We start from the raw sequence: 57,671 nt of genomic DNA, 5'->3' as shown, positions 1-57,671 counted from the left end.
GCCAGGCGCACTCGTTGGCCATCATCAGTTGCGCCACGCTCAGGTTGTGGGCCTTGCACAAAGCCAGCAGTTGGGCACCACTGTCGAATTCATAAGGCAGCATCACGGCATTCGTTTCGTTTGCCGGCGCATCGATTTCGGCTTGCTCGACGATGAAGCCGCCGCCCACCGAAAAATAGGTCTGGCTCAACAGGCTGTGCTGCCCGTCCATGGCTTCCAGGCTCATGGCATTGGGGTGATAAGGCAGGCTCTCGTCGAGCAGCAGCATGTCACGGCCATAGTCGAAGGCCAGCGGATGGCTACCGTCGAGCATCAGGCAGTGCTCTTGCAGGACCTGTCCGATGCGCGACTCGATCGTGGACGGGTCGATACGGTCCGGCCACTGGCCCATCAAGCCTAGCAGGCACGCGCGGTCGGTGGCATGGCCAACCCCGGTAGCCGACAGCGAGCCATACAGCCGCACTTGCACGCGCGTTACCCGCGCCAGCACCCCCTGCTCACGCAAGGCCTGGGCAAAGGTAGCCGCCGCCCGCATCGGGCCCACGGTATGGGAACTGGACGGCCCGATGCCAATTTTGAAAAGGTCGAAAACACTGATAGCCATGCTAATGCCTGACCCTACCCTGATATGCATCCAGGGTACGGTTGTCTGAAGAAATTGAGCGTTATTGCGAACTTGCGCGATACTGCCGCGCTGGCTCACGGATGACCAACGAAACCTCCTAAGCAAGCCTTTAGTGGTACTAAACGATGCGACGACAACTCAATGGTCAGATGTTCGTCTGGCTGCATGTATTTGCCTGCGCAGCCCGGCACTTGTCCTTCACCCGCTGTGCCGAAGAGCTGCACATCACCCCGGGCGCGGTCAGCCAGCAGATGCGCCAACTGGAAGAGCGCCTGGGCTACCGGCTGTTCCTGCGCCGGGCGCGCGGCGTGGAGCTGAGCGCCGAGGGGCAACGGCTGGCCCAGACGGTGGCCGAGGCCTACGGCAGTATCGAAGCCGAGCTGCTGCGGCTGGACGCGGGGGAAATCCGCGGCACATTGCGTGTGCGTTCGATCCCCTCGTTCCTGGCCAAATGGCTCACGCCGCGCTTACCGCGTTTTCAACAGCGCTACCCGGATATCGAACTGCGCCTGGTCGCCGAAGACAGCGCCCAGGCGCTGACCCCGGGTGACTTCGACCTGGCCATCGACCTGAACGATGGTAGCTACCCAGGCATGCTCTCGACGCCGCTGCTGGACGAGCAGATCTTCCCGGTGTGCTCACCTGCCCTGCTGCGCGGGCGCCCGCCGCTGCACGGCCCCGCTGACCTGGCGCACTACCCGCTGCTGCATGACATCACCGCCTGGCGTGGCAGTTCGGAATATGCCGAGTGGGAGTTCTACCTGGAAGGCATCGGCGCCGCCGGCCTGGATGTGCGGCGCGGGCACACTTTCAACCGCAACCACCTGACCATCGAGGCGGCGATTGCCGGTATCGGCGTGGCGATTGCACGACGCACGCTGCTCAATGACGAACTGGAGCGCGGCGCACTGATCGTGCCCTTTGGTGTACCGATCGCCAACCACAAGCGTTATGTGGTGCATTACCCGCCAGGCGGCTTGAACCAGCCAGGTGCGCGGGCGGTGCATGACTGGCTGGTGGAAGAAGCGCGGGGGTTCAGGGCGTTGCATCCGTTGAACAAGGAATAGCCACTTGGGCGCGCTTGAGCAGGAGCGCTTCGCTCAATAAGCCTGCTTACCGGTGAAGGCATTGAGCGTGCGCACCAGGATCACGAAGTCCAGCCACAACGACCAGTTGTTGATGTACTCGATGTCCGAGTCGACTCGCTGGATCATTTGCTCGATATCCTTGGTCTCCCCCCTGAACCCGCGCACCTGCGCCAAACCTGTCATGCCGGGCTTGATATTGTGGCGGGCAAAGTAGTCAACGATATCCTGCGAATACAAGGTGTCATGTTGCAAGGCATGCGGCCGCGGCCCTACCAGGGACATTTCCCCGGTCAGCACATTGAACAATTGTGGCAGTTCATCAAGGCTTGTACGCCGGATAAAGGCGCCGACCCGGGTCAACCGTGGGTCATTCTTCTGCGCCTGCTTGACCACACCTGCTTCCGGTTGGTGAACATGCATGCTGCGAAACTTCCAGATACGGAACGATTCTCCTGTCCAGCCGGTACGTTCCTGGCGGAAGAACACCGGCCCGCGGCTGTCGATCTTGATGGCCAGCGCAACAGCCAGCAATACGGGTGATGCAAACAGCAAAATCAACGCGGCCAGCACCCGGTCCTCAAGGTTTTTCAAGAACAGGCTCATGCCCGTCAAGGGTGTCTCCGACAAGGTCAGCACCGGAATGCCGGCAATTTCCCGCACGCTGTGGTTGATCAGGCGCAACGAGAAGATATCCGGCACCCAGTTCACCGCAATGCACTTGTCGAGCAACTTGAAGTAAACGTCGTTGATGACCTCGGAGCCACCCAGTGGCGTCACCAGGTACACCGTACGAATACCGTGTTGGGCCACCAGCTCGTCGAGGTCGCCAATATGCCCCAGCACTGGCAGGCGCTGCTTGCCCTCGGCACTCTCCAACCCCTGCCCATCGCCTTTGTCGAGCAGCACGCAGCCCAGCACTCGTTCGCCAAACCACGGGTTGTTGCTGATTTTCTGATACAGGAAGTTGGCCAGGTCACCGTTGCCGATGATCAGGGCATTGTCCAGGCGCGCATGCGCACTAAAGCGCTTTTGCAGTTCGCGCACGGCAAAATGCAAGAATAGCTGGGCGACATAACCAATGACGAACAGTTGCACCACCAATAGCCGTGAATAGGTTTCGCTCTGTTTGGTCAGGAACGCCATGACGACCAGGAAGCAAAACGTTGCCGACCAGGCCTTGAACAGACGGAACGCCTTGATCGAAAGCCCGACGTTGGTGCGGTAGATGGCGTAATGATCATAAATGACTGCCAGTGCGCCAATCAGCAACAGCAGCATGATCACGTAATCGGATGTGATATAGCCGAACTGGTCGTAGATCAGGTACCAGGCAATACCGGTGACGGCAATACCATCGAGGCCGGCCTGAATGGCGTTACTGACACTGCTTCTTCTCTGGAGTAAGGAACGACTGCTTCTGGGTTCGAAAACCATTTCAGACCTCATCAAAATGAGCGTAGCAAGTGCCTTCCATCAAACAGCAAGTCTTGAAAACAGGTTACGCAAAACCCGTGCAGCAGGCGCGTGGCGCCCTCAAGCGATTGATATCACTGTAGCAGCCACCCGCTGCTGGCGTACCCGGAATCACCGCTTGTGCGAACTTTGACCGATTCATAGGGCCCGCCTGGCCGAAACCGCCGCCCGCCGGTACAGCAGGGTGCGCAACAGGAATAGCGGATTGCCCACCACGTAACGCATGAACAGGCGCTTGGGTTCGCGCAGCAGGCGGTACAGCCACTCGCCCCCCAAACGCCGCAGCCATTCGGGGGCACGGCTGACCTTGCCGCCGAGGAAGTCCAGGATCGCCCCACCGCACACGATCAGGCATGGCCCGCCAGTGACTGCCAACTCCGCTGCCACCGCTTCTTGCTTGGGCATGCCCATGCCCAGCACGATCAGCTCGGGTTGCTGCTCGCGGGCCAACTGCAAATAGGTTTCAAGGCTGGCGAAACCATCGTGAACCGACACCGGCACGATGCCAAACTCGGCTTCACAGCGCCGCACGGCCTGGTCCAGGTAGGGTTGCCGGGTGCCCCAGAAGGCGACCTTGCGCCCTCGGTAAGCAGCCATGAGCCTGGGAATGAAGTCAGTGCCGTTCATGTTCAGCCCGGGTTCCAGGCCCAGGCGGCGATACAGAATCGCCATGCCGGCGCCATCGCGCAGCAGCACATCTGCGGCCGACAGTGCCTGGCTGTAGCCACCATCGCGCACCACCAGGTTCATCGCATGGGCGTTGACGAAGCCCAGCACGGTGCCCGTATCCGGCGTAGCCAGGCGGTCGAGAAGGCGCTGTACAGCGGCGCCATCAGCGATCACTTCCAGCTGGTCGATCACACGCTTCCAGCGACTCTGCCACTGATCCATCAGTCGTCATCCCGTTTTGAACGCACCCATTCAACCTGGCGCTTGATCAGGAAACTCAGGTACAAGGGAATTTTCCTGGCCGCATAAAACGGCGCGTACAACAACACCGAGAACGGTATCACTTCACGGCAGAAGCGCGCCCAGGCCAACATCACGGCGAAGGCCAGCAAGGCCAAACCGGCAAAGGCGAGCCACGCGGGCGCCGCCAGGCCGAACAGCAGGTACGCCAGCCAGGTCACCAGGTTAAGCCCGAGCAAGGTCAGTACCAGCAACGCCAGGGGCGGCACCAGCAGGTCTAGGGTCAAGGCCGCCAGGCTAGCGTTGCGCTGGGTGATTGCAGCCATCGCCCGTTTGGGTGCGTCGGCAAGCATCAAGCCCAGATGGCCATGCTCCCAGCGGGTGCGTTGGCTGTTGAGGCCTTGCTGGCTGAGCGGGAACTGGCTAGTGACCAGTGCCTCGGGGCAGAAAGCAGGCGGTTTACCCTGCTGGCAAAGGTCCAGGCCCAGCTTCACATCCTCGACCAGATGACCATTGGCCAGGTTGATCAGGCTCAGATCGTGCCAGCCGAACGCCATGCCCGCGCCCATCAGCTGGCATGGCAGGCCCAGGCGCGCCCAGCCGCGTGGCCGCACCAGGTTCTTGACCCGCCAGGCAAACTCGGCAACTTGCACCCGCAACCCGGCACCTGCCGGTGCACGCATCAAGTACAGCGACTGTACCGGGCGGGCGAGTGCGTGGCAGCGGCGCGCCAGGCAATCGATCGCCCCCTCGCCCACCTGGCAGTCGGCATCCACCACGATGACCACCTCGGGCGGCCGCTGAGCCAGATGGCGCACGCCGAAATCCAATGCGTAACCTTTGCCGCGCAACCGCGTATCGTGGCGCTCTACCACTTCGGCGCCGGCCTCACGTGCCAACTGGGCCGTGTCATCCGAACAGTTGTCCGCCACGACCAGCAAGCGGTCGCCGTCCAGCAGTTGCGGCGTAACGCTCGCCAGCATCGCGCGAATGATCAATGCCTCATCGTGGGCGGGCACCAACACCGCCACTCGCGGGCGCTCGCCAATGCCCTTGGGCCTCGACCGCGCCGGCAGGCAAGCCAGCAACACTTGCAGCACCAGCACCAACACCGGTACCAGGACGATGATCGCCAACAGGCCCAGTAACCAACCCAATACACTTATCATGCGTATGCCTTGAAATAGCCGGCCAGCCTGGCCGCCTCGGTGTCGATGTCATGCCGTTGCACCACACGCTGGTAGGCCAACTCGCCCATGCGCTGCAGTACCTCGGCCGGTTGCGCCAGGCAGTCGGCCATGGCTGTTGCCAGCTCGTCCACGGCGCCGGCAGGGAACAGCCAGCCGTTCTCGCCAGGCCGCACCAGCTCGGGGATACCCGCTACATAGGTGGTGAGCACGGGCCGGCGCAAGGCCATGGCCTCCATGATGACCACGGGCAAGCCCTCGGCGAAACTGGGTAGCACCAGCGCACGGGCGGCCAGGATTTCCTCACGTACCTGCGCACTGCTGATCCAGCCAGTGATACGCACTTGCTGCTGCAAGCCGTGCCGGGCAATCAAGGCCTCGATCTGCTCGCGCATTTCACCGTCACCCGCCAGCACCAGCTCGAAGGTGATCGACCGGGCAGCGAGACAGCGCGCCGCTTCGAGCAACAGCAGCTGGCCCTTCTGTTCGCACAGGCGCCCAACACACACCAGCCGTGGCGCCGATGGCACATCGACTGGCGCCACCTCATGAAAACCACGCTCCAGTCCGCAATGCACCACCTTCACCTTGCCCCAGTGCTCGTGCGCCACCCAACGGTACAGCTGGCTTCGTCCGTACGAGCTCACCGCCGCGACAAAGGCGGCGCGCTGCACCTTCTCACCCATGTGCAAGAACTGTGGTTTGTCGAATTCTTCCGGCCCGTGCACGGTAAAGCTGTATGCCGGCCCGCCCAGGACGTTGGCCAGCATGACCACTTCAGTAGAGTTGGTGCCGAAATGCGCGTGCACATGTGTGGCCTCCCCAGCCTGCAACCATTGCAGCACCAGGCAGGCCTCGGCCAGGTAGACCAGGTGGTAGGGCCAGGCACGGTCGGCCCGCAGGCCAAGGCGCATGGCCAGCCCCAGCGCCTGGAAAAACCGCCGCGGCTGCGTACGCAGTACTTGCCATGTCGGTGCCAACAACCCCTTGAGCCCACCTTGCAATACGTAGCGGGTCTTGCCCCGTTCGGTTGCGTCCTCGGCATCCTGCACCTCGGCGTCCCACCCACGCAGGGCTATACGTTGCACCTCAACCCCCTGGCGCTCCAGCGCCAGAATTTCGCGACGGATGAAACTGTGGCTGACTTTCGGGTACTGATTGATGAAGTAAGCAATATGCATACGAATCCAGATCCAAACCCGCTTGATGACCAACCTTCCCTGGCAACCTTCACTTCAGGCTGTCGACTACGGGCGGCCTGTCTACTGCCGATGCACTCACAGCAAATGCATCCCCCTGTTTTCCTTGTAGTCCAAGGTTGTGGTTGCTGCTTGGCAATGCTGCCTGCAAGCGGGTGAAAACATCGTCAAGCAATGCCTGGCGGCGGCGGTACATCGCCCGTTTCTTGGCCGGAATGTCAGCTTCCGCCCGTTGCGCCGGTGCTAGAGGCAGGGTAAAAAAGTCCTCACGGTCAGACGCTGTGGCGCCATGTTCCTGCCAGATCACGTCGTAGTTGGCCGCCAGGTCCTGGCCCTTGTCGCTGCCAAAATAGGGATGGCGATGGTGCCGGCAGGCGTCACTGACGGCATACAGCTGTGTCACACCCAGGGTCCTGCCCAGGCATTTCAACGCTTCGAGCAACAGGCTGCGTGGCCGCAACCCTTCGAAGTCCTTGGTCAGGTCACGGTAGATAGCCAGTGAGGTTTCGCTGTCGATACCTTTGTGAATACCCTGCACCGCACCGATGAACAGGCTGGTCTCACCTTGGCTGCGGCCCAGGGTGAAGGCCAGGGATGCCACACGCAGGTCGGCCTGGAACAGGTTCAGCACCAGCTCGCCTTCGCGCTTGAACCAGATTGGCCGGTCCAGTACCAGGCAACAGCCCGGCGAGTGGCTGGACAGGTCACACAACTTCAGGTTTTCGTCGCGCCCCAGCAACAGCAACGCCGGGAACTGCCCAGCCACCTGTTCAAAGTGCGCAGCCACCACCTCCAGACGCTGTGGCGCCTCCCAGCATCGGCTGATGTAAGGCCATTGCACGACACCGATACAATCCACACCCAGGCGCTGCAAACCATGCGGGCCCAGCGCCGCCGTCATGCGCTGCATGAACCCGTTCAGCTCAGGCCACTGCCTGGCGATCTGCCGTGCCAACTTGTACTTGTTGTGCATCGCCCGCAACGAGTAACCCGGTTGCAAGATAAACACGCTTTTCACGAGGGTGCCGAGCATCATGGGTTTCTCTCACTTGTACTCGATCAAAGCCGATTTGCCAGCCGCAAGGCGGTGGCGCAGGAACTTCAGCTGGCCGAGCATTTCCGGGAATTTGCCCAACACCAGAAACACAGCCTGCAGCCAGTTCTCGCGCGTCGACTTGCCGCCGCGGCGGGCCAGGCGCACGGCCTGCAGTGGGTAGATCAACAGCAAGAGCAGGCCCCAGCCGCCCAGCAGCAGGCAGGCCAGCGCGATCACCAAAGGTATGCCCAGGCCCCACAACCAGGCCCGACGTGACTCACGCAGCCAATGCCGCTCGGGTGGCTGGCCATGCAGGTAGGCGCCCTCGGCATAGGCGTGCCCAGCACGCAGGCTACGCCGCCACCACTGGCTGAAACGGGTCATGCCGGCATCGTGCAGGGTCATCTCGGCAGCCAGTCGCCAGATTTTCCAGCCGTTGGCCCGCAAACGCACACACAGTTCAGGCTCTTCTCCGGCAATCAGGTCAGGCCGGAAGCCACCCACAGCTGCAAAAGCGTCTGCCCGCATCAGTGCATCGCCGCCACAGGCCTTGGCCTCACCGACCGGGGTATCCCACTCCAGGTCGCACAGCAAGTTGTACACCGACCGCTGCGGAAAGCGCTCACGCCGGCGACCACACACCACTGCCACGGCGGGGTGCTGCTCAAGAAAAGCCTGCGCCGTGGCCAGCCAGCTGGCATTCACCTCGCAGTCGCCATCGACGAACTGTACCAGTTGCATCGATGGCAACAGGCGCTGCAAGGCGGCAAAACCTTCATTGCGGGCGCGTGCGGCGGTGAACGGGATACTCATGTCCAGCGCCAGTACTGCCACGCCAAGGTTGGCGGCCAACTGCAGCGAACCATCGGTGGAACCCGAGTCGACGTACATGACCTTGTCCGCCCCGTGCGCCAGCGAAACAAGGCAGCGCTCGAGACGCTGGCCTTCATTGCGGCCGATTACCACCACCCCGATCACCGTTGCCATAGGCCTCACTCGACCGACGCCGTGGCGGCCGGTTGCCGGGCCTTGATGATGGCCGGCACCCCCACTGCCAGTGAATTGTCAGGCACATCTACCAGCACGACGGCATTGGCGCCGATGATCACGTTGTTGCCGATGCGAATACTGCCCAGCACCTTGGCCCCGGTGCCGATGTCGACGTTGTTGCCGAACACCGGGGCAATCGGCTCGTCGACATTCTTCAGGCCCACCACCACGCCGTTGCGGATACGGCAGTCATCGCCGAAGCGGGCATAGCCGCTGACAACGATGCCGCCAAAATGATCGATGACGAAGTTGCGCCCGATCACCACCTCGCACGGCAGTTCGATACCGGTGATGATCTGGACGAATTTGAACAGCACCTTGTAGATGAGCGAGCACAGTTTGCGCAGCAGTGCCGGGCGCAGCGTATAGCGCCAGCGGCCAAAGCGGTACACCAGCAATACCCAGAAGCCCTGGGCGCCCCAGTCCCCGCCATGGGCACGCAGGTCGGCGCGAATATTATCGAACATGGCTTCACCTACCTTGTCGGTTGGCTGGCGTACCGGGTCTTGAACAGCAAAGACCAGGTTGCCTGGCAATGACGCCAGCAGGCCTGTATGGCGCCCCAGCCGCGTCGTTTCAACAGCGCCTTGAGTGCCAGCACCAAGTCGCCCAGCGTCACCAGCAGCATGTGCAGGGCAAGCCCCGCCACCCCGTGATGCTTGCGAAAGTACAGCAACTCGCTTTCGATCTGATAGGACGAGATCTGCCGGCTGGCAGCCTCCAGCTCCGCCACCGACTTGGAGCTTTCGCCACCGATATGCACCACCGTGGTATGCGGGTAGAACACCACTTTCCAGCCAGCCTCCTTCACCCGCTTGCAGTGGTCCACCTCTTCGTAATAAAGAAAGTAGCGCGGGTCGAACAGCCCCACCCTGTCGAGCACTTCGCGGCGCACCAGGTAAAAGCAGCCGGGCAACCAGTCACACTCGCGCACCGAGGCGTGGTCCCAGTTCATGTCGTCGACCATCTTCACCCCTGGGAAGAACCGCCCCAACCCGGTACGCCCAACGAACACATTGAGCGGCGTGGGGAAGTAGCGACAGCTTGGTTGCAGGTCGCCATCGCGACCCTCCAGGCGCACCCCCAGTACGCCGCACTCCGGGTGGGCGTCCATGTAGTCGAGCGTTTTTTGCAGCGAGTCGGCGGCAACGAAGGCATCGGTATTGAGCAGCAAGGCGTACTTGCCCTTGAGGTGCGCCAACAACTGGTTGTTGGCCCGGCCGAACCCCACGTTCTGCTTGTTGCTCAGCAGCAGAGCCTCGGGGCACACCTGGGCCATGCGCTGCACCGAGTCATCGCGCGAGGCATTGTCGACCACCAGGTAACTGGCCAGCCGCTCGCTGTCGGCCCGGCGCAGTGCATCGAACATCGGCTGCAGCAGTCCAGCGGTATTGAAGTTGACCACCATGACATCCACAGGTTTGCTAGTCATTTCAGCTGTCCCCGAAGAAATACTGGCGTCTTTGCGCCATCAGTAACGGTTCCACTTCCGGGTCGTAGGCACCGTTGCGCTGCTTCACCAGGTCTATCCATGGGTAGGCTTCGCAACGTGCCTCGACCCGTTTGATCAACTGCTCGGTGGTACAAATGAACTCCGCAGGGTTGCCACCATAGACGGTGCCTGGCGGCACGTCCTTGGTCACGACCGCCCCTGCGGCCACGATGGATTCGGGCCCGATGGTCACGCGAGGCATCACGATCGCACCATGGCCGATGAAGCAATTGTCCTTGATGTCGATGAATCCGACCGAATCCAGGTGCTTGCCAAAGCGATGCTCGATCAGCAATACCACCCCGTCATGACCGATCAACGTACAGTCGGACAAGCCCACGCTGTTACCGATACGGACCAGCGACGGGTCGAGAAACTTACAGCCTGTATTGACGTAGAAATTGCTGCCGACCGAATGAAAGTTGCCCCAACGGGCCAGATAGGCCCCCCATTCGAGACCAGAAGGGTTACAGAACCTCCTGTAGAATTTGCCCCCTCGCCCGGTTGCATGGGCGTAGTGCGCCACTGCCTTGCGTATCCATCCCTTCATACTGCCTGGCCTCGCGATCTGAACAATCTGGAGTGTCCTGAGGCGTTCCGGTCTCGTTCTTCTAGGTGCTGACCGCATCGCACTCACCCGTGTACAACCTGCATCACGCAGCGGCGCTGCTGGCCGCTTTCATCTTGTTATCGAGGTGGTCGGCCAGCCGCACGGCAAATTGCAACAGCGGCATGGTCGGGTTGGAGGCGCCGCCCTTGGCAAAAATGCTGCTGCCGGCGACATACAGGTTTTCGGTACCGAACACCTTGCAATTGGCATCGACTACACCGAACTGTGGCGAGGCGGCCATACGCGTGGTGCCCATGTGATGGGCATGGGGCGCCATTTTCAGCGGAATCGAGGTGTCGTAGACGAAATCGTTGAGTTTGACGAACCCCAGATCCATGTCGGCGAATTGCTTGGCCAGTTCGCTGCCAATGCACTTGATGGTGTGCCGATCTTCGGCGCTCAGCACCCAATTGACATTGACCTTGGCCACGCCCAGCGCATCCTTCTCGTCCAGCAGCGAAATACGGCTGTGCAGGTTGGGGAACTGCTCGATCATGGTGCTGATCACGCCGTCACCCGGGCAACTGAACTTGGCGACGAAGGCGACCTTGTTGGCAAACCCCATGTCGCAGGCCAGGCTCTCGAGAAAATACTTCACCTCGGCAGTTCGGCCATAGGTCTGCACATCGGCCAGCAAAACAGCAGTGACATTGCCTTTACCGGCCTTGTACTCGTCGACGAAAGCATCGGTGGTGTAGTACTGGCGCGGCTCTGGGTCCTGCCCGGACTTAAGGATAAAAGTGCCCATTTCGATGTTCAGGTGTTCCATGAAACACCCGCCGACCAGCCCTTCCTTGCCCACCACGCCTGCAGCCACCAAGGTCTCGCTGTTGAGTAACTGCCGGGCATTTTCGATGGCACCTGTGGCCAGAATGAAATTGCCAGCCACCAGGCGTTGACGATTGCGCTCATAGTCGGACAACACCACCGCAGCCAGGTGGCCGGAAGCCTTGTCGAACTCCAGGTCAACGCAATTACAGTTGATGAATACGTCCAGTCCTGGCGTCTGCTCCAGTGCTGAAGCGTACTTTTGCGCAAAGCGTGTCGGCGTGCTGAGCAGAAAACGGTCCGCCTCGAAGTCACCACCATTGAGGCCGGCATTCATCGCGCGAAAATCCGAGCCAGGCGCCAGATCGACGATCTCCATCGCTGCCGGCAGGAAGCCTTCGATCTCCGAGTAGGGAATTGGCCAACCCGGCAAGTTGCCTGGCGGGGCGACGGCAAAATCCGAGGGGGTGAATGGACGGCAACGGCCAGCCCAGTGATTGGAGGTGCCACCCAGGTAACGCAGGCGGGTTTCCTCGGCATACAGTTCCAGGCCGGTGGATGAGCACGCGTACAAGTCTTGCGAGTGCGGCGCATATTCGCGCCCCCCGCCTTCGGCGATCATGACGCTCCAGCCGGCGGCTGCCAGGCGCAAGCCCAAGGTTATACCCGCCGGGCCGGCCCCGATGATGCAGAAGTCATAGTGGTCGCGCAGCGCCTTCTGCTGCTGAAAGTCCTTGATCATACTGACGCGTTCCGGAAGTAACGGGACGGTAATACCCAACCGTTGATTACCACGAACCCGGGCTTTTCGACCGGCTTGCCGGCAACGGCCGCCGAGGCGCCGAACACCGCCCCCCCCACACTGAGCAAGACACAACTCTGGAGAAAACCTCTACGACCCAACTGCGCATTACAAAAAGTGAGCTTCTCCATGATCCCGTGACCTGTAGCCATGAAAGTTACACCCAGCAAACTGCGCTACAGCCAGTTGAAAAAGGCCGTCAACAGTGCCCCGCACAGCGCCCCGACCAGCAACATCGGCAGTACCACCAGCTCACGTTTGAGGCTGAAGATATCCAGTTTGCAGTTCACATACACAACCAGCACCAGCGTTGGCACAGCATGCAGGGCAACCCCCCAGATGGCCCACTCCACCCCGCCAATCGCCAGTAACAGCGGCAACAGCCCCCATAACGAGACCAGGCGGATAATGTTGTCCATGGCCTGGTACTTGGTCAGGCCCAAGGCAATCCACACCTGATGAGCCAAGGTATAGCGCAATACGATGAACGATAGCGAGAGAATCGCCAGCATCGGTCCGGCTTCGCGGTAGCGATCGTCATACATCCAGCCGATCAGCAGCGGGCTGGCGGTCAGGAAACCGCCACAGATGAACAGCACCAGCAGGTCGACCAACAGCCGAAAGCGGAAATACAGCGCTTTCAGGCGCGGCTTGTCGTCGGCCCTGGCCGCCTCGCTGAAAGCAGGCAGCGCCACCGCGCCGACAATTTTCATGAGCGCGGTCTGCACCGCACCCAGGATCAGCACGGCGATCGAATACACACCCAGTTGCGCCGCCGACATGCTGGCGCCAAACCATATGCGGTCGCCGTACATCGCCAGCACGCCGACCATCGACGACAACAGGATCCAGCGGCCAAACACGATCAGCTCGGTCAGCGCCGAACGGTCCCAGCGCAGGTGGTTGTTGGGCCCCTCCAGGGCGGTATGCCCCAGCACGGTCCAGACGACCGCCGAAACCAGGCCTGATAACACCAGCGCCCAGATCGAATGGGTCAGCAAGCCCAGTACCAGCATCACCACCAGGCCAGCCACCTGCGAGGCAAGGTCGACCAACACCACGCGCTTTTGTTGGAAAGTGCGTACCGCCACATCTATCTTGGTGGACTGGAAACCCCAGATGGCCGCCGACAGGCCGGTGACCGCCAGTACCATCGGCAGTACGGGCGCGGCATAGGTAGAGTCTGCTGGCCAAAGCTCAGCCAGTTGCGCCAACCAAGCCCCCAGGGCCAGCAGCAGGGTAAGGGCAAACAGCAGGAAACCGCGGATGATCTGCACGGTCCAGGCGGTATTGAGAAAATCTGGATCGTCACCACGGTGGCTCTGGATGATGTTCTGGCGCAGGCCCACATCGGAAAGCAAATGCAGCAGTATCGAAACAGTGGTGGCAATGACCATCACGCCGAACATTTCCGGCAGCAGCAAGCGGGCCATGATCAGATTGCCGCCCAGGCGCATCACCTGTGAAGCCACCTGCGAGACCAGGTTCCATGACCCGGCCCTCAGGGCCCGCTTGCGCAGGCTCGCGGCGGCTGACACATCAATCGACGGCATGACTTCAATCTCTGACTGATTGGCTAAAAGTCACTATAGTTTCAATTAGCCACGATGCTAGCCGTTGCCCACCAAGGGAAAGGTGTACATAGCCGATGCCTGAACATTTTCGTGCGTTGATCGTCATCCTGTTTTTGGCGAGCGTGGTCTTCCTGATGGCCCGGCGGCCTGCCACCGACCTGATTCCGCTCAGTGACTACAAGCGCCGGCGTAATCTGTGGTTCCTGCTGACCCTGCTGGCTTTTTTCTCGCACAGCTTCTGGCTGTACCTGGGCGTGGGCGCGGTCGTCCTGTTGCTGGCCGGGCGCCGCGAGCACAACCCCATGGCGCTGTTCTACATGCTGCTGTTCCTGATCCCGCCAGCGTCGGTACAGGTGCCCGGGTTTGGCGTGGTCAATTACCTCGTTGACCTGAACCATATTCGCCTGCTGAGCCTGTGCGTGCTGCTGCCGGCCGCGCTGCACCTGCGCCGCCAAGGTGACACCCTGCGCTTTGGCCGCACCTGGGCTGATAAATTGCTGGCGGCCGGCCTGCTGCTGCTGAGCGTGCTCTATTTGCGCGAAACCACCCCTACCGACACGCTGCGCCAGGCGCTGTACCTGTATGTCGACGTACTCCTGCCGTATTACGTGGCCAGCCGTGGCCTGCGTCAGATCAGCGACTTCAAGGACACCCTACTGGCCTTCGTACTCGTCTCTTTCGTCATGGCGCTGATCGCTGTGGCCGAGTATGTGCGCCACTGGTTACTGTACAGCGCGCTGGTCGACGCTATGGGCGTGCCATGGAGCATGTCCGGTTACCTGAGCCGCGGCGGTGCGCTGCGGGCGAGCGTCACCACCGGCCAGGCGATCGTACTGGGTTACGTGATGAGCGTGGCCATCGGCCTGTTCCTGTTCGTGCAAGGCTATGTGCAACGTCCGCTGCACAGGGCCATGGGCGCCCTGCTGCTGGCCGCCGGGCTGTTCGCGCCATTGTCGCGTGGCCCGTGGATCGGCGCCGTGGTCATCGTGGTGGTGTTCATTGCCCTGGGCAAAGGCGCCGTCAAGCGCCTGGCGCTGCTGGGTGCGGCTGGCATGCTGGCGTTGCCCTTGCTGACTGTCGTGCCTGGCGGCGACAAGGTGCTGGACCTGTTGCCGTACATCGGCAGCATCGAGAAAGAGAACATCACCTACCGCGAGCGGCTGATGGACAACGCCTGGATCGTCATCCAGCGCAACCCATTGTTCGGCTCCTTCGATTTCCGTAACACACCCGAAATGCAGGCGATGATCCAGGGCGAAGGCATCATCGATATCGTCAACACCTACATCAACCTGGCGCTGCGGGCCGGCCTGGTCGGGCTAGGCCTGTTCGTGGCGTTCTTTGCCGTGCTGCTGCTGGGTATCCGCAGGGCCATGCTCAGTTTTGCCGACAAGGATGACGAACGACGACAGCTCGGCCGGGTGTTGCTGGCAACGCTGATCGGCATTCTGGTCATCATCTTCACCGTCAGCAGCATCACCTTCATCCCGGTGGTGTACTGGTCTATCGCAGGGCTGGGCGTGGCCTACATCCAGATGGTTCGCCGCCTGCACAACAGCCCGGCCGTTGAGCTGGCAGAACCCGACCTACAACCCAGGTAATGCTCATGAATAGGCTGTCCCTGCGTCATTACGTGCGCCTTTCGGCCATTGCCGGCCTGGCCCTGCTGCCGCTGGCCAGCTGGGCTTCAGACTGGCAGGTCAGTGTCGATGAGCAAAATGGCTTGCCTACCGTGACACACGGCGGTGGCCCGGTCATGAAGGCCAAATTCGATTTCTGGGCTGCCAACTGGAGCTGGACCGGTTTCTATACCGACTTCAAGGTCAATGGCCCTTACCACTACACGCTGCGGGGCAAGAACAAGGAACTGGACTTCGACCTGCAGGCTGACATCCGTAAGGAACAGGCACAAACCCTGAGCTGGGCCTTCGACCTCGACGCCCACAGCCGCCAGAACGGTGTCATGGGTGGCGGCCTGGTGTTCCAGTTCGATCCGGCACAAATCGCCGGCGACATGGGGGCCCCGCAGTTGCTGCCCGACAACCGCGGCTGGACGTGGGGCAAGGCCGACCAGGGTCGCCGCATCGAAATGCGCTTCGACCCGCCACTGGCCAAGGTCTATTTCGAGCGCGGCAACCCGTCCGAGCTGCGCGCATTCCTCTACAAGGACCCGATCAGCGCCGGCCGCCAGCAGCTCAAGGCTATGCTCAACGTGACCGGCGACATCGAACTCGGCCCGACGCCCACCGAGCGCTTCGGCCTGGCAGACCCCGCCAAGTGGCCTGATGACCAACTGGACTGGCGCACCTCGCCGGTGGACCTGTCGTTCCTCAACGCAGCGGAAAAACCCGCCGGCAAGCGTGGCTTCGTCAAGGCGGTCGGCGACCAGTTGATGTTCGCCGACAATACTCCAATACGCTTCTGGGGCACCAACCTGTCGGCCTACTCGCTGTTCAAAAGCCCCGACGACGAAATACGCCAACAGGCCAAACGCCTCTCGGCACTGGGTTTCAACCTGGTGCGCTTGCATCACCACGACTCGCCCTGGGTCAGCCCCAACGTATTTGGCGACGGCACCTTGGTGCGCGATACCCAGCAGCTCAGCACCGAATCGCTGCGCAAGCTCGACCTGTGGATCAAGTCACTCAAGGACGAAGGCATCTACATCTGGCTGGACATGCATGTGCAGCGTGCGTTTACCGCCAACGACAATATCGAAGACTTCAAGGAGCTGCCCGAGCAGGATGGTCGCGTCGACCTGAAGGGTTACGCCTACGTGAACGACAGTATCCAGCAAGCGATGAAACGCTTCGCCGAGCAGTACCTGACCCATGTGAACGAATACACGGGCCTGGCCTACAAGGACGACCCGGCCATCGCCGCCGTGCTGATCACCAACGAGAATGACCTGACCCAGCATTACGGCAACGCCCTGATGCCGAACAAGGATGTACCGCGCCACAGCGAGCGCTACATGACCGCAGCCAAGGCCTTTGCCAAACAGTTTGACCTGCCCACCGACCTGACCTGGCGTGCCTGGGAGCATGGGCCGTCGAAGCTGTTGCTCAACGAGCTGGAACAACGCTTCAATGCCGACATGATCGCCCACTTGCGCAGCGTGGGCGTGAAAGTCCCCATTGCGACCACCAGCACCTGGGGCGGCAATGGGCTTAGCGCACTGCCGGCACTGAGCGTTGGTGATGTCATCGACGCCCACAGCTACGGCGACGCAGGCCAACTGGAGAAGAACCCGCTGACCAGCGACGGCATGATCGACTGGATTGCTGCCGCCCAGGTCGTCGGCAAACCGCTGACCGTTACCGAGTGGAACGCCGAGCCCTTCCCGCTGCCGGACCGTCACTCGCTCCCCATTTACATCGCCGGCACTGCCAGCCACCAAGGCTGGGACGCCATGCTGCAATACGCCTACAGCCAACAAGCATTCAACCCAGGTTGGCGCACGGCGGACAACTGGCACGCGTACAACGACCCGGCGATGATCGCCACCCTGCCCGCCGCTGCCCTGCTCTATCGCCGTGCGGACGTGAAACCCGCCACCACTCGCTACGTGTTCGCACCGACACCTGACACCCTGTACAACCAGGAAATCACCCCGCGTAACTCACCGCTGCTGCGCACGGCCATGGAAAAGGGCCAGTTGCAGATCGCCCTGCCACACACGCCGCAATTGCCCTGGCTAAAACCCGCGCCCATCCCGGCAGGCGCGCAAGTGCTGCATGACCCGGGGCAATCGCTGCTGGCCGCCGATGCCACCGAGTCGGTGACCGATACAGGCGAGCTCAGGCGCAACTGGCAACAAGGCATCTACACCATCGACACGCCACTGACCCAGGCCGCCAGCGGCTGGCTGGGCGGCCGCCCGGTCAACCTGGGTGCCATTCAGGTACAAGCGAAAACGCCTTACGCCAGCGTCGTGGTCCAGAGCCTGGACGGCAAGCCACTGGGCCAGTCGCGCGAGCTTCTGCTGTCTCTGGGCACCCGTGCCATGCCCAAGGCCGATGACAAGACGCCGTTCAATGTCGAGCCCCTTGAAGGCCGCCTGGACATCAAGGCACCCGCCGGCCTGAAACTGTTCGCCCGCGATGCACGGGAACAGCTGAAGCCGCTGCCAGTGGCCTACAAGGATGGGCAATACACCATTACCTTCGACGGTACCTACATGTCCAATTGGCTATTCTTGAAATAGAGCATATGGCCATCTACGCTCAGGTCACCTGTAGCTGATCATCCCACCTGCACGTGTCAGGGAGTGTTCACTGCGTCTGTAAACAGCAGATTCCAGGAGGTAGGGATGAAATATCTGGTTGTGGGTGGTGCGGGCTACATTGGCTCGCACATGGTCAAGCACCTGCTCGCCGCCGGCCATGAAGTGCTGGTGGCGGACCTGGTCTCACCTGGCCCCGGTATCCAGTGGGCCAAGCTCGACATCGCCGACGAAGCCGCACTGGATGTGCTGTTTGGCGTGTGTCGCTTCGATGCGGTGTTCCACTTCGCCTCGTTCATTCAAGTGGGCGAGTCGGTCAGCGCGCCTGGCAAGTACTACCAGAACAACGTCGCAGCCACCCTTTCCCTGCTGCAGGCCATGGTCAATGCCGGCATCAGGCACTTGGTGTTTTCTTCGAGTGCCGCCGTTTACGGCAACCCGCAGTACGTGCCGATCGATGAAGCGCACACCAAGGGACCGATCAACCCGTACGGGTTGAGCAAATGGATGGTCGAGCAGATTCTTGAGGACTTCGACCGGGCCTATGGTTTGAAGTCGGTATGCCTGCGCTATTTCAATGCAGCGGGCGCTGACCCGGAAGGCCAGCTAGGCGAGCGTCATGAACCGGAAACCCATCTGATCCCCTTGATCCTGCAGGCTGCATCTGGCCGGCGTGAGGCGGTGACAGTGTTTGGTCGCGACTACGACACACCGGATGGCACCTGCATACGCGACTACGTGCATGTGGCAGACCTGGCGGCGGCCCATGCACTGGCAGTGGATTATTTACTAGACGGTGGCGAGCGTGCAGCGTTCAACCTGGGCAATGGCCTGGGCTTTTCGGTGCAGCAGGTGATCGATACGGCCCGGGCAGTGACCGGGCGACAGATCAATGCCCTTGACGCACCGCGTCGCGCCGGCGACCCGCCACGGCTGGTGGCGGATGCGAGCAAAGCCATGCAGGTGCTGGGCTGGCGCCCGGCATTCGCCTCGCTTGAGCAGATTGTTCGGCATGCGTGGCAGTGGGAGTTGCAGTATCCCTGGGAGCGCTGAGTTGCCCTCGGCTTCCTGTAGGCGCAGCACAAGGCGGCGTCTACAGGCGCATTGCCAGAAGGCTCAGTAATAGGTGCGCGGCTGTTCGTCAGCCTTGTTCAACACTGTCCCGATCAGGTTCACCGTGCCCAGGTGATGCAGGCAATCCTCGATTTCCTTCTTGTTGTTCATTCCGTTGGCCACCACCAGCAACACGCAGTCGAACTTGGGTAACACGGTGATCGCATCGTCCGAGCTGAGCAGCGGTGGCAAATCGAAAATGCAGATGCGCGATTCGTAGCGGTTGCGCAAATCACCAATCAGGTTGTTCACCTTGGGCGAGGACAGCATCTCGGTCGACAGGGGCACGGGTACCCGCGTTGGCAGCACCACGAAGCGCGGCAAGGTGGGGTTGACCAGGCAGTCCTGCAACTCGGCCTTGTCCGTCAGAAACTCGTTCAGTGCCTGCTCCATGGGCAGCCCCAGGTAACTGCCGACCTTGGGCCGACGCAGGTCGAAGTCCACCAGCAACGCAGTCTTGGTGGTGTGGTGGGCAATACTCATGGCCAGGTTGATCGCCAGCATTGTCTTGCCCGCTTCCGGCGTTGGCGAGGTGATAGCCAAGGTACGCCAGCCGTTCTCGTCCATGGCCCTGAGCACCTGCGTACGCAACAGGTCGATCGGCCCGTTCATGTTGGAGTTCTTGTTGTACGCCACGATGCGGTTACGCTCCAGGTGGTCTGCACGCAGCGGCACCACCTTGGTGTTCACGTAATCGAACTGACCCGGCACTTCGGCCAGCGCCGTACCGGGGGCGGGAGACAGTGCCTGGGGGGTACCCGGGGTAACCTGATGAATATTGTTGCCAACAGCCGGCTTGATCCTGTCCATCACTGCTTTCCCTATACAAACCGAGACATGACTTTGTACAACAGCACATCCAGTGGCATGTAGAACACGTGCACCAGCCCTATCATGATAGCTGCCAACGCCAGTGCCGCCAGGATCAGACGATTGCGCCAGCGCTTGCGGCGGGCCACGTCGGCCCGGGTATCGATATAGGGCAGTGCCACCAGCACCCGTTTGCCCAGCAGGTTTTCCAGGGCGCCAACGCCGCGCACGCGCTGATTGAGCATTTCCAGCAGCATCACCAGCGCACCGCCACCGGCCGGTGCCAGCACCAGGCCCAGCGCAGCGATTTTCTTGCGGTTAGGCTTGATCGGCTTCTCAGGCAACAGAGGAGGCTCCAGCAGCACAAAGCGTTCAGCCTTGTTTTCCTGCTCGAGGCTTTCGGTAATCTTTGCGCCCATTTCCTTGGCACGAATCTCTTCGTATTTCTTGCGCGCGTTGTCGTGGTCACGCATCAAGGTCACCAGGCCACGCTCGACTTGCGGTGCCTCGAGGATCTCGGCTTCATAGCCTTCCATTTTCCGGGTCAGCTCACGCTTTTGCTCTGCCAGCGAGGCAATACGCACCTGGGCGGCACTCATCTTGGCGCGGACACGGGCCGCGTCGAGGCTGACCGTGGACGCTGCCGCAGTGCGACCACCACTGGCTTCGAGCGCCTGGATCTTGCGCTTGACTGCCACGACATCCGGGTGGGCGTCCTTGTAGCGGGTCAGCAGCTGCGCGTATTCGGCTTTCAGGCTTGGCAGGTCTTCGGGCAGGTCGGCACGGGTTGGCCGGGCGCCCTCGACAACCTTGGTGGCAAGGCCGGCATTGGCCGCAGACAGCTCCAGTTCCAGGTAGCGCAGCTCTTCCTGGGCAGCCTTGTAGTCACGGTCGACCTCACGGAATTCCAGCTCCGCCCGCGACAGCATGTTCATGCGCAGGGTCTGGTGCTCGGGCAAGGCATTGGCATGGGCCTGCTTGAAATCGGCCAGCTGGTTCTCCAGGCTGGCCAGCTCGGCACCCAGCTTGTTGGCTTCCTGGGTGAGGAATTCGGTGGTTTCGTTGGCCCGTTCGGTGCGCTGCTTGAGGTTTTCATTGAGGAACAGCGTCACCAGTTCATCGGCGACTTCCTTGGCTACTTGTGCCTGTTTGTGCTCGAACGACACATTGAACGCCACGGTCGCTTCACCACGACCGCGCACGTAGGTGGTAAGGGTTTCGACCACGATCGCGTTGCGCATCTGGTCGATCTTGTCGCTTTCGCTGAAGCGCTTGTCGGCGAAGAGGTCGTACTTGCCGATGATGCGCAGCAGGTTGTCGCGGGTCATCACCCGTTGGCGGATCACCTCGATGCGCTCATCGGCAAAGCTGGTGTTGTTGGTCGACACCAGTTCAGGCGAAATCTGCTGCGATTCCACCAGAATGGTGCCGGTCGACTGGTAGATCGGCGGCACCATCAACGCGACGGCCACGGTCGCGGCGAGAATGACTGCGGCACTCACCCCTAACACCAGGGCCCTGTCCTTGATAATGGCGATGTAATCTCTGAGGGAGAGCTCGTAGTCAGACTTCATAGGGCCACCTGCCTGCAGTTCAGATGTCGGGGTACCTGTACGTCAACGTCAAACCAACGATCGTAGCGGTCGCATCCGGTACATGGTCCTGCTGCCGTTCCTTGTACATCAGCGACAGGCGCAGGTCCCAGTAAGGCGAAAACTGGCGGCTGGCCCATACGCTGTAAGTCTGCAGCGTGTTGGGCGACTGCCCTTTGCTGTCTTGCCACGCGGCGTCGGCGCCGACCCGGGACAACTCGGTCAGCGCATAGCTCCACACACCGCGCACCTGGTCCAGTTCGGCGAAGCCGCCTTCAGCGCTTGCCACCGTGCTGCGCTCGGCGGTGAGGCTGGCGTCGGCACGCGGGCCGGTGTACAGCAACGCAACCCCACCCTCCCCGCGCCGGCCGCCGTCGTCACCTGACACTTGGTTGACGCCAACATGGGCATCGGCGCTCAAGCCTTCGGCAAGTTGGTATTTGATGCCGACTGCCGGGCTGTAGCTGTTGGAAGCAGTGGCGGTAAGGTCCTCTTCGGGCTCATAGCGCCGGGCACCAAAACGGGTATACAGGTCAGCCCGCTCACTCCAGCCGTAAGTCCAGGTGAAGACGTTCGCCAGTTCGTCGTAGCCCGTCAGCGTGCTGATGTCGTAACGGGCACGGCTGTAGGTGGTTTCGTTGCTCAAGGTACTGCGCTCGGTCACCGCCTGGCTCCAGTTGCCAGTCAAGGTGTAAAGCTTCTGCGTACCGTCGGTGGTAATCACCCCGGTATCCAGTACTGTCCCCGACAACGTCGAGCTTTCGTTGTAGCGCCCCACCAGGCCGAACCGCCCCCGCTCGGTGGTGCGCTGCCAACCCAGGCTGATATCAGGGTCTTCACGGTCATCGACGATATCCGTATCGGACGAGCGCAGCAGATTCATGCCAAGCCCCAACCTCAATTCGTCACGGTCGAAAGTACCAATCAGGGTGTAGTCCGGCGCGATGATCGTGCGCGTTATGCCCTTTTCCCCCGAGGTCAGCAGCAATGGGTTGCTGTCGTATTCGACGGATGTCGGTACCACCACCGTAGACTGCCAATTTGCCGCCAGTACCGCGTCCGTGAACGGCAAGACCAAGATTGCCGTTGCAATGCGAGTTGTTCTAAGAAGAGGCATTAAATGTTCTTATTAAAGGCAAGATCAAGGAACGACCAGCGTATCGCCAGCCTGAAGTTGGATGTTGGTGGACATGTCCCGCCCAGACACCAGGTCCTTATATCGCACGGGCAGGATCTTTTGGGAAGCACCGGTGCCGCGGACCACCTTGATTTCGCTTTCATCCGCAAACTTGTCCAGGCCACCCGACATGCTCAGCGCCTGCAATACCGCCGTGGGGCCTGCCATTTGCACAGGCCCAGGCTTGATCACTTTGCCCTGCACATAGACCATATTGCCGGCAATGCTTTTGACGACAACGCTGACGTTAGGGTCGGGGAGGAATTTTTCGAGTTTGGCAGCGACCTGCTTTTCCACTGCCGTCACATCCAGCCCGGCAACATTGATGCGCCCGGCCAAGGGGAAGGTGATACTGCCATCGGGAAGTACGGTGGCTTCTTGACGCAGGCTGTCTTCCTGCCACACCGATACCATCACCACATCGCCGGGGCTGAGCAGGTAGGCAGCACTGCTCTGGTCGGCGTTACCGGCGCCAGACCACACCGTCAGCATGCAGAAAGCGGCAAACATTGAACGCACCATGAGGGTCCCTCCGGCCAAATGGCCCGACAAAGAGCACTGAATGAGAACAACACACCAACTCTCGCTCCGCTTCACGGCGCACTGCTGCCGCGATGGCCTCGACCTTCCTGGAGGCCCTTGCCTTGACGCTGCAGACGTGGCTGCAACGCCTTGTAAATGTTGGTCCTACGGGCTACTGGGAATATAGCAACGGTTGGAGAATTCACAAGCCATGCTTGTGGCCTCGCAGCAATGGGTCACTTTAGGTACCCGGTATACGGCTCAGATCTTTCTGCGGTTGGCAACGGCAACAAAACCGACCACAGCAAAGGCAAAGAACCAGCCTGCAGTTGAAACAGGAATGATACTGTTCTGATTTATATACGAATCCGCTGCGCGGGCAGCACCACTTAGCATCACCAGCAAGAACATCGATTTGATTATCAGAGTCGTGCGCATACTCCCCTCCTAAAAACAGGAAAATCAATTAGTTATTGGCGCTGTGCTGCGGGAGTTGTTTCGTTGTTGACTTGAGCTTATGGGCACAATGACACTACGTCAATGATTCGACACCATAATAAAATTCAATGAGCGATGGGCGCATTCGTCAAAAAAACGGCATGCAGATTATGCAAGGGAGGGATGATGCGATGAACATGGCGTTTCACAGCTGAGAACACGTGGGGGGCATGATTGCCCCCTGCGGTTTCATTCGTCTGCGTGGTGAACCACAACCAGTAACTGCGCCGGTGTCGCACCTACCGAGCGCAGGCGGTGCGGCGTCTGGGCATTGAAATGCAGGGCGTCGCCCTGCTCCAGCAACACCCGCTCACTCATGAAATCCACTTCCACCTGGCCTGCGTGAACAAACAGGAACTCTTCGCCCTGGTGTTCCTTGAACGTGGGGTCGCTGAACTCGGACGGCGGCTGAATCAGAAACGGCAGCAGGCTGCGCTGGCCAACCTGACTGGTGAGGGCCGCGTACCCCGGCCCTTGCCCATCGCCCACCAAGGCCTGGCGCTCGGTACGGCGCACCAGGCTGTAGCGGCTCTGACCGGGCTGTTCTTCGGCGAACAGCTCTTCGACATTGACGTTCAGTGCCCTCGCCAGTTTCAGCGCCGCAGCGATCGAGGGCGTGTTGAGGCCGCGCTCGACCTTGGACAGGTAGCTTTTGGTCATGCCAGTCTTTTCGGCCAGCATTTCCAGGGTCATCCCCAGTTTCTTACGCAGCAGTTTCAATCGGATAGACATGTGACGCGGGTTTCCCAGGCTGAGGCAGCCATGATACGCGTCTGAAAGCTGGCGCCAAGTCTCCAGGGGCCTCGAATCAAGGCATCACGGGCGGCACGTACTGCAGCGTTGTACCCAGCGCCCACAGCAACACCAGCACCAACGGCACATGCACCAGCAATTGCACGAACGAGAAACCGATCAGGTCGCGCGCCTTGAGCCCCAGCACGCCCAGCAGCGGCAGCATGTAGAACGGGTTGATCAGGTTCGGCAAAGCTTCGGCCGCGTTGTAGATCTGCACGGCCCACCCCAGGTGGTACTGCAGGTCGTTGGCCACCAGCATCACGTAAGGGGCCTCGATGATCCACTTGCCGCCACCTGAAGGGATGAAGAAGCCCAGCACCGCCGAATACACGCCCATCAGCACGGCATACGTGTCATGGGTGGCAATCTGGGTGAAGAACAGTGAAATATGGTGGGCCAGCGTCTGTTCATCGACGCCCTTCACCTGGGTGAGAATAGCGGCGATCGAACCATACAGCGGGAACTGGATGAGCACACCGGTGGTGGTCGGTACCGCGCGTGCCACCGCGTCAAGGAAGCTGCGTGGGCGCCAGTGCAGCAAAGCACCGAGCATGATGAACAACAGGTTGTAGGTGTTGAGCCCCGAGATGGCGGTAATCGCAGGTTTTGTCGCAAACTCCTGATACAGCCAGCCAGCAGCCAAGGCCACCAACAGCAGGATCAGGATCGGGCTGTGTTCCAGCCACTCCCCCGGGCGCGTGCGTTGCGGCGCGGGTGGCGCTGTGAAGCTGGGGTCGACACCGCAGTCTTCTGCGCTACGTGCGCTGTTCGGGCCCGGAGCGGTGGCATAGGCGATCACCAGCGAGACCACCACCAGTGCCGCCAACATCACGCCGGACTGCCAGAGAAAGATGGTTTCGGTAAACGGGATCACCCCGGTTATCGACAGGATTGAAGGTGGCAGACTGGCCGGGTTGGCCTGCAGCTGCGCCGCCGAGGATGACAGGCCCAACGCCCACACCGCACCCAGGCCCAGGTAAGCGGCCGCACCCGCAGCGCGGTAGTCCATCTTCAGGTCGGTGCGCCTTGCCAGGGCGCGCACCAACAAACCTCCAAACACCAGCGACAGCCCCCAGTTGAGCAAGGAGGCCAGCATCGAGATCAGTGCTACCCAGCACACTGCCGAGCGCCCATTGCCGGGGATGCGCGCCAGGCGATCGATCAGCCTCGCGGCGGGCGGCGAGCTGGCCACCACATAACCGCCGATGACCACGAAGGCCATCTGCATGGTGAACGGTATCAGGCTCCAGAAGCCGTCGCCAAACGCCTTGGCGGTGTCGGTCGGTTTGGCGCCCATGGCCAGTGCGCCGATACACACCAGCAGCACCGCCAGCGCGGCGAACACCCAGGAGTCGGGGAACCAGCGTTCAGCCCAGTTGGAGCAGCGCAAGGCAAAGCGCGCGGAGCGGCTGTCTTGAATTTCAGCGGCCACGGTTGAATTCCTTTTATTGGTTTTATGGGATGAAGCGGTATTGCCAGGCAACGCAAAAAACCTGTGGGAACGGGTTTACCCGCGAATGCGGCGGTCAATGTACCGACGCATTCGCGGGTAAACCCGCGCCTACAGGTGAGATCACGTCATGCCTTAGAAGGTCATTTCCTTCACGTCATCCGGCACGATCAGTTTGCCGGCGGTTTTCTCGATGATTTCCTCGACGCTGACCCCAGGCGCGGTCTCGCGCAGGATGAAGGCGCCGTCTTCGATTTCCAGGTAGGCCAGGTCGGTCAGCACCTTGCGGATGCAGCCCGCACCGGTCAACGGCAGGCTGCACTGTGGCAGCAACTTGGACTCGCCGTCCTTGGAGGCGTGGGTCATGGTAACGATGATGTTGTCGGCGCCGGCCACCAGGTCCATGGCCCCGCCCATGCCCTTGACCAGCTTGCCCGGAATCATCCACGAGGCGATGTTGCCCTGCACGTCCACCTCGAAAGCCCCCAGTACGGTCAGGTCGACGTGGCCGCCACGGATCATGGCGAACGATTGTGCCGAATCGAAAATCGAGGCACCGCGGCGGGCGGTGACCGTTTGCTTGCCGGCGTTGATCATGTCGGCATCGAGGGTGCTTTCGGTGGGGAATTCGCCCATGCCGAGCAGGCCGTTTTCCGATTGCAGCATCACATCCATGTCGGCGGGTACATAGTTGGCCACCAAGGTGGGGATGCCGATGCCCAGATTGACGTAGTAACCGTCCTTCAGTTCACGGGCAACGCGTTGCGCCATCTGTTCGCGGGTCAGTGCCATGGTCAGGATCTCTTTATTGTTCGGGTGGATGGCGCTCAGGCCTTGACGGTGCGCTTTTCGATACGTTTTTCGAAGGTGCCGACGATGACACGGTCCACGTAGATGCCCGGGGTGTGGATTTCGCTTGGCAGCAACACGCCGGGTTCGACGATTTCTTCCACTTCGACCACGGTGATCTTGCCGGCGGTGGCCGCCAGCGGGTTGAAGTTTTGCGCAGTGTTGCGGTACACCACGTTGCCGTAGTGGTCGGCCTTCCAGCCCTTGACGATGGCGAAGTCACCGGTGATGGACTCTTCCAGGATGTACTTGCGGCCCTTGAACTCGCGGACTTCCTTGCCGTCGGCAACCGGGGTGCCATAGCCGGTGGCGGTGTAGAACGCCGGAATGCCGGCACCACCTGCGCGCATTTTTTCGGCGAGGGTGCCCTGTGGGGTCAGTTCCACTTCCAGCTCGCCACTGAGCAACTGGCGTTCGAACTCGGCGTTTTCGCCCACGTAGGAGGCGATCATCTTGCGAATCTGCCGGTCTTCCAGCAGCACGCCCAGACCAAAACCGTCAACGCCGCAGTTGTTGGAAACCACGGTCAGGCCCTTGACGCCACGCCGCTTGATTTCGCTGATAAGGTTTTCCGGGATGCCGCACAGGCCGAAACCACCGGCCAGTACCGTCATGTTGTCGGTCAGGCCTTCGAGGGCCTGTTCATAGGTTGCAACGCGCTTGTCCAGTCCGGCCATGCTGATCCGCCTTTTGTAGTTGTTTAACCGACGAGGCTGTCGGTGAGCGTGTGCAGACATCTTCACCGCAAGCGACTGATTTGTTAATTTTGTTTTCGTCATCGATTGATAATTTTTACAAAACAAACGATAGGCCCGACATGAACGTCAAACAATTGCGCGCCTTTGTCGCCGTGGCCAAGTACCAGAGCTTCGCCCAGGCCGGTGAACACCTGCACGTTTCGCAACCGGCACTGAGCCTGACCATCAAGGCGCTGGAAGAAAACCTCGGCGGCGCCCTGCTCAGCCGCACCACGCGCAGCGTCAGCCTGACTGCCGAAGGCGAAGTGCTGCTGCCACTGGCACGCCGCCTGCTGGCCGACTGGGACGATACCGAAGAGATGCTGCGCCAGCGCTTTACCCTGCAATTGGGCCGTGTGTCAGTGGCGGCCATGCCGGCTTTTGCCGGCAACCTGTTGCCCCACGCGCTCAAGGTGTTTCGCCAGCGCTACCCCAAGGTCAACGTCACGGTGCACGACGTGATCAACGAACAGGTACAGGAACTGGTACGCCATCGCCGCGTCGAACTGGGCATCGGCTTCGAGCCGGATAACATCGATGGGCTGGACTTCCACCCGTTGTACATGGACCGCTTCGTTGCGGTAGTGGCCGCCGACTCGCCCTTGGCGCTGCTGCCCCAGGTCAGCTGGGCACAGCTGATGGCCGAAGATTTCGTGGCCCTGCAGCGCCCTTCGGCGGTGCGCCTGCTGATGGAGCAGAATGTGGCGGCCCGCCACGGCAAGCTGGCAGTCGCGTTCGAAAGCCACCAGCTGACGACCATCGGCCGCATGGTGGCCAGCGGCCTGGGGGTCAGTGCTGTGCCGGCGCTGTGCATCAACCAGATGCAGGAGCTGGGTGCCCGCTGCGTAACCTTGGTCGAGCCCACTGTCGAGCGGCGCATCGGCGTGATTGCCCTCAGCGAGCACAAGCTTTCCACCGCAGCGCAGGCACTGCTTGAGGTGCTTCTTTCCAATACCCGGATCCCGGAGGTGACATGCGTTACGTAAATCTGGCAGGCACGAGCGTTCCAGCCATCGGCCAAGGCACCTGGTACATGGGCGAAGACCCAGGTCGCAAGGCTGCCGAAGTCGCGGCACTGCAACAGGGCATCGAGCTGGGCCTGAACCTGATCGACACCGCCGAGATGTATGCCGAAGGGGGGGCAGAAGAGGTCGTTGGCCAAGCCATTGCCGGGCGCCGCGACCGGGTATTTCTGGTCAGCAAGGTCTACCCGCACAATGCCGGCCTGCGCGGCATGGCGGCTGCCTGCGAACGCAGCCTAACGCGCCTGGGCACTGATTGCATCGACCTGTACCTGCTGCACTGGCGTGGTCAGCACCCGCTGGAGGAAACCGTCGAAGGCTTCGAGCGCTTGCGCGAGCAAGGCAAGATCAAGCGTTGGGGCGTGTCCAACTTTGACGTCGACGACCTGCGCGAACTGCACAACCCTGATTGTGCCACCAACCAGGTGTTGTATAACCCGGCCCAGCGCGGCATCGAATTCGACTTGCTACCGTGGTGCGAAAAACGTGGCTTGCCAACCATGGCCTACTGCCCGCTGGCTCAGGCCGGGCGCTTGTTGCAGCACCCGGTACTGGCGGAAATTGCCGAGCGCCATGGCGCCACACCGGCCCAGGTCTGCCTGGCCTGGGTGACCCGCGATGACGGCGTGATCGCCATCCCCAAGGCGGTGGCGCCCGAGCACGTGCGGCTCAATGCGGCGGCGGGAGCGCTGACCTTGACCGGTGAAGACCTGCGGGCGATCGACCGGGCGTTCCCTGCACCGACGCGCAAGCAGCGGTTGGCGATGGTGTAGGCGAGCACAAGCGGGACCAGGACGCGACCTTTGGGAGCAACTGTCTTGCTCAATTTCTAAAAGGCGGCGCGATCCCTGTGGGAGCGGCCTTGTGTCGCGATAGGGCCGCAAAGCGGCCCCAGCAATCTATGCATGATGCCGAGATCCTGGGGCCGCTGCGCGGCCCTATCGCGACACAAGGCCGCTCCCACAGGGGGGCTCAGGCCTAGTGGCAAACGTGGCCGTCGACCAAGGAATAACGCACCGTGGCCAATGAATGGTTGGGGCAGGCTCAAGGTTGCAGGCGGTCAATGTGGGGCATGCCCGCGAACACCGGCAAGGCCGGTGCCTTGCAACGCGGTGAGTGCTTCGCGGGCTCGCTCGCACCCACAGGGAACCGCGCAAGTACCGAGCGTTGGGGGTCAGTGAAAATCCCGGCTGCGCACATCCAGCCCTTGCAGCAGCGGACTCACATCCTCCAACCGCCGCGCAATCAGGTGCCGCACCCCATTCTCCTGCTCCAACCGCCCACTGACCTTGAGCAGCTGCGAACCCACCAGCGCCCGCCGCTGCCGTTCGGCCAGCGCACGCCACACCACCACGTTGACCATGCCATGTTCGTCTTCCAGAGTAACGAAGGTCACACCGCTGGCGGTTTGAGGCCGTTGCCGGCCCACCACCAGCCCGGCCACGGCAATGTTGTCGCCATGCTCCACACCCTGCAATTCACTGGAGCTGCGACACCCCAGCGCCCTCAGGCGAGCGCGCAACAGGGCCAGCGGATGTGGGCCAAGCGTAGTGCCGAGGGTTTGATAATCGGCCATCAGGTCCTCGCCCACGGTTGGCACGGGCAATTGCACCGGTTCTTCAGGCAAGGCCTGCACATCGGCGAACAACGGCAGCTGCGGCTGCACCGCCGCCACCTGCCAGCGCGCCTGATGCCGATCGCTGGCCAAGGCGCGCAGCGCCCCGCCATCAGCCAGGCGGGCACGGGCCCGTGCGTCCAGGCCGGCGCGCAGGCACAGGTCTTCGACGTTGCGCCACGGCCGCTGCGCCCTCGCCTGCTGCACGCGCCTGGCATCGGCTTCGGCCAGGCCACGCACCAGTCGCAGGCCCATGCGAATGGCCAGGGTGCCTTCAGCATCAGGCTCCAGGGTGCAGTCCCAGTCGCTGTGGCAGACATCAACCGGCCGTACCTCGATACCTTGGCGGCGAGCCTCTTGCAGCAGCTGATCAGGGCTGTAGAAGCCCATCGGCCAACTGTTGACCAACGCACAGGTGAAGATCGCCGGCTCATGGCACTTCAGCCAACTGCTGGCATAGCACAGCAAGGCGAAGCTGGCCGCATGCGACTCAGGGAAGCCATAGCTGCCAAACCCCTTGATCTGCTCGAAGATGCGCTCGGCAAACGCCAGCGTGTAACCATTGCGCAACATGCCCTGCACCAGCCGTTCGCGGTGCGGTTCAAGCCCGCCGTGGCGCTTCCAGGCTGCCATGCTGCGGCGCAACTGGTCGGCCTCGCCCGGGGTATAGTCGGCCGCGACCATCGCCAGTTCCATCACCTGCTCCTGGAACAGCGGCACGCCCAAGGTACGTTCGAACACTTCCTTCAGTTGCGGCGACGGATACGTCACCGGTTCCTGCTTCAGGCGCCGGCGCAGGTACGGGTGCACCATGTCACCCTGAATCGGCCCGGGGCGGACGATGGCGACCTCGATGACCAGGTCGTAGAACTTTTGGGGCCGCAGCCGCGGCAACATGGCCATTTGCGCGCGTGACTCGATCTGGAACACGCCCATGGTCTCGGCACGGCTGATCATGGCGTAGGTGGCCGGGTCTTCGCTGGGGATGGTCGCCAGGGTCAGGTGCCGGCCACGGTGGTGCTGCAGCAGGTCGAAACAGCGACGCAAGGCGCTGAGCATGCCCAACGCCAGTACGTCGACCTTGAGCAGGCCAACCATGTCCAGGTCATCCTTGTCCCACTGGATCACCGTGCGCTCCGGCATCGCGGCATTCTCCACCGGCACCAGCTGGTCGAGCGGTTGCTGGGAGATGACAAAACCGCCCGGGTGCTGTGACAGGTGCCGGGGGAAGCCGATCAGTTCGCCGGCCAGCACCAGCACCCGCCGCAGCGAAGGGCTGCCCGCTTCGAAACCGGCTTCGGCCAGGCGCTGGTCATCGGGTATGCGATCGCTCCAGCGGCCACAGCATTTGGCCAGGGCATCCACCTGGTCGGCAGGTAGCCCCAGCACCCGCGCCACATCCCGCACCGCACCGGCGGCATGGTAGGTGTTGACTACCGCAGTGAGCGCCGCCCGGTGCCGGCCATAGCGACGGAACACATACTGGATCACCTCCTCGCGCCGGTCGTGTTCGAAGTCCACGTCGATGTCCGGCGGCTCGTTGCGCTCGCGCGACAGGAAGCGCTCGAACAGCAGGTGGTGTTTCATGGGGTCAAGCTCGGTGATGCCCAGTACGAAGCACACCACCGAGTTGGCTGCCGACCCCCGGCCCTGGCATAGGATGCGCTGGCTGCGGGCGAAGGCGACAATGTCGTGCACCGTCAGGAAGTAGCTTTCGTAACCCAGCTCTTCGATCAGCCCCAGTTCCTTGGCAAGCACAGCCCGCACTTTGCCACTCGGCCCGCCTGGCCAGCGCAGCGGCAGGCCTTGCTCGCACAATTCACGCAGCCAGCTTGCCGGGGTATGCCCCTCGGGCACCAGTTCGCGTGGGTACTGGTAGTTCAGTTCGCTCAGGTCAAACTGGCAGCGCCGGGCAATGACCAGGGTCTCGGCCAGCAGGTCGAGCGGATACAACTCGGCCAGTTGCGCCTGGCTGCGCAGGTGCCGTTCGCCATTGGCAAACAGAAAGCGCCCGGCCTCGCTCACCTGGCAATGCTGGCGGATGGCAGTCATGCAGTCCTGCAAGGCACGGCGACCACGCACGTGCATGTGCACGTCGCCACAGGCCACGGCGCGGATACCCACATCAGCCGCCAGTGCCCGCAGCCGTTGCAGGCGCACGGCATCGTCACTGCCCCGATGCAGGTGCACGGCCAGCCACAGGCGCTCAGCGAACACACTGCGCAGCCACGCGCCGGTAGCGGTATCGCCACTGTCAGCGGCCACCCACAAGGCCAGCAGGCCTTGATGGTGCAGCAGCAAGTCATCACGAAACAGCTGGTACGCACCCTTCTCTGCCCGCCGCCGGGCACGGGTGATCAGGGCGCACAGGTTCTGGTAGCCGGTCAGGTTCTCGACCAGCAGCACCAGCTTGGGCCCATCGCACAATTGCACCTCGCTGCCAACGATCAGCCGCAACTGGTGCACTTTGGCTGCCTGCCAGGCGCGCACGATACCGGCCAGCGTGCATTCGTCAGTGATCGCCAAGGCCTGGTAGCCCTGCTCGCGCGCACGCCGGAACAGCTCGTCGGCGCTCGATGCACCGCGCTGGAAGCTGAAGTTGGAAAGGCAATGCAGCTCGGCATAACCCGGGGTGTTCATGCGAACCAACCCTGCAGCCAAAGCGGGCCGGCCTGGCTCAGGTCGCGGTAGGCCCAGCCGCGCAGGCCGTCACGGGTTTCGATGCGGTAGTAGTCGCGACGCACATCGCCGCCATCCCACCAACCTGATTCGATGCGTTCGGCATAGCCCTGCACCTGGTAGGCGGCGTCATCCAGCGCGATCGGTGCCGACAACAGCCACCCCGGGCGGCTGCCCGGTGCAACCGGCATGTTGCCTTGGGCACCCTGTTCCGCCAAATGCCAGGCGCATTCGGGGCGGTGATCGGCGGCTGCGCCAAGCCCCTTGACGGCCTCATCCCCCAGGCGGGCGCGCAACCGCTCACGCAATTGCGCCCAGGGTTGCGCCTGTTGCGCCCGCGGGTCGAACAACGCCTGATGCTGTGGCACGAAGGGTGGCAAGTCTTCGGCAACCAGCCGCAGGTTGCGCACCGGTGCGGGTATGCGCAGCGGCTCAAGGCGCCCACGGGCTAGCTCGAACAGCATCGCAGCATCGCGTTCGGCCGCCAGCAGGCCCACCTTGAGCAGGGTATCCGGCCCCTCGGCGTGCTCCAGATGCAGACAGAAGCGCTGCACGCCACAGTCTCGCCCGGCCAGAAATGCAGCAAGGTCGTTGAGCATGCGCCGCAGCGGGAACAACAGCGCCTGGTGCGACTCGACGTCGAAATTGAGTTCCAGCCGGGTTTCGAAACGGTCCGGTGGCTGGTAGAAGTCCAGCCCCAGGTTGCGCAGGCCGAGCAACTGGTCGAGGTGCAGCTGCACCTGGGCCGCAAAGCGCCTGGCCAAGGTATCGCGCGGCAAGGCCAATACCTGGCCCAGCTGGTGCAAGCCCATGCGGGCAAACGCGTCGGCCGCCTCTGCCGGCAGGCCGACGCGCGTGATGGGCATGCCAAGCAGCGCCGCTCGGGTGGCGTCGACATCGCCCACGGCCAGGCCATCGTGGCCATTGGCGAGCATGCGAGCTGCCACCGGGTTGCTGGCCAGGACAATGCGTTGGCGCAGGCCCAGTTCTGCCAACTCCTGACGCAGACGCGCCTCGAACAAAGGCCAGGGCCCGAACAGTTGCAGGCTGGAGCCCACTTCCAGCAGCAGCGCCCGAGGGTAATGCAGGCTGACCTGGGCACTGAAGCGGTAGGCCCAGGCCGCCAGCAGCTGTTGCACCTGATCAATGCGTTTGGGGTCGGCTTCGACACAGGTGAAGCCATCGGCCAAGGCACGCGCTGCGGTCAGGGTTTGCCCGGCCCGCAGGCCCAGTGCAGCGGCCGCCGGGTTGACTGCCTGCAACACGCGACGCTGGGTCGGCCCGCCAATCAGCACCAAGGGTGTATCAGGGTCGTCACGCTCACGCAGGACGGTGTCCAGCGCAAGCTGCGGGAGCAGGATGCAGGCCCAGAGCATGGTGCATCAGCCCCGCCCCGGGCAGGGAATAGGCAGCGCTGGAGGCATGCCACCCCGGCTTTTCAGCACGCGCCATTGCGCCGGGCGCGTGTCGACTGCAATGCGCAGCGCTGCGGGTGAAGGGTTGTGCGACGCCTGCTGCGGCCTGCAGGCGAACGCCAGTGCCTGCCCGGTTTCGGCCGCTACCTGCAAGCGCCGCAGGGCGCGGTCATCGGCACGTTCCGGCCAGCACAGCACCGCCGCGCAACTGCCCGAGCGCAGGCACTGTTCGGCAGCCCACAGGGCATCGGCAGGCTCGGCATCCACCTGTACCAGCCAGCGCAGGTCCACCCCCGCTGCCTGCCAGGCCGGTGCAAAAGGGATGAAGGGTGGAGCCACCAGCACCACTCTGCTGGCTTCTGCACTCAGCCGGGCCAGGGTTGGCCACAGCAACTGCAATTCGCCACAGCCGGGGTTGGCCAGCAACAGCTCGCTCAGTGCTGCCGCCGGCCAGCCACCTTCCGGCAAACGTTCGTCGAGGGCCGCATGGCCGGTGGGCTGCAGCCCGAGTGGCCGCGCCTGGGCCTGCCGGCCGCGCCATACCCGGCGCTGCTCCAGCAGCCTGTCGAGGTCGACCACGGCGCCCATCAGTCACGCCTCAGCAAGCCGCAGAACACGCCTTCGATGAAAAAGTCCTGTTCGGGCTGCACATCGATCGGCGCATACGCAGGGTTGCGTGGCAACAGCCGGTAAGTGCCGCCTTGGCGTTGCAGGCGTTTGATGGTCACTTCGCCGTCCAGGCGCGCAACCACGATTTGCCCGTCGCGGGCGTCGGCCTGTTGCAGGATGCCGACCAGGTCACCGTCAAAGATGCCGTCGTCGATCATCGAGTCGCCCCGCACCTTCAGCAGGTAGTCGGGGGTACGGCGGAACAGGCTGGGGTCGAGCAGCAACTGCTCGTGGATGTCCAGGTCCGGGCCGATGGGGGCACCCGCCGCCACCTGGCCCAGCACGGGTATTTCGAGGATTTCCGGCCGGCGCAGCGGTTCGGCCAGGCGTATGCCCCGGGCCTGGTTTGGCGTGACATCGATGTAACCGGCCTGGCACAGGGCGGTGATGTGCTTGCGCGCAACGCTGCGCGAGGCAAAACCGAAGCGCGTGGCGATATCGGCCAGGCTCGGCGGCTGACCATGCTCGGCAATGCGCTCACGGATGAATTCGAAAATGGCGCGGCGTTTGGGGGTAAGAGTGTCCATGGAGCACATTTGTACTCTTTTCGGAGCACGCTGAACAGCCCCCTTCGTCGTCAGCTTTGGTTATGATCCCCTGGCTTGTGTTTTTTCATCTGGATATCCCATGCTGACCGCCCTGCTGTTCGACCTTGACGGTACCCTCACCGACACTGACACCCTGCACCTGCAGGCCTTTCGCCAACTGCTGCGCGAACACGACGGCCGCGAGCTGAGCCAGGCGCAGTTCGACGCCCAGGTCAGCGGCCGCGCCAACGGCGAGCTGTTCGCCGAGCTGTTCAGCGGCGCCAGCGTCGAACAGTGCCAGGCATTGGCCGACCGCAAGGAAGCGCTGTTTCGCGCGATGTCGCCGTCGCTTGAGCCAATGCCAGGCCTGTTGCGCCTGCTGGAGCATGCCCAGGCCCATGACATCGGCATGTGCGTGGTGACCAACGCACCGCGGCTGAACGCCGAGCACATGCTGAACGCCATGGGCCTGGGCCAGCACTTTGAACATGTGCTGGTGGCCGAAGAACTGGCACGGCCCAAACCGGACCCGCTGCCCTACCTCACCGGCCTGCAGCGGCTGGGTGCCGAGGCCGGGCAAGCGCTGGCCTTCGAGGACTCATTGCCGGGGACGGCTGCAGCCAGTGGCGCGGGGATCTTTACCGTGGGCGTGGCCACGACGCAGACCCCGGAGCGGTTGCTGGCGGCGGGCGCCAGGCTGGTTGTCGACGATTTCAATGATGCGGCGTTGTGGGCGTTGATCGAGCGTATGGCTTCAGACAGGGGCTGTGTTCCCGAAGGCTAGGGAGTGGGAGCCGAACCTGCTGGCGCTGCAGCCGGGGTGCCGGATGTACAACCGGGAACGCTAAGCCGTGACGCCGCATTTCGCCCTTGCAGCCATACCGCCAAAGCCGCCAACCCTGCGGGTAGCAACAACGAAGCGAATACCTGGGCAAAGCTCCAGCCCAGTGCCAGCATCTGTGCCCCGGCAAAGGCACTGAGAATCGCACCCAGGCGCCCGATGCCGCTCATCCAGCTGGCGCCGGTCGCCCGTGCTTCAGTCGGGTAAAAAGCCGCCGCCAGTGCATTCATGCCAACACTTGCCCCATTAAGGCCAAAGCCCACAGCGCTCGCAACCGCACACAACCAGGCGAAGTCCGCAGCGACCTGACCAATTGCAAAAATCACCGCACCACTGAACAGGAAGGTCAGTACCAGCACGCGCTGCGCCGGGTAGCGATCCATGGCCCAACCCACCGAAATCGCGCCCAACGGGCCGCCAATCTGGAAACAGGCGGTGACGATGGCCGCTTCGGCCACCGAAAACCCGCCCCCCTCCTTTACCAGCGTCGGCAACCAGCCGCTGAACAGATAGACCAGGAACAGCGCCAGCACGTACCCGCCCCAGAGCATGCAGGTACCAAAGCGATACCGCGCAGAGAGGATGGTGCCGATTGCACCGCCTGCAGCCTGGGCTTTACCGGGCAAGACAAAGGTCGTGTCGGCGTTGACATGCTCAGGTGCCAGGCGACGGACAATGGCCAGAATGCGCTTGCGGTCCGCCCCTTTGCTGACCAGGAACGTCACCGATTCCGGCAGGCGCCAATACAGCAACGGCAGGACCATCAGCGGCAACACCCCACCCAATGCCAAGACACTGCGCCAGCCCAGGTTCGGAATCATCCAGGCGCTGACGAAACCACCTGCCGCAGCGCCCAGGGAGAAGCCGCAGAATGCCAGGGTAATGAGCAGCGAGCGGCTGCGTGCCGGGGCATACTCGCTGACCAGGGTGCTGGCATTGGGCATGGCTGCGCCCAGGCCCAGGCCGGTCAGAAAGCGCAACGCGACCAGGGCTTCCAGGTTGGGTGAAAAGGCCGAGGCCAGTGTCCAGAGGCCGAACAGCAGCACGCTGCACAGCAACACCGCCTTGCGCCCGTAACGGTCCGCCAAGGGGCCGGCAATCAAGGCGCCAAGTGCCAGGCCGATCAACGCGGCGCTCAATACCGGGCCCAGACTTTGCGCATCCAGGCCCCAATCGCTTTTCAATTGCGGGGCAATGAAGCCGATGATGGCGACGTCCAGGCCGTCCAGGGCGATGATGAGAAAGCCGAGGAACACCACCCATTTCTGGTAACGGCCGATGGGTTGCTGGTCGATCAGTTGGCGCACGTCGAGTGTGTTGTTCATAGGTATCACCTGTTGTTGTTTTTATGACGGTGTTTGTTGCAGCCCTAGTGGAAAAGGCTGGGTAAGCGCACAGGCCTTATGATGCGTGTTTCCTGAGCCACCACCAGGTCGCGGGTGGCATGCAGGTACGCGGCAAAGTCCGGGTCGGCATCCCGCGCTGCGCTGCGCTTCTCGAAGTCATCGAGGCTGTCATAGCCCCACAAGTGCACCACCTGGTTCAACGGCCCGATGCTGCTGGTGTAAAACGCCAGGGGTGCACCGAGGTGGCGCAGCAGGATCGGCATCGCCAGCTGGTCGAACGCCTCGAGAAAGGCCGCCATGCCGCGTGGGCGAATGGTGTAGATGCGGTGGTCGACCACAGGCTTGTCCATCACGCCACCTCCCGTGCGTTGCCCGCCGCCAGCCCCTGCTCAACACCCGCCAGATGGCGCCCGGTGATGTAGGCAAAGGTCATGATCGGCCCCAGGGTGATGCCCGCCCCGGGGTAGTTGCCGCCCATGATGCTGGCGCGGTCGTTACCCACCGCATACAGGCCGTCGATGACTTGCCCGTCGGCCGCCAACACTTCACCGGTCACACGGGTGCGCAGCCCGTCGAAAGTGCCCAGATCGCCCATGATGACTTTCACGGCAAAGTACGGTCCCTCGCCAACCGGCGCTACGCACGGGTTGGGTTGTTGCTGCGGGTCGGCCAGGTAGCGATTGAAGCTGGTGCTGCCGCGGCCGAACTGACGGTCTTCGCCGTGGACAGCGCCAAGGTTGTACTCGCGCACAGTCTGCTCCAGCCCTTGCGCATCGATACCGGCCTTGCCGGCCAACTCCGCCAGGGTCTGGCCCTTGAGCAGGTAGCCGTTGCGCAGCAATGGCCCCAGCGGCATCGGCGCAGGCTTGGCAAAGCCCAGCCCGTATTTGGCCAGGGTGCGGCGGTCGCATACCAGCCACATGGCGGTTTCTGCCTGGTCGGAACACGCCTCGATCAGCGCTGCGCCCACGTCGTGGTAGGCATTCGACTCATTGGTGAATCGCTGCCCCGAACGCAGCACGCCGATCACACCCGGCTTGTAGCGGTCGAGCAAGTGCGGAAAGGCAATATGCCGCCCACCACCCACCGGCACCTTCGATACCGGCATCCAGGCTGCAGGTGCCTGCAGGCAGATATCGACCTTTGCTCCCAGCGCCTCGGCCATGCGCGCACCATCGCCGGTGTTGCCCGCTGGCACCGGTGAAAAATGCTCGCCGCCGCGCCGTACATGCGGGTAGGCCTGGCGCAGCCGTTGCAGGTCATGGGAGAAACCGCCACAGGCCAGCACCACCCCACGCCGGGCCTCGATGCGCTGCTCGCTGCCGGCCTGCCCGGTCACCGCCCCCACTACCCGCGCCCCTTCGCGCAGCAACTGCCGCGCCGGGGTGCCTGTGAGAATCGGAATGCCCAGGTCCAGTGCCGAGCGTACCAGCCGTGCCGCCAGGGCATTGCCACTGGTGACCTGGGTGCCGCGTCGGTACAAGGCCAGCTCTTTCAAATGGGTCAGCAGGCGTTTGGCCACGTAGGCGAACGAGGTCAACGAACGGGTGACATTGAAGAAGTGCTTGAGGTCGGCATTCGACGAGTTGAACATCATGCCGATGAAGGTGATGGTCTTCAGCGGCGGGCGCAGCCGCGCCATGTCGGGCCCCAGACCACGGATGTCGTAAGGTGCGGCCAGTATCGAGCGGCCCACATCGACGCCGCCTTCCACCTGCGGGTGATAATCGGGGTACAGCGTGGGCACGAACTTGACTGCCGTCTCGCGCTCGAAAAACTCAACCATCTGCGGCGCGTAGCGCAAGAATGCCTCCACCCCGGCCGCATCGAAGCAGGCACCGGTTTCGTTGCGCAGGTAGGTCATGGCCGCTGCTTGGCTGTCATTGCCCCCGTGCCGGGTGCCCGGCACCCACAGCACGCCGCCGGAAAACGCCGTGGTACCGCCGAAGCACGCCTCCTTTTCGATGACGATCACATCCAGGCCAAGCTTTTTCGCCGTGATGGCTGTCGCCAGGCCGCCAGCACCCGCACCGATGACCAGTACATCGCAGCTACGCGTATTCATTGGCCTGCCCCCTCGAAGCCAGGGCGCGGGATCAATGCCATGGGCATGCTTTCCAATCCGCCATCCACGGTCAGCTCGGCGCCGTTGATATAGTCGGCGCGGCGGCTGGCCAGAAACAGCACGGCTTCGGCGATGTCTTGCGGCTCACCGATGCGCTGGTTGGCGGTCATGGCGCTACGCCGGCGCTCCACCTGTGGGTCGGCATAGAACGCCGCCGACAATGGCGTGCGGATCAAACCCGGGCATACGGCGTTGCTGCGCACACCACGCGGCCCCCATTCCACGGCGATCTGCCGCGACAACATGCTGACGCCTGCCTTCGCCGCGCTGTAAGCGCCACTGTTGGGTTGCGGGTAATGGGCTGCAATCGAGGCCACATGCACGATACGGCCCTGGCCGCAGTCCAGCATGGAACGGCCAAAGGCCTGGGCACACAAAAGGTAGCCACTGAGGTTGACCGCCAGCACCTGGTTCCATTGTTCCAGGCTTAGCGTGTCCAGCGCACCGGGGCGCAGCACGCTGGCATTGTTGACCAGTACATCGCAGCGCCCATGCAGCGCCTGTACCTGGGCCGCAGCCTGCTCCACGCTGGCCGGATCGGCAATGTCGCAGGCCAGGGCACTGACTTCGCCTGCACTGTGTTCCCCCAGGGTGGCCGCCAGTTCGCGGCATTTGTCCAGGTCGCGGTCAAGCAGCACCACGTGGGCCTGCTGCTCCACCAAGGCTGCGGCCAACGCTGCGCCAATGCCGCCGGCCGCGCCGGTCACCACGCATACGGCCGACTCCAGGCCTAGCCACTGAGAAAGGATCTTGTTGTTGTGCATGCTGCTCTCCAGAGCGTTGCTTGTTCTGGGCAACAGGCTATGGCCGGCAGGCCCACCGGCAGAATGGACAAAACCTGCAACCAGCCCCACATTCCCGTCAATTTGCCCACTGCGCCCTGAAGCCTGCGGGCAGCTATGGCACAGTAGCGGGTACTGAACAGAACAATTACAACACCATGAACAAGATCCCCAATTACGCCCTGTACGGTGAAACCGCGCAGCCGGTGTGGCACGAAGCCTTGCATGTGGAGCAGATATCCCAGCGCTCTGGCGCGCACAACTGGGAGATTGCCGCACACCGTCACGAAGGCTTGCTGCAGCTGTTGTACCTGCAAAGCGGTGGCGGCGAGGTGCTGTTCGACAGTGACCGGTTTCAGGTTCATGCACCCTGCGTGGTGTACGTCCCGGCGCAGGTGGTGCATGGATTTCATTGGGCCAGCCAGGTAGAAGGCCAGGTAATCACGGCTGCGCAGCACCCGCTGGATAGCATCGCCCAGGTGCTGGCACCCAACGTGCGGGTGCAACTGCGCAAACCACAGGTGATTGCCCTGCCCCACTGGGCCGCCGATGAAGACCCGTTGTTGCCCCTGTTTCGGGCCCTGCGCGAGGAATACCACAACCGCGCCCGCGAGCATGTGGCCAGCAGCATGGCGCTATTGCTGGCACTGATGATCCATGTCCTGCGCCATGAGCCGTACATGCCCGCAGGTGAGCAGCGCCCAGTATCAAGACGCAGCCAGCAACTGACGGCTTTTCGCGAGCTGGTAGACATGCACTACCGCGCGCACTGGCCACTGGCGGAATACGCCGCCGAATTGGGCATGACCCTGGTGACGTTGGGGCGGTTGTGCCAGGAACACCTGGGCATGACGCCGATGAATGTGATCAATGCCCGACTGGTGCTGGAGGCCAAGCGCATGCTCGGGCATTCGAGCCTGAGCGTGAAAGAGATCGCCCATGAGCTGGGGTTTGCCGATGTGGGGTATTTCAGCCGGTTCTTTCGCAAGCAGGCGGGGGTGAGCCCCAGCGGATTTCGGGAGGGCCAGTAACGCCCGCAGGTTCTGTGGGCGGTACTGGCAATGCACGCGTCTGTGGCTTACCCGCGAAGAAACCCGTGCAGGAAACATCAAACAGCCAAGGCCCGCTGCACTTCCCCCACCGTGGTCGCCAAACTGCTCAGGTGCAGGCTCGACACCCGCTCCACCGGCGCCTGATCCAGCGGCCATTGCAAGGCAATGCTGCCGACCAGGCGCCCTTCGGCATGTACCGGCAAGGCAATGGCGCGGATCAGGAACGGCAGGCGCACCGGGTATTCCCAGTAGCCTTCGGTGCGCTGACCAAAGCCCTTGTGCGCTTGTTCTTCGATATCGCGCAACAACCCGTCGTCACCCAGCCGCTCATGGGCCGCCAGGCGCTGCACTTCGTCCACCGCCAGCTCCCCCAGGCACGCCCGCCCCATCGCCGAATGAAACAGGCTGGCATGCTGCCCAACAATCTGACTGGTGTGCGGATAGCGCTTGCGCAGCACCTGGGGAATGGCGCTTTCCATCACCTCCAGCCGCTGGCCGTCGAAACACGACAGGTCAGCGACCAGCCCGGTGCGCTCACTCAGCTCCAGCAGCATGGGCGCTGCGCTTTCCACCAGGCGCCGCTTGAAACGCAACTGGCGGTCACCGAACAGGCGTCGCGCGCACAGCCGGTAGCGCCGGTCGGCAAGGCCGCGGTACACCCAGCCTTGCGCCTGCAAGGTGGCGATCATGCGCGACACCGTGGCCTTGGGCAGCGCCGTCAGGTAGTGCAGTTCTTCCAGGCCCAACGCCTGGTGTTCGCCCAGCAGGTCGACGATGGCCAGCGCCCGCTCCACTGAACGCACGCCGCCGCTGTCTGCCGTGATGCCCATGGGTATGACCTCCTTGTAGCGGGATGGTCAGGATAGCCAGCAAGATCCGCGCCTGCCCGTGCTTTCATGGCGCAAGCAGGCGTTGTGGCGGGCAGCGCACCACCCAGCGGGTGAGCTGTTCATGGGCATACGCCAGCTGCAGCACGGCATGGTCGGCCTGCGCCGGGCCTATGATTTGCAGGCCCATGGGCAACCCGGCGGCATTGAACCCCACCGGCACGCTGATGCTCGGCAAGCCGGCCAAGGTCGGCCCGATCACCACTTCCATCCAGCGGTGGTAGGTGTCCATTGCCCGCCCCCCGACCACCGTCGGCCATGGCTGGCGTGCATCGAAAGGGAACACCTGGGCCGAGGGCAACAGCAGGAAGTCGTAACGCTCGAACAGCTTGCCCATGGCGCGGTACCAGTCACTGCGGTCCAACGAAGCCTGGTACAGCGCCGCCGCACTCAGCTGCAAGCCACCTTCCACCTCCCACTGTGCTTCGGGCTTGAGCAATGCGCGCTTGCCGGGGTCGGCATAGGCTGCGCCGAGGTTGCCATGCACCAGGAAGTGGCGGTGGGTCAGCCAGCATTGCCACAAGCGCGCCAGGTCGAATGCCGGCTGGCAGGCCTCGACCTGGCAGCCCAGCTTGGCAAAGTCGGGCAGCGCCGACTCGCACAGGCTCATTACCCCGTCATCCATCGGCAGATAGCCGTTGTAGTCGCCCAGCCAGCCCACGCGTACTCCGCGAAAATCGCGCGGCAAGCCAACGGCAAAATCGCGCCAGCCTTCGCTCAGCGACAGCGGCGCCCGGGCATCAACACCCGCCTGTATCGACAGCAGCCGCGCCACGTCGACCACACTGCGGCCCATCGGCCCTTCTGTGGCCAGCTGATGCACGAACAGCTCGGGCGCCGGCCCATGCGGCACGCGGCCCTGCGATGGGCGCAGGCCGAACAGGTTATTGAACGCCGCCGGGTTGCGCAGCGAGCCCATCATGTCGCTGCCGTCGGCCACCGGCAGCAAGCGCATGGCCAGCGCCGCTGCAGCCCCACCGCTGCTGCCACCCGCCACCCGCGACGGGTCGTAGGCGTTGATGGTGGTGCCAAACAAGGGGTTGTAGCTTTGCGAGCCCAGGCCAAACTCAGGCACATTGCTCTTGCCCATGATCAATGCCCCGCTCGCCCGCACCCGCGCCACGCTGATCGCATCCTGTTCGGGTACCTGCTCGGCAAACAGCGGCGAGCCGAGCGTGGTACGCAGCCCGGCCGTGGCGGCGAGGTCCTTGATTGCCTGCGGCATGCCATGCATCCAGCCGCGCGAATGGCCACAGGCCAGTTCGCGGTCACGCGTCTCGGCCTCGGCCAGCAGCACTTCGGCCGGGCGCAGCGAGACCAGTGCATTGACCTGCCGATTGAAGCGCTCGACATGCCCCAGGTAAGCCTGCATCACTTCCCGGCATGACAACTGGCGGGCATGGATGGCCTGGGACAGTGCCTCGGCATCGAGGGCAACAATGGGGTCGATGGCTAGCGGCTTCACGGTTTTACTCCAAGGTTGAAGGCGGCAGGCTTGACTGCCCGCGGTGCTTCTTTCAGGCAATAGGTGCCCAGCAATGTCAGCAGGCAGGCAAACAGCACGTAGAACGCCGGCGCCACTGGGGTGCCGAGCACCTGGGTGAGCCAGGTCACGATCAACGGGGCAAAGCCACCGAACACCATCACCGCCACGTTGTAGGCCACCGACACGCCGGTGGAACGCACCTGGACCGGGAACTGTTCGGCCAGGGCAGTAGGCGCCGGGCCGAAGAAACCACCGATGGCCGTGCACAACAGCAGTTGCATGACCAACAGGCGCTCCAGGGAAGGCGCAGCGGCCATCCACACATACAGTGGGTAGACCATCACGAAGAACGCCAGGGTGAAGGCCATCAGCACCGGGCGCCGCCCCAGCCGGTCAGATAGCGCCCCGGACAACGGAATCACGAGGGTCATCAGCCCCACGGCGAGCATCTGCACCAGCAGCACCTAGTCCAGCGGCAGGCCTAGGCTTTTGTGGGCGAAGGTCGGCATGTTCACCAGCACCACGTAGAACGATACCGTCGCGCCGCAGGCCAACCCCATCGACACCAGCAGGCTGCGCCGGTGTTCACGCAGCACCTGCCACAGGCTGGGCGACTGGCCCTTGGCATGGCGACGCGCCTCGACAAACGCCTCAGGCTCCTCCATATGCTTGCGAATCCACAGCCCGACCGGCCCGATCAGCAGGCCCAGCACGAACGGGATGCGCCAGCCCCAGCTGTCCAGCGCCTCAGGCGAGCACAGGTGGGTAACCAACGCCACCATTGCCGCCCCGGAAAACACCGCCAGGCACTGCCCTACCAATTGCCACGAACCATAAAGGCCCTTGCGGTGGGCAGGCGCGCTTTCCACCAGAAACGCCGTGGCGCTGGCGTATTCACCACCGGTGGCAAAGCCCTGCAGCATGCGCGCCACCACGATCAGCAGCGGCGCAGCCATGCCGATGGCCAGGTAGTCGGGCGCGAAGGCGATCATGGCGATGGACACGGTCATCAGGCGGATGATCATCTGCATGGCCGCCTTGCGGCCCTTGCGGTCGGAATACATGCCCAGCAGCACGCCGCCCACAGGGCGCATGAAAAACCCGACGCCGAAGGTGGCAAGGGCCATCAGCAGCGAGGCGTACGCGTCGTCGGACGGGAAGAACTGCCGGGCGATGATGCTGGCCAGAAAGCCATACACGATAAAGTCATACCATTCCAGGGCGTTGCCGATAACGGCGGCCACCACTTGCCGGGTACGCGACACGCCGGTGCTCGAAGTCTGCATAGGGAACACTCCACACAATGATTGGGTGATCGCCCAGGCGCAGTCGCGCCCGGGTTCCAGCGGCAGTGGTCAAAAAGGGACAATCAGGCAGGTGCCAACCATCGCTCTGCCAGCGCGCCCCAATAGGCGGCGCCGGTCAGCAGGATGTCGTCGTTGAAGTCGTAGGCCGGGTTGTGCACCATCGGCCGCGATACACCATTGCCGATGAACAGGTAGGCCCCCGGGCAGCGCTGCAGCATCCAGGCGAAGTCTTCGCTGCCCATCAGCTTGCGGGTGTTGCCATCCACTGCCTGGGCGCCCAGCAACTCGACCCCTACCTGGGTGGCAAAGGCGTTTTCAGCGGCATGGTTGACCAGCACCGGGTAGGCCGGGCGGTGCTCGATGCTGGCGCGGCAGCCAAAGCTCTCGGCCTGACTGACGATGATTGCCCGCACTCGCTCAAGGGCCTGCGCCCGCACCTCAGCGTTCAGCGCGCGCAGGCTAAGGCGTAACAGCGCCTGTTGCGGGATCACGTTGGCCGCTTCGCCGGCCTGTAACGCGCCGACGGTGACCACTGCCGCCTCCTGCGCATCGATATTGCGCGCCACCACGGTTTGCAGCGCCATCACCACACTGGCGGCCGCCACCAGCGGGTCAACGGTCAGGTGCGGCATCGAGCCATGGCCACCCACCCCGTCCAGGGTCACCGTCAGCAGGTCTTGTGAAGCCATCATCGGCCCTTCACGAAACCCCAGGTGCCCGGCCGGCAGCCCTGGCATGTTGTGCATGCCGAATAGCGCATCACATGGGAAGCGCTCCAGCAGGCCGTCGGCCAGCATCGCCTCGGCCCCGCCCTGGCCCTCCTCGGCCGGCTGGAAGATCAGTGTCAGCGTGCCGTCGAACTGCCGGGTGGCCGCCAGGTAGCGTGCGGCGCCAAGCAGCATGGTGGTGTGCCCGTCATGACCACAGGCGTGCATGCAGCCTGGGTGCTGGCTGCTGTATGCCGCACCCGATGCTTCGTGGATGGGCAGCGCGTCCATGTCGGCGCGCAGGCCCAGCCGGCGGGGGCTGCTGCCATTGCGCAGCACGCCGACCACGCCGGTCTTGCCGATACCGGTGTGCACTTCATAGCCCCATGCCTCCAGCAGTCGGGCGACCAATGCCGAGGTGCGGCTTTCTTCAAAGCCCAGTTCCGGGTGAGCGTGGATATCGTGACGAATCGCGTGCAGGTCGCTGGCCACGTCGGCGAGCCAGGCCTGGATATGCTGATGTCGGGACATGTGGAGTCTCCTCGCGCGGGTGGTTTCCCGTTCTTGTTGTTCGCCTTCAGGTCACGACAGGTGAGGCAGGTCGTGCTTGGCTCACAGATAAGCGCGAGTGACGCGGGATCACAAACGAATGTGGTTCCGCCCAGCGGAACCAGTCGGGGGGAAAAGCGGAATGGGTGTGGAGTTGGAGTCGTAGGTAAAGCTGTACGTGGCGTTGTTTTCGTTGAATAGTGCGGTCAGGCGGCCTTGTCGTACTCGTAGCGAACCCGTTGGCCCTTGGCATCCTGGCGGCTGCTCGGCAGGCCACGGGCCGTGCGCATCAGGCGGGTGGTCTGGCCCTTGCCGTCGGTGTGGCTGAGCACCTGACCGTAGACGTTGTAGGTGAAGCTTTCCGTGGTGCCGTCCGGGTGGCTGATGCGCAGCACTTCGCCGTCGGGCTTGCGCTCCAGCGTGGTGGTCTGGTTCAGCGCATCGGTCACCGCCACCAGGTGCTGGCGTTCGTCATAGCGGTAGTACGTACTCTTGCCCGAGCAGTCCTGGTAGCGCTCGACCTGGGCCAGGGTGTTCCACCACAGGTACTTGGACTTGTAGGTCGCATCGATGATGGTGTGCGGCAGGCCGTCATCGCTGTTCAGGTACTCGGTCATCTGGCCGAGGGCATCGAATTCGGCGAGCAGGTTGCCCTTGTCGTCGTAGCGCGCTCGCCAAGTGCTGCCATCCGGGTAGCTGACCTGGGTCACCAGCGTGGTCAGGTGGTGATATTCGTAGGTGGTCCTACGGCCCAGCGGGTCGGTCTCTTCGAGCAGGCGGGGTGTATCCATCCAGCAACTAAAGACTGAAGCTGGCAACTTAGTCTTTAGTGTACAGTTTATAAGTTATATCAGACCGACCAGAGTTCATCATGAGCGAGCACCAATTACCAGGATATCTAAAACCAGGATGAATCGTCTGCCCTTCAGCACTCAGTACTGCTTGCCTAATAATTTCGGCGTTCTGCTACGCGGAATTTGTTCGTGCCCCCTGTAGACTTAAGATCAACAGATACAGAAAATATAAATCAGGCAAACACGAAATCCTTAATCGTAACGATCAGATCATCCAGCGAAAGCACGTGCTCGTCCCGCCGATCTTTTATCAAAACATACACATCTGCACTAGGAGAAATAACCTCTACGACTTGTTCAGACCAGTTTGTAATCTCAATAAATCCGTCTGAAACGCCATTGATATTATCAATCGCTCTAAGCAGGTTTGACCACTGAAAATAGGCACCAGCCTCGTCAGTTCCACCGCCCGTTCTGGAATTATCAAAATAGACGCGCAGTTTAGGATGCTTTTCTCTATGCCAGTTCAGGACCGGAATGTAGTGCAAACGCAACTCCCTAAAATCCTCCACTGACTCGCGACCAGAAAACTCACACCTATAAATTGGCAGGCATAAAAAAAGACTGCTTCTATCGATACCTTCTATGCCTTTCAAATAGCCATGGTAGGTGGGTGGAACCACCATTACGTGCGTAAAGTTCGCTGTCACGCCCTTGAGCTCTAATACCGTCGGGGCGAATAAATTTAAATTTGACGAGACGGAGCCTATAACATCAATCGCTAGCTGATCGACTAGCTCATCCTGACAAACCACAATCAAATCTTGCAACCCGGAAGACCTCAACCAATAACTATAAGTATAATCTCGCATTTTATCTTGAAAGAAATATATACCCTCAGGAAGTACCTCCACACTATCGTACTCTTCAAGCAAGTCATTTTTCGATATCATAAAATTCATCACCTTATTCGTAATTCGGCCCAACATCTTGCCGATATCTAATCCCAAAGCGTGGTAGTCTGGTTCAGCGCATCGGTCACCGCGACCAGGTGCTGGCCAACCCATTCCTCCACACTCCGATTTTTAACGAAAAAACGCGCAAGGCCTCAAAAATCAGTTAATTAGGGAATTCTCCAGAGCAATAAATATAAAATAACTTTTTCACCCACTCAACATCACACACCTTAGATATCGACTCAGCCACCAGCCCTATATCATCCTTTAACCTTTAAAACCAGCAAAGAAGGCGAGATATTTTTTATCAAATCCTTTGAATGCTCTCTCGCCGCCCATATCGAAAGCTTTTTTCATTTCATTAAATGCATATCTCTCCTCACCCAACCCGAGAAAACATGCACCAAGAATAATAAAACTGGACGTTTCTCGAGGTGGTTTCGACTCAACCGCCTTGAGCGCCCATATCTTCGCACCTTCATAATCTTGCTGCTTTAAATAGACCTCGGAATTGCATTTTTCGATCCAGTGGGAAAGATCCCACTGCTCTTTTGGGTCGGGAAGCATACTCCACGATTCTTTGTACTTTTCTAAAGCAGCCTGATAAGCTCCTTTCTCTTGCAGTTCATTTCCAGACTCCATAGCCACTACTATTCTTTGAGATAGCTGCAAGTTCACTTCCGACAAATCTTTCATAAACACCTCAATGCTGAAAACTTTCGTGCGGACCAACAATATTATCTGGCGACCGGTAAAACTGATTCAATTTTGCACCTACCGACCTGGGCCGGCTCGTACAGGTACAAGATGCTCTTCGCAGGCGATTCCTCCCGCAGCATCCTCAGCCCCTGCCAGAGGAAGCGCTTCTGCTCGACCTCGCCATTGATTTCAGCCTGCTTGGCTATTCGCCTCCCCAAGCTGTCGTAACGATACTCGCCTTGGCTTTCCAGCTTGCCATTGACCAACGTCTCCGCCCGCACCAGCCGGTTCTCGCAGTCATAGCTGAAGTGCTGCAGCTTGCTGTGCCCCGAGCGCTTCTCGATCAGGTTGCCCCACGAGTCGTAGCGGTACTCCTGATCCCGCCACTGTTTGATCCGGTTGTCTTTGACCTTGTCGAACTGCCGCGCATTGAAGTCCAGGCGGTTGGCTGCCGGGTCGTAGCGGAATTCCTCGCTGCCGATCAAGGAGCCAGTATCACGACTGCGCAACTGGCCGTTGGCTTCGTATTCGTACTTGATCTCACCGCGTAGCTTGTCGAGGGTACGCACCAGTTCACCGGCCGGGTCGTACTGGTAACGGCGGTGGATCGGGTTGTAGGCGTGCTCGACCAGCAACGAGGTATTGATGCCGGTGTTGTGCACCTGCGAGAGCTTGTCGGCCGGCAAGGTCGAGGCAAACTGCCAGGCCTTGCGCCCCATGGCGTCATAACCGAAGCAACTGGTGAGCTTGCCCTGGGTCCGGTACACCTCGCGGTGCAGGTCATCGCGCTCCATGTCACTGATGACCTGGCCGTCCAGGTTCAACTGGTGCAGGTGGCCGCTGCCGTAGTACAGGTGATTGACCTTGCGCCCATCCGGCAGGGTCAGCGTGGTCAGGTTGCTGAGCGGGTCGTACTCGTAGGCTAGCGTCCCATCGGGGGTGATTTCTTGGGTCAGCCGGCCGAGCAGATCGTAGGTGTACTCAAGCTTTTCTTCTGTGATCCCAAGCTGCTTGCCGATCCCGGTCGGTTGCCGCTCGATGCTCAGCAGCCGGTCGCCGTCGTCGTAGACGAAGTCTTGCCGCGCATCGCTATTGAGCTTGGCAATCAAACGGCCAATGGCATCACGCTCGAACAGCGTATGGCGCTCGGGCCGCTCGGCATTTTCGCCATAGCCAATCTCATCCAGTCGTGTGAGATGGCCACCGACGTTGCAGCTGAAACGCCGGGTCAGGTTATCCACCCGCACTTCTTCGCTCAGCCGGTCCGAAGCGTCGTAGGCAAAGCTGTACGTGGCGTTGTTCTCGTTGACCAGCGCGGTCAGGCGCATGGCCTTGTCGTACTCGTAGCGAACCCGCTGGCCCTTGCCGTCGGTGTGGCTGAGCACCTGACCGTGGACGTTGTAGGTGAAGGTTTCCGTGGTGCCGTCGGGGTGGCTGGGCTAGACGCCATGCTGTCCAACATAGGTGTATAGCACGGGCTGCCTTCGGCCAGTTCGATTTCGATGCTGACGTGCTGGCCCAGTATGGATTTGAGCGGTACAAAGGAGTCACTAGCGATCTGGCAAGCTCGGTGTTGGAGCAAAATAAAATATACGACCGCCTCAAAGCCAGCGGTCGTTGCTTAGGGTATGCCGTTTAGCGAGCGAAACTCTACCTAACAGTTTCAATTTCCAGCGAAAACAAAATCGTGCACTGCCTCGACCAATCGAGAGTGAGTGAGCACCTGCTCATCTTTCCGATTGCGAATCAGAGTGAATACTTCTTTTTTTGGTGAAAGGACCTCCACCACACCCCCTCTGTAGTTCGTTATCTCAATAAACCCACTAACCACACCATTGAGGCTCTCTATCTCTGACAGCAGAGTAGGGTACTTCATCAGCACGCCTGCTTCATCTGTACCTGCTTCGGTCCCAGGATTGTCAAAATATACTTTAATTTTAGGGCAGACGTTTCTATCCCAACGAAAGACCGGAATGCTTCGCCGAATCATCTCTTTAAATTCAGCCTCAGACTCTCCTCCCGAAAACTCACATCGATGGATCGGAATACAAAGAAATAGATTATCTCGCTTAGATTCCAGTCGTCCTTTCAGGCTGCAATGATATGTATTGGGCACTACCAACGCATGAGTAAATCCATATTTATTTTGCGAAATATTGAAGATAATAACTTCGCCCTGACCCAAAGAGCGAGGCGCTTGCTCAACAACCTCCACCGAAAATGCCCTGTCACTTAAGCCTTCAGATATAACCAGCAGGTCTTTCTCATCTGAGCTTTTCAAGCAATACTGGTAAACCACTTTGGGAAGCTTATGCTGAAAAAAATAGCAACCAGCGAATTCATCTACACTAGAAAAGGACTGCAATAAGTCACCTTTAGAGAACATACCAACCTCATTCATCGTCTCGCCCTCATGGTCTATCGATCAGATCGCGAAAACGAAATCGACTGGAAACTGCTAGCCGAGAAATAGTCTTCGAATCATAACCTAGCCTGAAAGTTTCGCGCAAAGCCACTTCCCTTGGGCTCGCTGGCTTACGGCATGCACTGCCTGTGTTCAATCTTCTCGCAAAAATTCATACCTAACAATACTCGTTAGAGTCAGAGTTCTCCAAAAAAATTGACATCCATGAGTCCATCACATTCCATAAATCGATTCCTTCTGTGGGACTTTCTGACTTTTCATGCCACCAGATAAAAGCCTTGCCTTTGAATGGGCCATCACCCAAAGCCAAATAATCACCAGCCCCGCTAGAAAAAACTCCTAGCATATCAGGAAGCGTCGGATAATCTTCATCGCACAAATCCTTGATTGGAACAAAATCTTCCAACCTTGATGGCCCCATAGTACAACCAATATAAAACCCAAAGCCATTATGCAATCTTGAATAGAACTGCCTGAAGCTCGCAGGAAGGCTGGGATAACTATCGAGATCTGACCCTTCAACGCCTAGCGGAGCCCCCATATAGAAATACAAATCACCACCCTCGCCATATACATACATGAGATACGGCCTATCACTCACTGCCAAAACAGTTCCTAACACACATTTGTCGAGCCATGCGCTTACCCAAGGCAAAAACTCAGAAAAATCAGCCCACTCCACAGGAATATGTTTTCTTTCACTATCTAGAAAACCAAACCCAAGCCACTGCTTGGGAAAGTCGACTTCAAGAGGAACATCGTCAGCTGAAAAATACACATCATAACCCTTTAGCTCGCTTGTAATACGCAGCCTTAAAGAATCAGACCAGTTCATCTTCATATCACCTCAATACCCCAAAAGCAAACCATTGATATATTGCTGTAATTCCGACTCCAATTTAGCGGCCTTATCTATCATGGCAGAACGAAACGCCGGATCAACAGAAATATTCCCCTTCTTGTACAGCTCCCACTCAGTGAAAGACTTTTCTCCTTTTGAAGTATTTGCCACTTCACTCAACCCTTGGAAGTTCGGCTCGTAGCTTAGCAATTAACCCATTAGTTATTAAAGATCAGATTTTAGCATCTAACGCCTGCAATAGGGCTTTAAGTTAAAAATACATGACCGCACATCCGAAATCAGATCCGAACACTAAAAAATCTGACACAGAACGCCAACCCCAAACTCCTCGGGATTTATGCCGAGCTTATCATTCACCCTCATATAATCCCACATACTTCAAGCCATTATAATTCGACTTTAGAGGCTTGGAAATATTCGTACCACCATCGGAATACCAAAAAATTGCATTAGCCTTAGTAATGCCAAGCCTCAAACACTCCGCCTTTAAATTTCCAATACAACTAGAATCAACCGCAGACTCAATCAAGATTTCATCTAGACTCACCTCCTCCGCTTTCCTTGGTATAATCCCTATGAAATCCTCGTCATACCATCTCACACCAATATCTCTGCAAAACCCACAAACCTTGTATGCTGGATCATCCAAATCCACAGAATAGTCCAACTCAAAATACTGCAGATAGTCATCCTCCGAAGAGAAATTTGTACCTACCCAAACATGAACTTTTTCATACCGCTCAATATCATAAGAATCCATTTAGCATGCTCCTAGCTTCATGTGCTTGCCGTGATGTGAATCGATCACGCTAAGCGCTTGAGCTTTGCTTTGCTTTGCGCGCCATTCAAATCTTCAATTAACTTATTATAGAACAGCCTTCCCGCTCTACTACCATGGTGCGGACCGTCCGGCACAGGATTACCATGTTTGTCTGTTACACCCACAAAAGTAATATCTTTAGTCGGCACCGTCATTTCCTTAAGCTCCTGAGCGGTAAAACCTAGTTTTTTGCCTTCGCCCCTATAGAGACAGGAAACATTTCATGCTTACCTCCCGGGCTCCAAAGGGCAGCTTCTACAGATTTTTTATTATGCCGGTGTTGTGCACCTGCGAAAGCTTGTCGGCCGGCAAGGTCGAGGCAAACTGCCAGGCCTTGCGCCCCATGGCGTCATAACCGAAGCAACTGGTGAGCTTGCCTTGGGTCCGGTACACCTCGCGGTGCAGGTCATCGCGCTCCATGTCACTGATGACCTGGCCGTCCAGGTTCAACTGGTGCAGGTGGCCACTGCCGTAATAAAGGTGATTGACCTTGCGCCCATCCGGGAGGGTCAGCGTGGTCAGGTTGCTGAGTGGGTCGTACTCGTAGCCGAGCGTGCCGGCAGGGCTGATTTCTTTGGTCAGACGGCCGAGCAGATCGTAGGTGTACTCAAGCTTTTCTTCCGTGATCCCAAGCTGCTTGCCGATCCCGGTCGGTTGGCGCTCGATGCTCAGCAACCGGTCGCCGTCGTCGTAGACGAAGTCTTGCCGCGCATCGCTATTGAGCTTGGCGACCAAACGGCCAATGGCATCACGCTCGAACAGCGTATGGCGCTCGGGCCGCTCGGCATTTTCGCCATAGCCAATCTCATCCAGTCGTGTGAGATGACCACCGACGTTGTAGCTGAAACGCCGGGTCAGGTTATCCACCCGCACTTCTTCGCTCAGCCGGTCCGAAGCGTCGTAGGCAAAGCTGTACGTGGCGTTGTTTTCGTTGACCAGTGCGGTCAGGCGCTGCGCTTTGTCATGCTAGTAGCGAATCCACTGGCTCTTGGCGTGCTGGCGGCTGTTCACGCGAACTACACTGCAACCGTGAGGTCTGGACCTTGCATTTACGTCAAGGAAATCGCTGTTCTTCATAACCATTAGGGAAGACATTTATTATACTCACCAACTCGCCGGACTCATATTTAAAGCTCACCTCAAAGTCACTAAATGCAGATTCAATATGCTCTTTTTGCCGAACATGTATTTTTTCTAGGCGATTATCAGCGTAGACATAATTTGACTCACTGCATCCGTACTGACCCCAATTCATATCTTTCACCACCGCTCCCTCTTCAAGCAATGAAATCGAGATATTCCTAAGTTTTCCGGTGCTGGTAAAATGGACCCGCTCAATACCTCCGCCGCTATAGCGGTAGAATTCCTTATTGATAATTTTTTCAGACTGCCCATAAATCTCCACAAAAACCACTTTATCATACTCATCCAAATGATACAGATGAGTATTTTTTATATGAGCTGGAATTTTCTTCAAGGCTTTTCCTTTTTTAAATCCGGCCCGCTCGATTTCATATGGGCTGACGTTATATAGCGGCCCCTTGCTTATTACTATTCTTCTCGATCTGTATAAAGCCTCAGACAAACAAGAAGACAGGACCTCCTCAGCTCGCGATTCAATTTCTAGATATTTTCTTTCAAGATCTTTTAAGTTATTCATGCTTTTATCCAGCCTAGAATATTCCGCGGGCAATTTCAGAGTTGATCTTGTTCAACTCACTCAAGAAGTCACCACTATTATTTATATCGCCCAAGCGATCAAAGACCTTCTGCTTATAAGCATTGGTGTGAATGCTTGCATGATTGGGCAAGGTGCTGCCAGGAGGAAGCTTAACTTTACTATTCGAGGGTAGGAAAATGCCATTTTCCGCAGCATTGATATCTATCCTCAAGCGCTCCATTTTAGTTTGAAGCGCCACCATTCTCACATCACTCGAGTTAGACATGACAATATGGTGCGCCGAGTTCTTAAACGCAGGCTCGGACTTACCCGCTGCCACCATATTAGCCCTAAGTGCTTTAGCATCAGTCGAGCATGTCAATCCCCAAGGATCAATCCATATCATAGGATTCACTGCGTACTGATATAGATTCAAACTACCCGTTAGCCCGATCGGGTCTTGAGTAATAAAGCGACCTGATTCAGAATCATAAAATCGGTAGATGTTGTAGTTAAGCCCCGTTTCGCCATCGAAGTACTGACCCTGAAAGCGTAAGTTCTGCTCAATCTTACTAGCAGACAGTTGCTCTACCGCCCCCCAAGAGCGGTACGTCGCCTGCCAAACAACCTCACCCAGGCTGTCCGTCAGCTCCAGCGGCGTACCAATCTGGTCCGTATGGAAGTAATAGACCTTCTGCCCTTCCCCTTCAACCTGATCAACCCGCGCCAACGGCGCATAGCTACCCGGCTCGTACAGGTACAAGATGCTCTTCGCAGGCGATTCCTCCCGCAGCATCCTCAGCCCCTGCCAGAGGAAGCGCTTCTGCTCGACCTCGCCATTGATTTCAGCCTGCTTGGCTATTCGCCTCCCCAAGCTGTCGTAACGATACTCGCCTTGGCTTTCCAGCTTGCCATTGACCAACGTCTCCGCCCGCACCAGCCGGTTCTCGCAGTCATAGCTGAAGTGCTGCAGCTTGCTGTGCCCCGAGCGCTTCTCGATCAGGTTGCCCCACGAGTCGTAGCGGTACTCCTGATCCCGCCACTGTTTGATCCGGTTGTCTTTGACCTTGTCGAACTGCCGCGCATTGAAGTCCAGGCGGTTGGCTGCCGGGTCGTAGCGGAATTCCTCGCTGCCGATCAAGGAGCCAGTATCACGACTGCGCAACTGGCCGTTGGCTTCGTATTCGTACTTGATCTCACCGCGTAGCTTGTCGAGGGTACGCACCAGTTCACCGGCCGGGTCGTACTGGTAACGGCGGTGGATCGGGTTGTAGGCGTGCTCGACCAGCAACGAGGTATTGATGCCGGTGTTGTGCACCTGCGAGAGCTTGTCGGCCGGCAAGGTCGAGGCAAACTGCCAGGCCTTGCGCCCCATGGCGTCATAACCGAAGCAACTGGTGAGCTTGCCCTGGGTCCGGTACACCTCGCGGTGCAGGTCATCGCGCTCCATGTCGCTGATCACCTGACCATCCAGGTTCAGCTGGTGCAGGTGGCCACTGCCGTAATACAGGTGATTGACCTTACGCCCATCCGGCAGGGTCAGCGTGGTCAGGTTGCTGAGCGGGTCGTACTCGTAGCCAAGCGTGCCGTCAGGGGTGATTTCTTTGGTCAGACGGCCGAGCAGATCGTAGGTGTACTCAAGCTTTTCTTCTGTGATCCCAAGCTGCTTGCCGATCCCGGTCGGTTGCCGCTCGATGCTCAGCAGCCGGTCGCCGTCGTCGTAGACGAAGTCTTGCCGCGCATCGCTATTGAGCTTGGCAATCAAACGGCCAATGGCATCACGCTCAAAGAGCGTATGGCGCTCGGGCCGCTCGGCATTTTCGCCATAGCCAATCTCATCCAGTCGTGTGAGATGGCCACCGACGTCGTAGCTGAAACGCCGGGTCAGGTTATCCACCCGCACTTCTTCGCTCAGCCGGTCCGAAGTGTCGTAGGCAAAGCTGTACGTGGCGTTGTTCTCGTTGACCAGCGCGGTCAGGCGAATGGCCTTGTCGTACTCGTAGCGAACCCGCTGGCCCTTGGCATCCTGGCGGCTGCTCGGCAGGCCGCGGGCGGTGCGCATCAGGCGGGTGGTCTGGCCCTTGCCGTCGGTGTGGCTGAGCACCTGCCCGTAGACGTTGTAGGTGAAGCTTTCCGTGGTGCCGTCCGGGTGGCTGATACGCAGCACTTCGCCGTCGGGCTTGCGCGCCAGCGTGGTGGTCTGGTTCAGCGCGTCTGTTACCGCGACCAGGTGCTGGCGTTCGTCATAGCGGTAGTACGTGCTCTTGCCCGAGCAGTCCTGGTAGCGCTCGACCTGGGCCAGGGTGTTCCACCACAGGTACTTGGACTTGTAGGTCGCATCGATGATGGTGTGCGGCAGGCCGTCATCGCTGTTCAGGTACTCGGTCATCTGGCCGAGGGCATCGAATTCGGCGAGCAGGTTGCCCTTGTCGTCGTAGCGCGCTCGCCAGGTGCTGCCGTCCGGGTAGCTGACCTGGGTCACCAGTGTGGTCAGGTGGTGATACTCGTAAACGGTCTTGCGGCCCAGCGGGTCGGTTTCTTCGAGCAAGCGGGAGAATTCGTCGTACTTGAATTGCAGGCGGTTACCGTCCGGCAAGGTCAGGCCAACCATATTGCCGTGTTCGTCCAGCTCGATGACGTAACGCTCGCCGCCATAGTCGCGGCTGGCGACCACGCGGTGGTCGGCGTTGTACCGTACTTCCAGCTCGCGGCCGAGCACGTCGGTGGCCCAGCTGGTGCGGCTATCGAGGTCGTAGCGGAAGTGGTAGTGCTCGCCGTCGCTGGTCCAGTGTTCGACCACGCGCGGCTTGTCGCCCAGGGTTTGCCAACGGTAGTGGCAGCCCAGCCCCAGCGCGTTGCTGTGGG

48 protein-coding genes and 4 pseudogenes (2 of these 52 running past the window's edge) are annotated in these 57,671 nt (G+C 60.6%); 8 read left to right on the top strand and 44 right to left on the bottom strand.

The window, feature by feature from the left end:
* Nucleotides 1-604: the 5' end (the start) of an L-serine ammonia-lyase gene (locus V6093_RS03865; RefSeq protein WP_047602865.1), read on the bottom strand. Its footprint begins 773 nt before the window's first position; the window shows 604 of its 1,377 coding nt (coding positions 1-604); its start codon is at nt 602-604; the stop codon falls past the left edge of the window.
* 146 nt (nt 605-750) lie between these two features.
* Here V6093_RS03865 and V6093_RS03860 point away from each other — a divergent pair, with 146 nt between their 5' ends.
* Nucleotides 751-1,692 (top strand): LysR substrate-binding domain-containing protein, encoded by a 942-nt coding sequence (locus tag V6093_RS03860; RefSeq protein WP_012052371.1) that lies wholly within the window; start codon nt 751-753, stop codon nt 1,690-1,692.
* Nucleotides 1,693-1,725: 33 nt separating this feature from the next.
* Here V6093_RS03860 and V6093_RS03855 read toward each other — a convergent pair whose 3' ends face one another.
* The 11 genes from V6093_RS03855 to V6093_RS03805 all read right to left on the bottom strand — a co-directional run bounded on the left by V6093_RS03855 (nt 1,726) and on the right by V6093_RS03805 (nt 13,792).
* Entirely contained in the window at nt 1,726-3,147 is a 1,422-nt protein-coding gene (locus V6093_RS03855) for an undecaprenyl-phosphate glucose phosphotransferase (RefSeq protein WP_004374281.1), read from the bottom strand.
* A gap of 177 nt (nt 3,148-3,324) precedes the next feature.
* On the bottom strand, nt 3,325-4,077 hold the full coding sequence (locus V6093_RS03850; RefSeq protein ID WP_047602866.1) for a WecB/TagA/CpsF family glycosyltransferase: 753 nt from the start codon (nt 4,075-4,077) through the stop codon (nt 3,325-3,327).
* Entirely contained in the window at nt 4,077-5,264 is a 1,188-nt protein-coding gene (locus V6093_RS03845; protein ID WP_047602867.1) for a glycosyltransferase family 2 protein, read from the bottom strand. The genes V6093_RS03850 and V6093_RS03845 overlap by 1 nt, the downstream gene beginning before the upstream one ends.
* Nucleotides 5,261-6,463, bottom strand: coding sequence for a glycosyltransferase (locus V6093_RS03840; RefSeq protein WP_047602868.1), 1,203 nt, complete (start codon nt 6,461-6,463; stop codon nt 5,261-5,263). Before V6093_RS03840 ends, V6093_RS03845 begins: the two co-directional genes overlap by 4 nt.
* A 49-nt stretch (nt 6,464-6,512) precedes the next feature.
* Entirely contained in the window at nt 6,513-7,517 is a 1,005-nt protein-coding gene (locus tag V6093_RS03835; protein WP_265979301.1) for a VirK/YbjX family protein, read from the bottom strand.
* Nucleotides 7,518-7,526: 9 nt separating this feature from the next.
* Nucleotides 7,527-8,504: a glycosyltransferase family 2 protein gene (locus V6093_RS03830; RefSeq protein WP_012052376.1), complete on the bottom strand. Its 978-nt coding sequence runs from the start codon at nt 8,502-8,504 to the stop codon at nt 7,527-7,529.
* 5 nt (nt 8,505-8,509) lie between these two features.
* Nucleotides 8,510-9,034: a serine O-acetyltransferase gene (locus tag V6093_RS03825; protein ID WP_064492801.1), complete on the bottom strand. Its 525-nt coding sequence runs from the start codon at nt 9,032-9,034 to the stop codon at nt 8,510-8,512.
* Nucleotides 9,035-9,042: 8 nt separating this feature from the next.
* On the bottom strand, nt 9,043-9,999 hold the full coding sequence (locus V6093_RS03820; protein ID WP_144000085.1) for a glycosyltransferase family 2 protein: 957 nt from the start codon (nt 9,997-9,999) through the stop codon (nt 9,043-9,045).
* Nucleotide 10,000: 1 nt separating this feature from the next.
* On the bottom strand, nt 10,001-10,609 hold the full coding sequence (locus V6093_RS03815) for an acyltransferase (RefSeq protein ID WP_014756650.1): 609 nt from the start codon (nt 10,607-10,609) through the stop codon (nt 10,001-10,003).
* Between the two features lie 103 nt (nt 10,610-10,712).
* Nucleotides 10,713-12,179 (bottom strand): GMC oxidoreductase, encoded by a 1,467-nt coding sequence (locus V6093_RS03810; RefSeq protein ID WP_047602873.1) that lies wholly within the window; start codon nt 12,177-12,179, stop codon nt 10,713-10,715.
* A gap of 236 nt (nt 12,180-12,415) precedes the next feature.
* The gene (locus tag V6093_RS03805; RefSeq protein WP_108079287.1) at nt 12,416-13,792 is read right to left on the bottom strand and encodes an oligosaccharide flippase family protein; all 1,377 of its coding nucleotides are present in this window, start codon (nt 13,790-13,792) and stop codon (nt 12,416-12,418) included.
* Nucleotides 13,793-13,887: 95 nt separating this feature from the next.
* Between V6093_RS03805 and V6093_RS03800 the strand changes: the two genes are divergently transcribed.
* The 3 genes from V6093_RS03800 (at nt 13,888) to galE (ending at nt 19,091) form a co-directional block, all read left to right on the top strand.
* Nucleotides 13,888-15,414: an O-antigen ligase gene (locus tag V6093_RS03800; RefSeq protein WP_265979302.1), complete on the top strand. Its 1,527-nt coding sequence runs from the start codon at nt 13,888-13,890 to the stop codon at nt 15,412-15,414.
* A 5-nt stretch (nt 15,415-15,419) separates the two neighbouring features.
* Nucleotides 15,420-18,020 (top strand): glycosyl hydrolase family 5, encoded by a 2,601-nt coding sequence (locus V6093_RS03795; protein ID WP_406669707.1) that lies wholly within the window; start codon nt 15,420-15,422, stop codon nt 18,018-18,020.
* Nucleotides 18,021-18,125: 105 nt separating this feature from the next.
* A complete protein-coding gene (galE, locus tag V6093_RS03790; protein ID WP_012052384.1) occupies nt 18,126-19,091 on the top strand; it encodes a UDP-glucose 4-epimerase GalE in 966 nt (321 codons plus the stop codon).
* A gap of 63 nt (nt 19,092-19,154) precedes the next feature.
* Here the strand turns inward: galE and V6093_RS03785 are convergent, their stop codons facing one another.
* The 9 genes from V6093_RS03785 to V6093_RS03745 form a co-directional block, all read right to left on the bottom strand.
* Nucleotides 19,155-19,961 carry a CpsD/CapB family tyrosine-protein kinase gene (locus tag V6093_RS03785; RefSeq protein WP_004576287.1) on the bottom strand — a complete coding sequence of 269 codons (807 nt, stop codon included), beginning with the start codon at nt 19,959-19,961 and terminating at the stop codon, nt 19,155-19,157.
* 11 nt (nt 19,962-19,972) lie between these two features.
* Complete coding sequence (locus V6093_RS03780) at nt 19,973-21,535, bottom strand: Wzz/FepE/Etk N-terminal domain-containing protein (RefSeq protein ID WP_012052386.1); 1,563 nt, start codon at nt 21,533-21,535, stop codon at nt 19,973-19,975.
* A 19-nt stretch (nt 21,536-21,554) separates the two neighbouring features.
* The gene (locus V6093_RS03775) at nt 21,555-22,670 is read right to left on the bottom strand and encodes a hypothetical protein (protein WP_144000082.1); all 1,116 of its coding nucleotides are present in this window, start codon (nt 22,668-22,670) and stop codon (nt 21,555-21,557) included.
* 24 nt (nt 22,671-22,694) lie between these two features.
* The gene (locus tag V6093_RS03770; protein WP_004374240.1) at nt 22,695-23,252 is read right to left on the bottom strand and encodes a polysaccharide biosynthesis/export family protein; all 558 of its coding nucleotides are present in this window, start codon (nt 23,250-23,252) and stop codon (nt 22,695-22,697) included.
* Between the two features lie 261 nt (nt 23,253-23,513).
* A complete protein-coding gene (gene eppA / locus V6093_RS03765) occupies nt 23,514-23,690 on the bottom strand; it encodes an EPS-associated small membrane protein EppA (protein WP_004374238.1) in 177 nt (58 codons plus the stop codon).
* Between the two features lie 249 nt (nt 23,691-23,939).
* Nucleotides 23,940-24,482 (bottom strand): helix-turn-helix domain-containing protein, encoded by a 543-nt coding sequence (locus tag V6093_RS03760; protein WP_004374236.1) that lies wholly within the window; start codon nt 24,480-24,482, stop codon nt 23,940-23,942.
* Nucleotides 24,483-24,558: 76 nt separating this feature from the next.
* Nucleotides 24,559-25,977: a short-chain fatty acid transporter gene (locus V6093_RS03755; RefSeq protein ID WP_004576289.1), complete on the bottom strand. Its 1,419-nt coding sequence runs from the start codon at nt 25,975-25,977 to the stop codon at nt 24,559-24,561.
* A 153-nt stretch (nt 25,978-26,130) separates the two neighbouring features.
* Entirely contained in the window at nt 26,131-26,787 is a 657-nt protein-coding gene (locus tag V6093_RS03750) for a CoA transferase subunit B (RefSeq protein ID WP_004576290.1), read from the bottom strand.
* A 35-nt stretch (nt 26,788-26,822) separates the two neighbouring features.
* Entirely contained in the window at nt 26,823-27,521 is a 699-nt protein-coding gene (locus tag V6093_RS03745; RefSeq protein ID WP_004374230.1) for a CoA transferase subunit A, read from the bottom strand.
* Between the two features lie 140 nt (nt 27,522-27,661).
* Here V6093_RS03745 and V6093_RS03740 point away from each other — a divergent pair, with 140 nt between their 5' ends.
* Both V6093_RS03740 and V6093_RS03735 read left to right on the top strand, forming a co-directional pair.
* Nucleotides 27,662-28,567, top strand: a complete 906-nt coding sequence (locus V6093_RS03740; RefSeq protein WP_004374224.1) for a LysR family transcriptional regulator — start codon at nt 27,662-27,664, stop codon at nt 28,565-28,567.
* Nucleotides 28,555-29,376 (top strand): aldo/keto reductase, encoded by an 822-nt coding sequence (locus V6093_RS03735; protein WP_012052390.1) that lies wholly within the window; start codon nt 28,555-28,557, stop codon nt 29,374-29,376. The genes V6093_RS03740 and V6093_RS03735 overlap by 13 nt, the downstream gene beginning before the upstream one ends.
* Before the next feature lie 401 nt (nt 29,377-29,777).
* Here the strand turns inward: V6093_RS03735 and V6093_RS03730 are convergent, their stop codons facing one another.
* The 4 genes from V6093_RS03730 to lexA are packed head-to-tail and all read right to left on the bottom strand — an operon-like array spanning nt 29,778 to nt 35,517.
* A complete protein-coding gene (locus tag V6093_RS03730) occupies nt 29,778-32,858 on the bottom strand; it encodes an error-prone DNA polymerase (RefSeq protein ID WP_406669706.1) in 3,081 nt (1,026 codons plus the stop codon).
* Nucleotides 32,855-34,273 (bottom strand): DNA polymerase Y family protein, encoded by a 1,419-nt coding sequence (locus tag V6093_RS03725; RefSeq protein ID WP_265978746.1) that lies wholly within the window; start codon nt 34,271-34,273, stop codon nt 32,855-32,857. Before V6093_RS03725 ends, V6093_RS03730 begins: the two co-directional genes overlap by 4 nt.
* 6 nt (nt 34,274-34,279) lie before the next feature.
* A complete protein-coding gene (gene imuA, locus V6093_RS03720; RefSeq protein WP_004374214.1) occupies nt 34,280-34,900 on the bottom strand; it encodes a translesion DNA synthesis-associated protein ImuA in 621 nt (206 codons plus the stop codon).
* Entirely contained in the window at nt 34,900-35,517 is a 618-nt protein-coding gene (gene lexA, locus V6093_RS03715) for a transcriptional repressor LexA (RefSeq protein WP_012052394.1), read from the bottom strand. Before lexA ends, imuA begins: the two co-directional genes overlap by 1 nt.
* Before the next feature lie 91 nt (nt 35,518-35,608).
* On the opposite strand from lexA, the gene V6093_RS03710 reads away from it, so the two are divergent.
* Nucleotides 35,609-36,292 (top strand): HAD family phosphatase, encoded by a 684-nt coding sequence (locus V6093_RS03710; protein WP_004374207.1) that lies wholly within the window; start codon nt 35,609-35,611, stop codon nt 36,290-36,292.
* Here the strand turns inward: V6093_RS03710 and V6093_RS03705 are convergent.
* Genes V6093_RS03705 through V6093_RS03690 form a run of 4 tightly spaced genes read right to left on the bottom strand, consistent with a single transcriptional unit; the run spans nt 36,289 to nt 40,584 of the window.
* Nucleotides 36,289-37,674 (bottom strand): MFS transporter, encoded by a 1,386-nt coding sequence (locus V6093_RS03705; protein ID WP_004374205.1) that lies wholly within the window; start codon nt 37,672-37,674, stop codon nt 36,289-36,291. The two genes, V6093_RS03710 and V6093_RS03705, sit on opposite strands and share 4 nt — an antisense overlap.
* A 44-nt stretch (nt 37,675-37,718) precedes the next feature.
* Nucleotides 37,719-38,045 (bottom strand): NIPSNAP family protein, encoded by a 327-nt coding sequence (locus V6093_RS03700; protein ID WP_004374204.1) that lies wholly within the window; start codon nt 38,043-38,045, stop codon nt 37,719-37,721.
* Complete coding sequence (locus V6093_RS03695) at nt 38,045-39,760, bottom strand: FAD-dependent oxidoreductase (protein ID WP_019751676.1); 1,716 nt, start codon at nt 39,758-39,760, stop codon at nt 38,045-38,047. Before V6093_RS03695 ends, V6093_RS03700 begins: the two co-directional genes overlap by 1 nt.
* Nucleotides 39,757-40,584, bottom strand: a complete 828-nt coding sequence (locus V6093_RS03690; protein WP_004374198.1) for an SDR family NAD(P)-dependent oxidoreductase — start codon at nt 40,582-40,584, stop codon at nt 39,757-39,759. The genes V6093_RS03695 and V6093_RS03690 overlap by 4 nt, the downstream gene beginning before the upstream one ends.
* A 176-nt stretch (nt 40,585-40,760) precedes the next feature.
* Between V6093_RS03690 and V6093_RS03685 the strand changes: the two genes are divergently transcribed.
* Nucleotides 40,761-41,633 (top strand): helix-turn-helix domain-containing protein, encoded by an 873-nt coding sequence (locus tag V6093_RS03685; RefSeq protein ID WP_026031933.1) that lies wholly within the window; start codon nt 40,761-40,763, stop codon nt 41,631-41,633.
* Nucleotides 41,634-41,710: 77 nt separating this feature from the next.
* On the opposite strand, the gene V6093_RS03680 is transcribed toward V6093_RS03685, so the two are convergent.
* From V6093_RS03680 to V6093_RS03610, 15 genes and pseudogenes are all read right to left on the bottom strand, one after another.
* Nucleotides 41,711-42,484: an IclR family transcriptional regulator gene (locus V6093_RS03680; protein ID WP_004374195.1), complete on the bottom strand. Its 774-nt coding sequence runs from the start codon at nt 42,482-42,484 to the stop codon at nt 41,711-41,713.
* A 64-nt stretch (nt 42,485-42,548) separates the two neighbouring features.
* Nucleotides 42,549-44,006: an amidase gene (locus V6093_RS03675; protein WP_179052811.1), complete on the bottom strand. Its 1,458-nt coding sequence runs from the start codon at nt 44,004-44,006 to the stop codon at nt 42,549-42,551.
* Nucleotides 44,003-45,313 (bottom strand): annotated as a pseudogene (locus tag V6093_RS03670) (citrate-proton symporter). The gene V6093_RS03675 and the pseudogene V6093_RS03670 overlap by 4 nt, the downstream one beginning before the upstream one ends.
* A gap of 83 nt (nt 45,314-45,396) precedes the next feature.
* A complete protein-coding gene (locus tag V6093_RS03665; RefSeq protein WP_060537398.1) occupies nt 45,397-46,572 on the bottom strand; it encodes a M20 aminoacylase family protein in 1,176 nt (391 codons plus the stop codon).
* Between the two features lie 171 nt (nt 46,573-46,743).
* Nucleotides 46,744-47,369 (bottom strand): annotated as a pseudogene (locus V6093_RS03660) (type IV secretion protein Rhs); the annotation flags it as partial.
* A 248-nt stretch (nt 47,370-47,617) separates the two neighbouring features.
* Nucleotides 47,618-48,451 (bottom strand): hypothetical protein, encoded by an 834-nt coding sequence (locus V6093_RS03655; protein ID WP_256873168.1) that lies wholly within the window; start codon nt 48,449-48,451, stop codon nt 47,618-47,620.
* Between the two features lie 156 nt (nt 48,452-48,607).
* Nucleotides 48,608-49,036, bottom strand: a complete 429-nt coding sequence (locus V6093_RS03650) for a hypothetical protein (RefSeq protein ID WP_179052809.1) — start codon at nt 49,034-49,036, stop codon at nt 48,608-48,610.
* A gap of 92 nt (nt 49,037-49,128) precedes the next feature.
* Nucleotides 49,129-50,475, bottom strand: a pseudogene (locus V6093_RS03645) (type IV secretion protein Rhs); the annotation flags it as partial.
* 227 nt (nt 50,476-50,702) lie between these two features.
* Nucleotides 50,703-51,440 carry a hypothetical protein gene (locus tag V6093_RS03640; RefSeq protein ID WP_144000684.1) on the bottom strand — a complete coding sequence of 246 codons (738 nt, stop codon included), beginning with the start codon at nt 51,438-51,440 and terminating at the stop codon, nt 50,703-50,705.
* Nucleotides 51,441-51,621: 181 nt separating this feature from the next.
* Complete coding sequence (locus V6093_RS03635; protein ID WP_146176007.1) at nt 51,622-52,299, bottom strand: SMI1/KNR4 family protein; 678 nt, start codon at nt 52,297-52,299, stop codon at nt 51,622-51,624.
* Between the two features lie 376 nt (nt 52,300-52,675).
* Nucleotides 52,676-53,086 carry an immunity 22 family protein gene (locus V6093_RS03630; RefSeq protein ID WP_047604860.1) on the bottom strand — a complete coding sequence of 137 codons (411 nt, stop codon included), beginning with the start codon at nt 53,084-53,086 and terminating at the stop codon, nt 52,676-52,678.
* Between the two features lie 44 nt (nt 53,087-53,130).
* Nucleotides 53,131-53,301 carry a hypothetical protein gene (locus V6093_RS03625; protein ID WP_155293974.1) on the bottom strand — a complete coding sequence of 57 codons (171 nt, stop codon included), beginning with the start codon at nt 53,299-53,301 and terminating at the stop codon, nt 53,131-53,133.
* A 103-nt stretch (nt 53,302-53,404) separates the two neighbouring features.
* Nucleotides 53,405-54,154 (bottom strand): annotated as a pseudogene (locus tag V6093_RS03620) (type IV secretion protein Rhs); the annotation flags it as partial.
* 46 nt (nt 54,155-54,200) lie between these two features.
* Nucleotides 54,201-54,806, bottom strand: coding sequence for a hypothetical protein (locus V6093_RS03615; protein WP_080756798.1), 606 nt, complete (start codon nt 54,804-54,806; stop codon nt 54,201-54,203).
* A 13-nt stretch (nt 54,807-54,819) separates the two neighbouring features.
* A protein-coding gene (locus V6093_RS03610; RefSeq protein WP_265978758.1) for an RHS repeat-associated core domain-containing protein crosses the window boundary here: on the bottom strand, nt 54,820-57,671 show its 3' portion. The gene runs 1,339 nt beyond the window's last position; the window shows 2,852 of its 4,191 coding nt (coding positions 1,340-4,191); the start codon falls outside the window, past its right edge; the stop codon is at nt 54,820-54,822.

It is taken from the genome of Pseudomonas putida group bacterium ESBL64 (assembly GCF_045277175.1).
Classification (GTDB): Bacteria; Pseudomonadota; Gammaproteobacteria; order Pseudomonadales; family Pseudomonadaceae; genus Aquipseudomonas; species Aquipseudomonas alloputida.
The sequence above is the reverse complement of the archived record's forward strand: the minus strand, read 5'-3'. Positions and strand labels throughout refer to the sequence as shown.

Bases quoted from the DNA above. Each gene is read 5' to 3' on its own strand.
- V6093_RS03625 (WP_155293974.1), bottom strand. From the start codon at position 53,301: ATGACGGTGCCGACTAAAGATATTACTTTTGTGGGTGTAACAGACAAA.
- V6093_RS03730 (WP_406669706.1), bottom strand. From the start codon at position 32,858: ATGAACACCCCGGGTTATGCCGAGCTGCATTGCCTTTCCAACTTCAGC.
- V6093_RS03710 (WP_004374207.1), top strand. From the start codon at position 35,609: ATGCTGACCGCCCTGCTGTTCGACCTTGACGGTACCCTCACCGACACT.
- V6093_RS03700 (WP_004374204.1), bottom strand. From the start codon at position 38,045: ATGGACAAGCCTGTGGTCGACCACCGCATCTACACCATTCGCCCACGC.
- V6093_RS03640 (WP_144000684.1), bottom strand. From the start codon at position 51,440: ATGAATGAGGTTGGTATGTTCTCTAAAGGTGACTTATTGCAGTCCTTT.
- V6093_RS03845 (WP_047602867.1), bottom strand. From the start codon at position 5,264: ATGATAAGTGTATTGGGTTGGTTACTGGGCCTGTTGGCGATCATCGTC.
- V6093_RS03820 (WP_144000085.1), bottom strand. From the start codon at position 9,999: ATGACTAGCAAACCTGTGGATGTCATGGTGGTCAACTTCAATACCGCT.
- V6093_RS03855 (WP_004374281.1), bottom strand. From the start codon at position 3,147: ATGGTTTTCGAACCCAGAAGCAGTCGTTCCTTACTCCAGAGAAGAAGC.
- V6093_RS03770 (WP_004374240.1), bottom strand. From the start codon at position 23,252: ATGGTGCGTTCAATGTTTGCCGCTTTCTGCATGCTGACGGTGTGGTCT.
- V6093_RS03850 (WP_047602866.1), bottom strand. From the start codon at position 4,077: ATGGATCAGTGGCAGAGTCGCTGGAAGCGTGTGATCGACCAGCTGGAA.
- galE (WP_012052384.1), top strand. From the start codon at position 18,126: ATGAAATATCTGGTTGTGGGTGGTGCGGGCTACATTGGCTCGCACATG.
- V6093_RS03860 (WP_012052371.1), top strand. From the start codon at position 751: ATGCGACGACAACTCAATGGTCAGATGTTCGTCTGGCTGCATGTATTT.
- V6093_RS03785 (WP_004576287.1), bottom strand. From the start codon at position 19,961: ATGGACAGGATCAAGCCGGCTGTTGGCAACAATATTCATCAGGTTACC.
- V6093_RS03650 (WP_179052809.1), bottom strand. From the start codon at position 49,036: ATGAAAGATTTGTCGGAAGTGAACTTGCAGCTATCTCAAAGAATAGTA.
- V6093_RS03815 (WP_014756650.1), bottom strand. From the start codon at position 10,609: ATGAAGGGATGGATACGCAAGGCAGTGGCGCACTACGCCCATGCAACC.
- V6093_RS03615 (WP_080756798.1), bottom strand. From the start codon at position 54,806: ATGAATAACTTAAAAGATCTTGAAAGAAAATATCTAGAAATTGAATCG.
- V6093_RS03760 (WP_004374236.1), bottom strand. From the start codon at position 24,482: ATGTCTATCCGATTGAAACTGCTGCGTAAGAAACTGGGGATGACCCTG.
- V6093_RS03830 (WP_012052376.1), bottom strand. From the start codon at position 8,504: ATGGCAACGGTGATCGGGGTGGTGGTAATCGGCCGCAATGAAGGCCAG.
- V6093_RS03635 (WP_146176007.1), bottom strand. From the start codon at position 52,299: ATGAACTGGTCTGATTCTTTAAGGCTGCGTATTACAAGCGAGCTAAAG.
- V6093_RS03725 (WP_265978746.1), bottom strand. From the start codon at position 34,273: ATGCTCTGGGCCTGCATCCTGCTCCCGCAGCTTGCGCTGGACACCGTC.
- lexA (WP_012052394.1), bottom strand. From the start codon at position 35,517: ATGTGCTCCATGGACACTCTTACCCCCAAACGCCGCGCCATTTTCGAA.
- V6093_RS03825 (WP_064492801.1), bottom strand. From the start codon at position 9,034: ATGTTCGATAATATTCGCGCCGACCTGCGTGCCCATGGCGGGGACTGG.
- V6093_RS03740 (WP_004374224.1), top strand. From the start codon at position 27,662: ATGAACGTCAAACAATTGCGCGCCTTTGTCGCCGTGGCCAAGTACCAG.
- V6093_RS03665 (WP_060537398.1), bottom strand. From the start codon at position 46,572: ATGTCCCGACATCAGCATATCCAGGCCTGGCTCGCCGACGTGGCCAGC.
- V6093_RS03680 (WP_004374195.1), bottom strand. From the start codon at position 42,484: ATGGGCATCACGGCAGACAGCGGCGGCGTGCGTTCAGTGGAGCGGGCG.
- eppA (WP_004374238.1), bottom strand. From the start codon at position 23,690: ATGCGCACGACTCTGATAATCAAATCGATGTTCTTGCTGGTGATGCTA.
- V6093_RS03695 (WP_019751676.1), bottom strand. From the start codon at position 39,760: ATGAATACGCGTAGCTGCGATGTACTGGTCATCGGTGCGGGTGCTGGC.
- V6093_RS03795 (WP_406669707.1), top strand. From the start codon at position 15,420: ATGAATAGGCTGTCCCTGCGTCATTACGTGCGCCTTTCGGCCATTGCC.
- V6093_RS03840 (WP_047602868.1), bottom strand. From the start codon at position 6,463: ATGCATATTGCTTACTTCATCAATCAGTACCCGAAAGTCAGCCACAGT.
- imuA (WP_004374214.1), bottom strand. From the start codon at position 34,900: ATGGGCGCCGTGGTCGACCTCGACAGGCTGCTGGAGCAGCGCCGGGTA.
- V6093_RS03775 (WP_144000082.1), bottom strand. From the start codon at position 22,670: ATGCCTCTTCTTAGAACAACTCGCATTGCAACGGCAATCTTGGTCTTG.
- V6093_RS03810 (WP_047602873.1), bottom strand. From the start codon at position 12,179: ATGATCAAGGACTTTCAGCAGCAGAAGGCGCTGCGCGACCACTATGAC.
- V6093_RS03735 (WP_012052390.1), top strand. From the start codon at position 28,555: ATGCGTTACGTAAATCTGGCAGGCACGAGCGTTCCAGCCATCGGCCAA.
- V6093_RS03805 (WP_108079287.1), bottom strand. From the start codon at position 13,792: ATGCCGTCGATTGATGTGTCAGCCGCCGCGAGCCTGCGCAAGCGGGCC.
- V6093_RS03655 (WP_256873168.1), bottom strand. From the start codon at position 48,451: ATGGGTTGGCCAGCACCTGGTCGCGGTGACCGATGCGCTGAACCAGAC.
- V6093_RS03835 (WP_265979301.1), bottom strand. From the start codon at position 7,517: ATGATGCTCGGCACCCTCGTGAAAAGCGTGTTTATCTTGCAACCGGGT.
- V6093_RS03750 (WP_004576290.1), bottom strand. From the start codon at position 26,787: ATGGCACTGACCCGCGAACAGATGGCGCAACGCGTTGCCCGTGAACTG.
- V6093_RS03690 (WP_004374198.1), bottom strand. From the start codon at position 40,584: ATGCACAACAACAAGATCCTTTCTCAGTGGCTAGGCCTGGAGTCGGCC.
- V6093_RS03685 (WP_026031933.1), top strand. From the start codon at position 40,761: ATGAACAAGATCCCCAATTACGCCCTGTACGGTGAAACCGCGCAGCCG.
- V6093_RS03800 (WP_265979302.1), top strand. From the start codon at position 13,888: ATGCCTGAACATTTTCGTGCGTTGATCGTCATCCTGTTTTTGGCGAGC.
- V6093_RS03630 (WP_047604860.1), bottom strand. From the start codon at position 53,086: ATGGATTCTTATGATATTGAGCGGTATGAAAAAGTTCATGTTTGGGTA.
- V6093_RS03780 (WP_012052386.1), bottom strand. From the start codon at position 21,535: ATGAAGTCTGACTACGAGCTCTCCCTCAGAGATTACATCGCCATTATC.
- V6093_RS03745 (WP_004374230.1), bottom strand. From the start codon at position 27,521: ATGGCCGGACTGGACAAGCGCGTTGCAACCTATGAACAGGCCCTCGAA.
- V6093_RS03705 (WP_004374205.1), bottom strand. From the start codon at position 37,674: ATGAACAACACACTCGACGTGCGCCAACTGATCGACCAGCAACCCATC.